The 56,978-nt window shown below is 58.5% G+C and carries 56 protein-coding genes (2 of these 56 cut by a window edge); 34 read left to right on the forward strand and 22 right to left on the reverse strand.

The genetic code is table 11. The features are described 5' to 3' along the window. From ASC74_RS16130 to ppnP, 4 genes are all read left to right on the forward strand, one after another. A protein-coding gene (locus ASC74_RS16130; RefSeq protein ID WP_056742406.1) for an enoyl-CoA hydratase/isomerase family protein crosses the window boundary here: on the forward strand, positions 1-723 show its 3' portion. It extends 75 nt beyond the left edge of the window; only the last 723 of its 798 coding nucleotides appear in the window; its start codon lies beyond the left edge, outside the window; the stop codon is at positions 721-723. Positions 724-846: 123 nt separating this feature from the next. After that, on the forward strand, positions 847-2,808 hold the full coding sequence (locus tag ASC74_RS16135; RefSeq protein WP_056742407.1) for an acetyl/propionyl/methylcrotonyl-CoA carboxylase subunit alpha: 1,962 nt from the start codon (positions 847-849) through the stop codon (positions 2,806-2,808). Positions 2,809-2,879: 71 nt separating this feature from the next. Further along, positions 2,880-3,422: an exonuclease domain-containing protein gene (locus ASC74_RS16140; RefSeq protein WP_056742408.1), complete on the forward strand. Its 543-nt coding sequence runs from the start codon at positions 2,880-2,882 to the stop codon at positions 3,420-3,422. A gap of 69 nt (positions 3,423-3,491) precedes the next feature. Further along, positions 3,492-3,776: a pyrimidine/purine nucleoside phosphorylase gene (ppnP, locus tag ASC74_RS16145; RefSeq protein ID WP_007940055.1), complete on the forward strand. Its 285-nt coding sequence runs from the start codon at positions 3,492-3,494 to the stop codon at positions 3,774-3,776. A 71-nt stretch (positions 3,777-3,847) separates the two neighbouring features. On the opposite strand, the gene ASC74_RS16150 is transcribed toward ppnP, so the two are convergent. Beyond that, positions 3,848-4,654: an MOSC domain-containing protein gene (locus tag ASC74_RS16150; RefSeq protein ID WP_056742409.1), complete on the reverse strand. Its 807-nt coding sequence runs from the start codon at positions 4,652-4,654 to the stop codon at positions 3,848-3,850. Positions 4,655-4,744: 90 nt separating this feature from the next. Next, positions 4,745-5,680 carry a chemotaxis protein CheV gene (locus ASC74_RS16155; protein WP_056742410.1) on the reverse strand — a complete coding sequence of 312 codons (936 nt, stop codon included), beginning with the start codon at positions 5,678-5,680 and terminating at the stop codon, positions 4,745-4,747. Positions 5,681-6,142: 462 nt separating this feature from the next. Here ASC74_RS16155 and ASC74_RS16160 point away from each other — a divergent pair, with 462 nt between their 5' ends. The 3 genes from ASC74_RS16160 to ASC74_RS16170 all read left to right on the forward strand — a co-directional run bounded on the left by ASC74_RS16160 (position 6,143) and on the right by ASC74_RS16170 (position 8,505). After that, complete coding sequence (locus ASC74_RS16160) at positions 6,143-6,613, forward strand: hypothetical protein (RefSeq protein ID WP_056742411.1); 471 nt, start codon at positions 6,143-6,145, stop codon at positions 6,611-6,613. Between the two features lie 342 nt (positions 6,614-6,955). Then, positions 6,956-7,849 carry a sensor histidine kinase gene (locus tag ASC74_RS16165; RefSeq protein WP_056742412.1) on the forward strand — a complete coding sequence of 298 codons (894 nt, stop codon included), beginning with the start codon at positions 6,956-6,958 and terminating at the stop codon, positions 7,847-7,849. Then, the gene (locus tag ASC74_RS16170; protein WP_056742414.1) at positions 7,846-8,505 is read left to right on the forward strand and encodes a response regulator transcription factor; all 660 of its coding nucleotides are present in this window, start codon (positions 7,846-7,848) and stop codon (positions 8,503-8,505) included. The genes ASC74_RS16165 and ASC74_RS16170 overlap by 4 nt, the downstream gene beginning before the upstream one ends. Here ASC74_RS16170 and yegS read toward each other — a convergent pair. Beyond that, entirely contained in the window at positions 8,489-9,406 is a 918-nt protein-coding gene (gene yegS / locus ASC74_RS16175; protein ID WP_056742416.1) for a lipid kinase YegS, read from the reverse strand. The genes ASC74_RS16170 and yegS overlap by 17 nt on opposite strands. Positions 9,407-9,635: 229 nt before the next feature. Here yegS and ASC74_RS16180 point away from each other — a divergent pair, with 229 nt between their 5' ends. Then, complete coding sequence (locus ASC74_RS16180; RefSeq protein ID WP_056742419.1) at positions 9,636-9,950, forward strand: hypothetical protein; 315 nt, start codon at positions 9,636-9,638, stop codon at positions 9,948-9,950. Positions 9,951-10,010: 60 nt separating this feature from the next. Here the strand turns inward: ASC74_RS16180 and ASC74_RS16185 are convergent, their stop codons facing one another. Together ASC74_RS16185 and moaB are read right to left on the reverse strand one after the other, a co-directional pair. Further along, the gene (locus ASC74_RS16185; protein WP_056742421.1) at positions 10,011-11,237 is read right to left on the reverse strand and encodes a molybdopterin molybdotransferase MoeA; all 1,227 of its coding nucleotides are present in this window, start codon (positions 11,235-11,237) and stop codon (positions 10,011-10,013) included. Next, entirely contained in the window at positions 11,221-11,760 is a 540-nt protein-coding gene (moaB, locus tag ASC74_RS16190) for a molybdenum cofactor biosynthesis protein B (protein WP_046049182.1), read from the reverse strand. The genes ASC74_RS16185 and moaB overlap by 17 nt, the downstream gene beginning before the upstream one ends. Positions 11,761-11,841: 81 nt before the next feature. Between moaB and mobA the strand changes: the two genes are divergently transcribed. Further along, the gene (gene mobA / locus ASC74_RS16195; RefSeq protein ID WP_056742422.1) at positions 11,842-12,444 is read left to right on the forward strand and encodes a molybdenum cofactor guanylyltransferase MobA; all 603 of its coding nucleotides are present in this window, start codon (positions 11,842-11,844) and stop codon (positions 12,442-12,444) included. 76 nt (positions 12,445-12,520) lie between these two features. Continuing rightward, positions 12,521-12,742, forward strand: coding sequence for a YgdI/YgdR family lipoprotein (locus tag ASC74_RS16200; protein ID WP_056742424.1), 222 nt, complete (start codon positions 12,521-12,523; stop codon positions 12,740-12,742). Between the two features lie 90 nt (positions 12,743-12,832). Here the strand turns inward: ASC74_RS16200 and ASC74_RS16205 are convergent, their stop codons facing one another. The 3 genes from ASC74_RS16205 to ASC74_RS16215 form a co-directional block, all read right to left on the reverse strand. After that, positions 12,833-13,723 (reverse strand): pseudouridine synthase, encoded by an 891-nt coding sequence (locus ASC74_RS16205; RefSeq protein WP_056742426.1) that lies wholly within the window; start codon positions 13,721-13,723, stop codon positions 12,833-12,835. Between the two features lie 71 nt (positions 13,724-13,794). Beyond that, a complete protein-coding gene (locus ASC74_RS16210) occupies positions 13,795-14,112 on the reverse strand; it encodes a hypothetical protein (protein ID WP_008145883.1) in 318 nt (105 codons plus the stop codon). 168 nt (positions 14,113-14,280) lie between these two features. Continuing rightward, complete coding sequence (locus ASC74_RS16215) at positions 14,281-14,517, reverse strand: glutaredoxin family protein (protein WP_046049177.1); 237 nt, start codon at positions 14,515-14,517, stop codon at positions 14,281-14,283. A gap of 207 nt (positions 14,518-14,724) precedes the next feature. Between ASC74_RS16215 and ASC74_RS16220 the strand changes: the two genes are divergently transcribed. Then, entirely contained in the window at positions 14,725-16,437 is a 1,713-nt protein-coding gene (locus ASC74_RS16220) for a cation:proton antiporter (protein ID WP_056742429.1), read from the forward strand. On the opposite strand, the gene ASC74_RS16225 is transcribed toward ASC74_RS16220, so the two are convergent. Then, positions 16,434-17,642, reverse strand: a complete 1,209-nt coding sequence (locus tag ASC74_RS16225) for an ammonium transporter (RefSeq protein ID WP_056742431.1) — start codon at positions 17,640-17,642, stop codon at positions 16,434-16,436. The two genes, ASC74_RS16220 and ASC74_RS16225, sit on opposite strands and share 4 nt — an antisense overlap. Positions 17,643-17,948: 306 nt before the next feature. On the opposite strand from ASC74_RS16225, the gene ASC74_RS16230 reads away from it, so the two are divergent. The 9 genes from ASC74_RS16230 to ASC74_RS16270 all read left to right on the forward strand — a co-directional run bounded on the left by ASC74_RS16230 (position 17,949) and on the right by ASC74_RS16270 (position 30,569). Beyond that, positions 17,949-18,263, forward strand: coding sequence for a DUF883 family protein (locus tag ASC74_RS16230; protein ID WP_046049174.1), 315 nt, complete (start codon positions 17,949-17,951; stop codon positions 18,261-18,263). Position 18,264: 1 nt separating this feature from the next. After that, a complete protein-coding gene (locus ASC74_RS16235) occupies positions 18,265-18,654 on the forward strand; it encodes a phage holin family protein (RefSeq protein ID WP_008145878.1) in 390 nt (129 codons plus the stop codon). Further along, positions 18,651-18,992 (forward strand): hypothetical protein, encoded by a 342-nt coding sequence (locus ASC74_RS16240; RefSeq protein ID WP_056742433.1) that lies wholly within the window; start codon positions 18,651-18,653, stop codon positions 18,990-18,992. The genes ASC74_RS16235 and ASC74_RS16240 overlap by 4 nt, the downstream gene beginning before the upstream one ends. 909 nt (positions 18,993-19,901) lie before the next feature. Then, positions 19,902-21,065, forward strand: coding sequence for an EAL domain-containing protein (locus tag ASC74_RS16245; RefSeq protein ID WP_056742435.1), 1,164 nt, complete (start codon positions 19,902-19,904; stop codon positions 21,063-21,065). Between the two features lie 69 nt (positions 21,066-21,134). Continuing rightward, positions 21,135-22,463, forward strand: coding sequence for a deoxyguanosinetriphosphate triphosphohydrolase (locus ASC74_RS16250; RefSeq protein ID WP_056742437.1), 1,329 nt, complete (start codon positions 21,135-21,137; stop codon positions 22,461-22,463). A 183-nt stretch (positions 22,464-22,646) separates the two neighbouring features. Then, positions 22,647-23,039: a response regulator gene (locus tag ASC74_RS16255; RefSeq protein ID WP_056742438.1), complete on the forward strand. Its 393-nt coding sequence runs from the start codon at positions 22,647-22,649 to the stop codon at positions 23,037-23,039. 255 nt (positions 23,040-23,294) lie between these two features. Further along, positions 23,295-23,921, forward strand: coding sequence for a response regulator transcription factor (locus ASC74_RS16260; protein WP_033059130.1), 627 nt, complete (start codon positions 23,295-23,297; stop codon positions 23,919-23,921). A gap of 8 nt (positions 23,922-23,929) precedes the next feature. Next, entirely contained in the window at positions 23,930-27,574 is a 3,645-nt protein-coding gene (locus ASC74_RS16265; RefSeq protein ID WP_056742440.1) for a transporter substrate-binding domain-containing protein, read from the forward strand. Positions 27,575-27,623: 49 nt separating this feature from the next. Continuing rightward, positions 27,624-30,569 carry an HD domain-containing phosphohydrolase gene (locus tag ASC74_RS16270; protein ID WP_056742443.1) on the forward strand — a complete coding sequence of 982 codons (2,946 nt, stop codon included), beginning with the start codon at positions 27,624-27,626 and terminating at the stop codon, positions 30,567-30,569. On the opposite strand, the gene ASC74_RS16275 is transcribed toward ASC74_RS16270, so the two are convergent. Then, positions 30,570-31,052: a GAF domain-containing protein gene (locus ASC74_RS16275; RefSeq protein WP_046054403.1), complete on the reverse strand. Its 483-nt coding sequence runs from the start codon at positions 31,050-31,052 to the stop codon at positions 30,570-30,572. Then, positions 31,049-31,939: an ATP-binding protein gene (locus ASC74_RS16280; protein WP_056742445.1), complete on the reverse strand. Its 891-nt coding sequence runs from the start codon at positions 31,937-31,939 to the stop codon at positions 31,049-31,051. Before ASC74_RS16280 ends, ASC74_RS16275 begins: the two co-directional genes overlap by 4 nt. A gap of 166 nt (positions 31,940-32,105) precedes the next feature. On the opposite strand from ASC74_RS16280, the gene ASC74_RS16285 reads away from it, so the two are divergent. Next, complete coding sequence (locus ASC74_RS16285) at positions 32,106-34,427, forward strand: hybrid sensor histidine kinase/response regulator (protein ID WP_056742447.1); 2,322 nt, start codon at positions 32,106-32,108, stop codon at positions 34,425-34,427. On the opposite strand, the gene ASC74_RS16290 is transcribed toward ASC74_RS16285, so the two are convergent. The 3 genes from ASC74_RS16290 to msrB form a co-directional block, all read right to left on the reverse strand. Further along, a complete protein-coding gene (locus ASC74_RS16290) occupies positions 34,411-34,872 on the reverse strand; it encodes a MarR family winged helix-turn-helix transcriptional regulator (RefSeq protein WP_056742449.1) in 462 nt (153 codons plus the stop codon). The genes ASC74_RS16285 and ASC74_RS16290 overlap by 17 nt on opposite strands. Continuing rightward, positions 34,869-35,354, reverse strand: a complete 486-nt coding sequence (locus ASC74_RS16295; RefSeq protein WP_007983498.1) for a glutathione peroxidase — start codon at positions 35,352-35,354, stop codon at positions 34,869-34,871. Before ASC74_RS16295 ends, ASC74_RS16290 begins: the two co-directional genes overlap by 4 nt. Positions 35,355-35,454: 100 nt before the next feature. Next, on the reverse strand, positions 35,455-35,853 hold the full coding sequence (gene msrB, locus ASC74_RS16300) for a peptide-methionine (R)-S-oxide reductase MsrB (protein WP_056742451.1): 399 nt from the start codon (positions 35,851-35,853) through the stop codon (positions 35,455-35,457). Between the two features lie 226 nt (positions 35,854-36,079). Here msrB and ASC74_RS16305 point away from each other — a divergent pair, with 226 nt between their 5' ends. Both ASC74_RS16305 and htpX read left to right on the forward strand, forming a co-directional pair. Next, complete coding sequence (locus ASC74_RS16305; RefSeq protein WP_056742510.1) at positions 36,080-37,291, forward strand: pyridoxal phosphate-dependent aminotransferase; 1,212 nt, start codon at positions 36,080-36,082, stop codon at positions 37,289-37,291. Positions 37,292-37,607: 316 nt separating this feature from the next. Continuing rightward, positions 37,608-38,495 carry a protease HtpX gene (htpX, locus tag ASC74_RS16310; RefSeq protein ID WP_008145865.1) on the forward strand — a complete coding sequence of 296 codons (888 nt, stop codon included), beginning with the start codon at positions 37,608-37,610 and terminating at the stop codon, positions 38,493-38,495. A gap of 186 nt (positions 38,496-38,681) precedes the next feature. Here htpX and ASC74_RS16315 read toward each other — a convergent pair whose 3' ends face one another. After that, the gene (locus tag ASC74_RS16315; RefSeq protein ID WP_056742453.1) at positions 38,682-39,338 is read right to left on the reverse strand and encodes a thiopurine S-methyltransferase; all 657 of its coding nucleotides are present in this window, start codon (positions 39,336-39,338) and stop codon (positions 38,682-38,684) included. A 103-nt stretch (positions 39,339-39,441) separates the two neighbouring features. Here ASC74_RS16315 and ASC74_RS16320 point away from each other — a divergent pair, with 103 nt between their 5' ends. Further along, complete coding sequence (locus ASC74_RS16320; RefSeq protein WP_056742456.1) at positions 39,442-40,209, forward strand: DODA-type extradiol aromatic ring-opening family dioxygenase; 768 nt, start codon at positions 39,442-39,444, stop codon at positions 40,207-40,209. Between the two features lie 37 nt (positions 40,210-40,246). Here the strand turns inward: ASC74_RS16320 and ASC74_RS16325 are convergent, their stop codons facing one another. Continuing rightward, positions 40,247-40,960, reverse strand: a complete 714-nt coding sequence (locus tag ASC74_RS16325; protein ID WP_056742457.1) for a UTRA domain-containing protein — start codon at positions 40,958-40,960, stop codon at positions 40,247-40,249. A gap of 349 nt (positions 40,961-41,309) precedes the next feature. Here ASC74_RS16325 and ASC74_RS16330 point away from each other — a divergent pair, with 349 nt between their 5' ends. The 6 genes from ASC74_RS16330 to ASC74_RS16355 all read left to right on the forward strand — a co-directional run bounded on the left by ASC74_RS16330 (position 41,310) and on the right by ASC74_RS16355 (position 46,680). Further along, positions 41,310-42,380, forward strand: a complete 1,071-nt coding sequence (locus ASC74_RS16330; protein WP_046049149.1) for an ABC transporter substrate-binding protein — start codon at positions 41,310-41,312, stop codon at positions 42,378-42,380. 190 nt (positions 42,381-42,570) lie between these two features. Continuing rightward, the gene (locus tag ASC74_RS16335; protein WP_056742459.1) at positions 42,571-43,377 is read left to right on the forward strand and encodes an alkaline phosphatase family protein; all 807 of its coding nucleotides are present in this window, start codon (positions 42,571-42,573) and stop codon (positions 43,375-43,377) included. A gap of 5 nt (positions 43,378-43,382) precedes the next feature. Beyond that, a complete protein-coding gene (locus ASC74_RS16340; RefSeq protein WP_162247448.1) occupies positions 43,383-44,219 on the forward strand; it encodes an ABC transporter permease in 837 nt (278 codons plus the stop codon). Then, a complete protein-coding gene (locus tag ASC74_RS16345; protein WP_046049146.1) occupies positions 44,206-45,006 on the forward strand; it encodes an ABC transporter permease in 801 nt (266 codons plus the stop codon). Before ASC74_RS16340 ends, ASC74_RS16345 begins: the two co-directional genes overlap by 14 nt. After that, entirely contained in the window at positions 45,003-45,992 is a 990-nt protein-coding gene (locus tag ASC74_RS16350; protein ID WP_056742463.1) for an ABC transporter ATP-binding protein, read from the forward strand. Before ASC74_RS16345 ends, ASC74_RS16350 begins: the two co-directional genes overlap by 4 nt. A 34-nt stretch (positions 45,993-46,026) precedes the next feature. Further along, the gene (locus ASC74_RS16355) at positions 46,027-46,680 is read left to right on the forward strand and encodes an HAD family hydrolase (RefSeq protein WP_008145849.1); all 654 of its coding nucleotides are present in this window, start codon (positions 46,027-46,029) and stop codon (positions 46,678-46,680) included. 106 nt (positions 46,681-46,786) lie between these two features. Here ASC74_RS16355 and ASC74_RS16360 read toward each other — a convergent pair whose 3' ends face one another. After that, complete coding sequence (locus ASC74_RS16360) at positions 46,787-47,749, reverse strand: zinc-binding dehydrogenase (protein ID WP_056742465.1); 963 nt, start codon at positions 47,747-47,749, stop codon at positions 46,787-46,789. Positions 47,750-47,931: 182 nt separating this feature from the next. Here ASC74_RS16360 and ASC74_RS16365 point away from each other — a divergent pair, with 182 nt between their 5' ends. Together ASC74_RS16365 and ASC74_RS16370 are read left to right on the forward strand one after the other, a co-directional pair. Next, positions 47,932-50,013 carry a carboxy terminal-processing peptidase gene (locus ASC74_RS16365; protein ID WP_177338863.1) on the forward strand — a complete coding sequence of 694 codons (2,082 nt, stop codon included), beginning with the start codon at positions 47,932-47,934 and terminating at the stop codon, positions 50,011-50,013. A 164-nt stretch (positions 50,014-50,177) separates the two neighbouring features. Beyond that, on the forward strand, positions 50,178-51,968 hold the full coding sequence (locus tag ASC74_RS16370) for a bifunctional diguanylate cyclase/phosphodiesterase (RefSeq protein ID WP_056742469.1): 1,791 nt from the start codon (positions 50,178-50,180) through the stop codon (positions 51,966-51,968). A 49-nt stretch (positions 51,969-52,017) separates the two neighbouring features. Here ASC74_RS16370 and ASC74_RS16375 read toward each other — a convergent pair whose 3' ends face one another. The 5 genes from ASC74_RS16375 to ASC74_RS16395 all read right to left on the reverse strand — a co-directional run bounded on the left by ASC74_RS16375 (position 52,018) and on the right by ASC74_RS16395 (position 54,726). Next, entirely contained in the window at positions 52,018-52,437 is a 420-nt protein-coding gene (locus ASC74_RS16375; RefSeq protein WP_056742471.1) for a sel1 repeat family protein, read from the reverse strand. Then, complete coding sequence (locus tag ASC74_RS16380; protein ID WP_046049139.1) at positions 52,438-52,809, reverse strand: hypothetical protein; 372 nt, start codon at positions 52,807-52,809, stop codon at positions 52,438-52,440. Further along, the gene (locus tag ASC74_RS16385) at positions 52,806-53,147 is read right to left on the reverse strand and encodes a helix-turn-helix domain-containing protein (RefSeq protein ID WP_033059241.1); all 342 of its coding nucleotides are present in this window, start codon (positions 53,145-53,147) and stop codon (positions 52,806-52,808) included. The genes ASC74_RS16380 and ASC74_RS16385 overlap by 4 nt, the downstream gene beginning before the upstream one ends. A 113-nt stretch (positions 53,148-53,260) precedes the next feature. Further along, complete coding sequence (locus ASC74_RS16390; protein ID WP_056742472.1) at positions 53,261-53,716, reverse strand: YkvA family protein; 456 nt, start codon at positions 53,714-53,716, stop codon at positions 53,261-53,263. Between the two features lie 293 nt (positions 53,717-54,009). Beyond that, a complete protein-coding gene (locus tag ASC74_RS16395; protein WP_046049137.1) occupies positions 54,010-54,726 on the reverse strand; it encodes an FKBP-type peptidyl-prolyl cis-trans isomerase in 717 nt (238 codons plus the stop codon). Between the two features lie 270 nt (positions 54,727-54,996). Between ASC74_RS16395 and ASC74_RS16400 the strand changes: the two genes are divergently transcribed. Together ASC74_RS16400 and ASC74_RS16405 are read left to right on the forward strand one after the other, a co-directional pair. Then, positions 54,997-56,805: a c-type cytochrome gene (locus ASC74_RS16400; RefSeq protein ID WP_056742474.1), complete on the forward strand. Its 1,809-nt coding sequence runs from the start codon at positions 54,997-54,999 to the stop codon at positions 56,803-56,805. Beyond that, positions 56,802-56,978, forward strand: partial view of a catalase family protein gene (locus ASC74_RS16405; protein WP_056742475.1) — the 5' portion only. Its footprint extends 957 nt past the window's final position; only the first 177 of its 1,134 coding nucleotides appear in the window; it begins with the start codon at positions 56,802-56,804; the stop codon falls past the right edge of the window. The genes ASC74_RS16400 and ASC74_RS16405 overlap by 4 nt, the downstream gene beginning before the upstream one ends.

Raw genomic sequence — 56,978 nt, forward strand, 5'->3', positions numbered from 1 at the left:
CCGGAAAGCCGCAATGCCATGAGCCTGTTGATGGTCGCGGAACTGCGTGCCGTGCTGTTGGCCGTGCGCGATGACCGTGAGATTCGTGCCTTGGTGATCGGTGGTGCCGGCGGGCATTTTTGCGCCGGTGGCGACATCAAGGACATGGCCAACGCACGCGCTCAAGGCCCGAGCGCCTATCGCGATTTGAATCGCGCGTTCGGTGCGCTGCTGCAAGAGGTGCAACACGCACCACAAGTGGTGATCACGGTGCTGCAAGGCGCGGTGCTCGGCGGTGGTTTTGGTCTGGCCTGCGTCAGCGACGTCGCCTTGGCCGATCACCAGGCGCAATTCGGTCTGCCGGAAACCAGCCTCGGTCTGCTGCCAGCGCAAATCGCGCCGTTCGTGGTGCAGCGCATCGGCCTGACCCAGACTCGCCGACTGGCGCTGACCGCGGCACGTTTCGATGGCACACACGCACGGCGCATGGGGTTGGTTCATTTTGTCGAGCATGACGCGCAAGCGTTGGCCGAGCGTCTCGATGAAATTCTGGCCCATGTGTTGTGCTGCGCGCCGGAGGCGAATGCGACGACCAAAAAGCTGTTGCTGGCGAGTGCCGGACAGCCATCGAATGCGTTGCTGGATGAAGCGGCCGATTGGTTCAGCGAGGCGGTGACCGGGGCTGAAGGTATTGAGGGGACCATGGCCTTCGTGCAAAAACGCAAACCGGGGTGGGCACCTTAAAAGCTTCGTCGGAACGCCGCCCGGAGCAAGCCCGCTCCCACAGGGGAATGCATTTCAAATGTGGGAGCGGGCTTGCTCGCGAAGAGGCCATCACTTGCACCGCACAACTTGAGAGAAGACCCAATGCCCGGACTCAGCAAAATCCTGATCGCCAACCGCGGTGAAATCGCCTGTCGCATCCAGCGCACCGCCCAGGCCCTGGGTTATCGCACGGTCGCAATCTTCAGCGATGCCGACGCCGATGCGCTGCATGTGCAGATGGCCGACGAAGCCGTGAACATCGGTCCGGCTCCGGTGCAGCAGTCCTATCTGAATATTCCGGCCATTCTCGACGCCGCCCGGCGCACGGGCGCTGACGCGATCCATCCGGGCTACGGCTTCCTCTCGGAAAACACCGGCTTCGCCCGCGCCTGCCAGGATGCCGGCATCACCTTCATCGGCCCCAGCCCCGAAGCCATCGAACTGATGGGCAGCAAACGCCTGTCGAAACTCGCCATGCTCGATGCTGGTGTGCCGTGCATCAAGGGTTATCAGGGCAAAGAACAGGACGACGCGACCCTGAGCCGCGAAGCTGCACGCATCGGCTATCCGCTGATGATCAAGGCCAGTGCAGGCGGTGGCGGGCGTGGCATGCGCCTGGTGCACAAGGCCAGTGATTTGCTCGAGCAACTGCGCACCGCCCGCTCCGAAGCGCTGCACGGGTTTGGCAGTGACGAACTGATTCTCGAGCAAGCGCTGATCGACCCGCGTCACGTCGAAGTTCAACTGTTCGGCGACCAGCACGGCAACCTGATCTACCTTGGCGAGCGCGACTGTTCGATCCAGCGTCGCCATCAAAAAGTCATCGAAGAAGCGCCCTGCCCGGTGATGACCGCCGAGTTGCGTCAGGCCATGGGCGAAGCGGCGCTCAAGGCGGGTCGCGCCGTGAATTACGTCGGCGCTGGCACCGTCGAGTTCCTGCTGGATGCGCGCGGGCAGTTTTATTTTCTGGAGATGAACACCCGACTCCAGGTGGAGCACCCGGTGACCGAATTGATCACCGGCCTCGATCTGGTGGCCTGGCAGTTGCACGTCGCCGAAGGGCTGCCTCTGCCCTTGCGACAGGAGCAGGTTCAGCTCAGCGGCCATGCCATGGAAGTCCGTTTGTACGCCGAAGATCCGGCACACGCTTTTCTCCCACAAACCGGTCGCATCACCGCCTGGGAGCCTGCATTGCAGGTCGGTGTGCGGATCGACCATGGCCTGATCGAAGGCCAGACAGTCAGCCCGTTTTATGACCCGATGCTGGGCAAGATCATCGCCCACGGCGCCACCCGCGAAGAAGCCCGGCGTAAGTTGCTGCGGGCGGTGCAGGACAGCGTGCTGCTCGGCGTGCAAAGCAATCAGCGCTTGCTCGCGAGCCTGCTCGAACACCCACAGTTCATCAGTGGCGAGTTCAGCACTGGGTTCATCCCGACACACTTTGCCGAGCATCCCTGCCTGCATGCGCATGTGCCGAGCGCCGAAGAACTGGCCATCGCGTCTGCATTGTTCTATCAGGCCTCGGCGCAGTCTCACCACGCGCCACTGGCCGGTTGGCGCAACAACGCCAGCGTGCCCTTGCACTATCGAATCGGCCTTGAGGATCAGGATTGGTCGGTGGAATTGAATGCTGTGCCGGGTGAGCCGTATCGGATTCAAGTGGCCACAACGCCCTTTGAATTGAAGGTCATCCAGTGCGACGGACGCTGCGCTAGCCTGGAAATCAACGGTATCCGGCGACGTCATGCTTACCGTCTTGAGGCCGCGCAACTCTGGCTGTTCACCCGACCCGGCAACCTGCGGCTGGTGGACCGGACGCAAGCCGTGGTCAACAGCCAGGCCAGCGTCAGCACCGGCACCCTCAAGGCCCCGATGGATGGGGCGATCGTCGATGTGCTGGTGACGGAGGGCAGCCCGGTCAGTAAAGGCCAATTGTTGGTGGTGCTGGAGGCCATGAAAATGGAGCATCCGCTCAAGTCGGGCATCGACGGCGTGCTCAAACGCTTGCAGGTCAGGGTCGGTGATCAGGTAAAAAATCGTCAGATTTTGTTGGAGGTCGAATAAGCCGCTAGGCGGATCCGCCGGGTTTGGCTACGCTCAAGCCCTATCAGGACGCGGATACCAGGAACCCTGCGATGCCTCACTGGCTGGTCATTGATCTAGAAGCCACCACCGATGAGGGTGGTTGGCCAGTAACGGAAATGGAAATCATCGAAATCGGCGCCACCCTGGTGGACCGAAAAGGCCGAGAACTGGATAGCTTTCAACGCTTCGTGCGCCCGACGCGTCGGCCTTTGCTGACGCCGTTTTGCCGGCAACTGACCCGCATCACCCAGGCCAACATCGATGCCGCGCAACCTCTGAGTGAGGTCTGGGCGTCGTTCGAACACTGGCTCGGCCAGCATCACTCGCGCCTCGAAGGTTGGGTCAGTTGGGGCGATTACGATCGCAAACAATTGGTTCAGGAGTGGGAGCGCCTGCAACTCGACAGCGCCCTGAGCCGAGTGCCGCACATGAACCTCAAACAGCGCTTTGCCAAGGCTCGCCGGCTGGAACGCCCACTGGGGCTCAACGGCGCGCTGCAACTGGCGGGTATGCAGTTCAATGGCCAACAACATCGGGCGCTGGAAGATGCGCGCAATACCGCACGATTATTGCCTCTGGTTCTTCCGTCTTAGAGAGGTGACGCCGGCATGGGCCTTGTGCATACTGGCCGGCCCTTTTTAGCCCTTTTCGAGGAATCGCCCATGTTTAAAGTCAACGAGTACTTCGACGGCACCGTCAAGTCGATCGCCTTTGGCACCGCTGAAGGTCCTGCGACCATCGGCGTCATGGCTCCGGGCGAATACGAATTCGGCACCAGCCAGCGTGAAATCATGCACGTGGTGTCCGGCGCCCTGACCGTCAAACTGCCAGACAGCAGCGACTGGGAAACCTTCGCCGCCGGCAGCCAGTTCAACGTGCCCGCCAACAGCAAGTTCCAGCTGAAAGTGGCCGTCGACACCGCTTACCTGTGCGAATACCGCGGCTAAAACCCTGGGTTTTCACAGCGACAAAAAAATGCCCGTGTCCTTGGACACGGGCATTTTTTATTCTGATTGTCTTATTCCAGGACCGTCACCGGCATACCGACTTCAAGTTGGCCATTGCCGTCGTTGACCAGGTTCTGTCCGAACATCGCACCATCGGCCTCGGCACGGTATTTCTGCAACGTGGCCAGTGGTTCGCGATCTTCGCTGCGCTCGCCGGTTTGCGGGTCGATGGTGGTCAGAATGCAGCGTGAACACGACTTGACCACGCGGAACTCGACATCGCCGATGCGGATACGCTTCCAGCCATCTTCGGCATACGCTTCGCAGCCCTCGATCACCAGATTGGGCCGAAAGCGCAGCATTTCCAGCGGACGGCCGACCTTTTGCGACAAGTCCTCCAACGAGGCCTGTCCGATCAGCAACAGCGGAAAACCATCGGCGAAGGCCACCTGATCGTCGTCCTTGCCGTAGCCGGCCTGGGTGGTCCGTGCGCGATCAAGAGGGACTTGCACCAGGCGAGTCGGTTTGCCAATGAATTCACTGACCCAGGCACCCGCCTCGTCACCGGCATCCGGCACACGCAGTGTGTCGCGCCAGATGGTCACGCCACGCAGTTCCGCGTCGCTGGCGGGTAAGGCGATATCGATCGGTGAGCGGCCCGGCGCACTGAGGGTCAAGCCACCGTCGGCATTCCACAACGCCGACAGCTGACTCATCTGCGCCACCGCACGCTGGGTCAGAAAGCGCCCACTGGCCTCGTCCACCAGCATCCAGCGTCGATCACCGTCCAGGCCCAGCTTGTCGAGGCTGACTTGCTGCAGGGTCTCGCCCTTGCCGGATTTCAACGGATAACGATAAAGCGCGCTCAGACGCAACATGGCCAGCTCCCTGGTGGGCAAAAACGCCACCCTATACGAGCTTGATCGCCGAATCAAAGGCTGACTTCAGGCCAGCCTCTTGCACCGTTATCAGGCAGGCACTTCATCGAGCATCAAGCGCTGGCGCACCACATCGATGAGTTTGTCCGGCTGGAATTTGGAGAGGAAGTTGTCGCAGCCGACCTTCTTCACCATCGAGTCATTGAAGCTGCCGGACAACGAGGTATGCAGAACCACATAAAGGCCACGCAGACGCGGATCGTTGCGGATTTCCGTGGTCAGGCGATAGCCGTCCATTTCCGGCATTTCCGCATCGGTGAAGATCATCAGCAGTTTGTCGGTCATGTTCACACCGGTATCGGCCCAGGCCTTGAGCATGTTCAGTGCCTTCAAGCCATCGCTGGCGATGTGCATCTTCACGCCCAACTGACCCAAGGTGTCACGCAATTGCGACAGGGCCACGTTCGAGTCATCCACCAGCAGCACTTCACGGCCACGGGCGCGCTCAAGAACCGGATCGTCGAGTTTGTCGCGCGATACCTTGGCGTTGTACGGGACGATTTCCGCCAGGACTTTTTCGACGTCGATGATTTCCACCAACTGATCGTCGACCTTGCTGATAGCAGTCAAATAATGCTGACGACCGGCGCTGGCCGGCGGCGGCAGAATGGCCTCCCAGTTCATGTTGACGATACGGTCCACACCACCGACCAGGAACGCCTGCACCGAACGGTTGTACTCAGTAACGATGATCGTACTGGTCGGGCTTGGCACCAGCGGACGCATACCGATGGCCTGGGACAGGTCGATCACCGGCAGGGTCTGGCCACGCAGATTAACCACGCCGCAGACAAACGGATGACGCTGGGGCATCAGGGTCAGCTTCGGCAGTTGCAGCACTTCCTGCACTTTGAACACGTTGATCGCGAACAATTGACGTCCGGCCAGCCGGAACATCAGAATTTCCAGGCGATTCTCACCCACCAGTTGCGTGCGTTGGTCTACCGTGTCGAGAATGCCGGCCATCAATGACTCCTGGGCTTGTTCTGATGAATTCACTAAAGGGGGTTATCGGCTGTTTTCGCCGGACCTTGACCCCCGTGTAAAATGCCACGACCAAACATTGATGTCACATTAACATCATGCTTTACTGGCCAGGCGATTTCATCTGCCCCATTGCCTGCCGCGAGACCTCGTTTCGTTCGGTTGGTTCCCCCGTGTAAGGGATTCCCCTAGTAACAATCAGGCCCAACCTGATATTCGCAATATCCAATAGCCATTAATGTGACGCCATTCTCATTGCATGAACGGAGTCAGGCTTTTGTGTGCGATCGCAGGTAAGTGGCCATCCACCCTATCGAGTTACCCAGCCTGCAGCCAGACAGGCCGGCGCGCGATCTCACGACGGCATGGCAATGCGGGGACTCTGATCGTCCCCGTCGACACACACGACATTCCCGCATTTGTCATGACGTTGTGGAGATAAGCATGCCGAACGATCGTAAAGAATGGGCTCACCGACTCCCTGAGTTTCTCGTCGAAGCTGAGACACTCCTGTTTAAAACCGAGGAATGCCTGAGTCATTTGCAACTGATCAGCAATGACAAGGATGCCATCGACTGCATGCTGAGCACCCTGCTCAAACTGGCCAACAAGGCCGATGCCCTCGCTCTGGCAGCCGTTTCGGAGTTTTCGTTGCACATTCATGGTTTGCTGAGCCATGCCCAGAATCACATGGATTTACACGACCAGGCCCTGAGTGCGCTGAAAGACTGCCTGACGTTGATCGCCTGGCAACTCGAGCTTATCGATCAGAAGACCGGCCAACTCAGCCTTGATGATAGCGAACAGACCTCCCTGATCGAAGCCTTTGCCTTTCAGGTCGGACACAGTCAGTTTCAACCCCCCGCTAATTCCAAACCGTTCACACTCGTTTCCTTTGCAGGTCGACAAGCCTGAATTATCGGGCCTCTATGCTGTGCTGCGATTTTTTATTGCCATGACTACCCCTCTAACTTTAGCGGGCCCATGTCGCAATTGAATATTCCATACCTGCTAACGACAACTCGAAACAAATAAACCATTCTTGCCACCCAACTTTTTCCATTATGGAACTGCTGTCCATAAACGCTTGTTTCCTGACGCTGCAGACCTATATACCAAACGCGACCAACGGTATCTTAAGTGGTATTATGCCGCCCATTAGTTGACGTCAATTAATGGCAGAGTGACTCCAGACAGAGACCCGTCATCCACGATGCCCGGTCTTCCCGCAGCGAACATCCATTGGCTCCATCCGCTATGTACGCCAGCCTCAAGTCGATCACCCTAAAGCCACCCTCCCGAAAAAACGCGCGTCTGGTGACGCTTGTGTTGTGTACCGGCTCGGCGCTTGGCTGTCTGCTGATTTATAGCCTGTCCACTCCCCTGCCGTTGAGTCTGCTGGTACTCAATATTGCGGCATTGACCTGCGTCGGGGTGCAGTATTGTCTTTCGCGCAAGTCGATAAAGTTTCAACCCCAGGAGTTGGCTGACCGGCTGTTGGAGGTTCAGGAAAACGAACGGCGCCGGCTCAGTCGGGAACTGCATGACGACATCGGCCAATTGCTGACCGCGGCAAAACTTCAAAGCGACTGGCTCAAACGCCGAATGCCCGAAGAACTTCAAGGCCAGTGTGCGGTGCTCTGCGACACGCTGGAAGAAACCCTGGCCAAAGTGCGAGACGTATCGGCCATTCTCAATCCGAGGCAGCTGACCAGTCTCGGGCTGGAAGCCAGTCTGCGGGCACATTTACTCAAGACGCTGGCCAACACGCCGGTGCACTGGAGCCTGGAATGCCATCAGCGTTTGGCCGGTATACCGGAGGAAATGACGCTGGCCGCCTTTCGAATCACCCAGGAAGCGGTGACCAATATATTGCGCCATGCCGAAGCGAAAAATCTGTTGGTCCGCCTGCAACGTCAACCTCAGGGCCTGTCGCTGTTGATCAGCGACGATGGCCTGGGTTTCGCACCAGCGACCGATCCAGGTCGTGAGGGGCAACGTGGAATGGCAGGGATGTCGGAACGGATCAATCAGTTGGGCGGCACACTGAGCGTGACCAGTGAGCCGGGCAAAGGCACTCAAATCGAAGCACTCTTCCCTTGGGCACCTCGTGCGCTCGAACGGGCCAGTACGAATAAGGTTATGCGTTGACTTGTAACTTACTTCTGGTGGATGACCACTCGCTTATCAGGGCAGGCGTGCGCGCTCTGGTGCTGGATATTCCCGGCTACGCGGTAATCGGTGAGGCCAATGACGGCTCGCAGTTGCTCGAGATGGTCGAGCAGCTGTCCCCCGACATCATCCTGCTGGATATTTCCATGAAGGAAACCAGTGGCCTTGACGCATTGCAGCGACTCAAGCGAGTACGCCCGCAGAGCAAGGTGCTGATCCTGTCGATGCACACTGATCCCGCACTCATCATGCAGGCACTGGAATCCGGTGCACATGGCTACCTGCTCAAGGACACCACGGCTACCGAGCTCGAACATGCCCTGGATGCCTTGCGTAACAACGAACGCTACCTGAGCCCGGCCATCGCCCACACCGTCATCAACCAGGCACTGACCCGAACTCAGAAAAACCAGCCGGTACCTGCAGACTCGCACAACCTGACAGCGCGTCAGCTGGAAATTCTTCGGCTGATCGTTCGCGGAAAATCCACCCGGGAAATTGCCAACGGCCTGGGCCTCAGCATCAAGACCGTTGAAACCCACCGTTCGCAGATCATGAAGCGCTTGCAGATCTACGATGTGGCGGGCCTGGTGCTGTTCGCCGTGCGCGAGCAGATCATCAGCCTGGATGATTGATCGATTGCGATGCCCCCAGCAGCGGCGAGTTTTCAGGTAGATGCACGCGCAGTGCCGCTGGACGTGTCGAGAAACGCAAGTTGTCACCTTCCAGCGGTTCGCCATCGAGGTTGATGTAGAGGCCTTCCGAGACCTTGATTTCGACCCACGGCAACCGGACTCGCACAAACATGTTGTCGATGCCGAAGCCATCCGCCAGCAGGGTTTTCAAGGTGCCGACGACTTCCTGCGGCGCAGGCAGAATACTGATGTCCAGCAGACCGTCGTCAGCCAGCGCTTCTGGACACAACACATGCCCACCGCCGGCCTGCCGGCCATTGCCGATGCCCAATGCCAACAGCTCGCCACTCCACTGGAAATCAGGCCCCTGCAACTCGCCATAGGCTGCGTGCAACTCACTGAAGCGCGATAAACCGGTGAACAGGTAAGCCGCGCCCCCGAGGATTTTTTTCAAGTCCTCCGAGGTGTTTGCCGTGACCTGACTGCCAAAACCGCCCGTGGCCATATTCAGGAACACCTGCCCGCCGACCTCCCCCAGATCAATGGCCCTCGGCGCAGCGTCGAGAAGTTCCAGCGCCTGCCCGGGCTCCAGAGGCACGCCGGCGGCACGCGCAAAATCATTGGCGGTCCCCAACGGCATCAGTACCAGACTGGCCTGCGTCGAATGCGCCGCCAAGGCTTCGGCAATATCACGCAAGGTACCGTCACCGCCACCGGCGATGATCTGCGTGTAGCCTGCCGCCAGTGCTTCATCTACCAGACGCTGTGCGTCGCCCGCTTCCCAGGTCACTCGAACGGCCAGCTCCCAACCCTGTTTGCGCTTGTCCGCAACGGCAGAACGAACCGCCTCGTTGAGCGCTTGCTTGCCATGCAGAATCAACAGCGCCTTGCGTTCGCTCATTAGTTGTCACTCCCATGATTGAATTCCGTATGGGAGATGTTGACCTCATCTCGCAACATAAAAGTCGCAAGAATTTGAATTATTTGAAGTCGAGCCGTATGGCGTCCTACAAGGCGGGACTTTTTCTTACAAGATGTGAGGAATCGGCTCAATTGACCGCCCCATGTGATTGGTACACCTTGGCGCCTGCAGTTATCAAACATCAGCAGGAACTACACAGGGACGTGCCATGCAAAGCCAAGAGATCAGGTCACCGGTCATTCCGGTTGTACCGTTCGCAGAAAAACGCGCCAATCATCAAGCTGAATTCAAAAACAGCGCAAAGCCCATTGGAGAAGCTGCTATGGAATCTCGCGTCGTTGAATTGGAGACACACCTCAAATACATCCGACGAGACATGGATGAAGTCCGTAGTGACGTCAAATCCATAAAACACAGGCTTGCCTATTCGGCTATCGGAACAGTCGTGGTCATCGGGGTTCTGGCCTGGATTGCCAACAGCCGTTTCGACCAGCTCGTGACACTCCTGGCTCACCAAGGGTAAGCCATGAACGCAAAACCCGGTTCGATCAACCGGGTTTGCGCAGTAAGCCAGCGGCAGGAGTCAGCTCAGGACTTCGCTCAGCGGGATGAAGCTCACGTAGTCACCTTCGATCAGCGTGCGTTCCTCCAGCACCTCAACCAGACCATCAGCCCAGGCAGCGCTACGCAGTACACCAGAACTCTGATTCCTGTAGATAATTGCCCGGCCATTCTCCAGACGTCCGCGCAAGTACTCGCGTCGATTGCCTGCTTTTGGCCATGCAAACCCTGCAGACACCTGAAACTTCAGGGGCTCAACCTCTTTTACACCCTGTCGGCGCAAGAGATAGGGCCTTGCCAACAAAGCAAAGGTCACCAGCGTTGAAGCCGGATTGCCTGGCAAACCAATCACAGGTACGCCGCGAAAATGCCCGAATGTCAGCGGTTTTCCGGGTTTGATGGCGAGTTTCCACAACGTCAACTCGCCCTCTTCACGCAAGGCAATGCCCAGAAAGTCAGCCTCTCCCACCGAGACACCACCGGTGGAAAGGATCAGATCGACATCTTTCAATTCACCCAGTCGAGTGCGGGTGGTCGCTAAATCATCCGGAAGAATTCCGGCATCGATCACCTCACAGCCCAGGCGCTGCAACCAACTGCACAGCAACACTCGATTGCTGTTGTAGATCTGTCCCGGCCCCAGCGCCTGACCCGGTTCAATCAGTTCATCCCCGGTGGACAGAACAGCCACGCGAACCTTGCGAATCACGTCCAGCTCTGCGCATCCCAGCGATGCAGCCAACCCCTGTTCGATCGGCCCGAGGCGCGTGCCGGCTGGCAGAATCAATTCACCAACAGTAGCTTCCTGGCCTTGAGGACGAATGTTTTGTCCTGGGGCCATGGTTTCGGTGAAACGTACTCGCTCATCCGCCTGAACCTCAGTGTTTTCCTGCATCTCGACGCAATCTGCACCGGCGGGCACTGGCGCACCAGTGAAGATTCGTGCGCAGGTACCAGGCTTCAAGGCCTCCGGAGCCTGACCGGCAAAAATCTTCTGGCTGACCACCAGTGGCTCTCCAGTCCAGTCGGCCACGCGCAAGGCATAACCGTCCATGGCACTGTTGGGCCAAGGTGGCAGATCAAGCGTCGAGATCAGATCATCGGCCAGCACCCGGCCCTGAACCTGCGCCAATGGCAAGCGTTCACGCTCACGAATCGGTGAGGCTTCGGCCATTGCCAGCAAGCGTGCCAGTGCCACTTCGACAGCCATCAGACTGCCAGTCTTGCCTGGCTTACCCGCGGGATTCACAGGGTGCCGCCTGTTTGAGATGAGCGACGAAATTGCACGGACGGTGCCGTGAATCCAGCTGCTCGGCAAGAATGCCATCCCAACCGGTGCGCACGGCATTGGTCGAACCTGGCAAGCAGCAGACCAGCGTGCCATTAGCCAGGCCGGCCAGGGCACGGGACTGAACAGTAGAGGTGCCAATATCCGCCACCGAAATCTGCCTGAACAGCTCACCAAAACCGTCGACTTGTTTGTCCAGCAGGCAACTTACCGCTTCCGGAGTGCTGTCGCGTCCCGTGAAACCGGTGCCGCCAGTGATCAGCACCACCTGCACGACATCGTCGGCAATCCAGTTGGCGACTTGCGCGCGAATTTTGTAGAGATCATCTTTGAGCAGAACCCGGGCCGCCAGGTTATGGCCGGCAGCGCTCAAACCGTCGACGAAGACCTGGCCTGAGGTATCGGTTTCCAGGGTACGGGTATCGCTGACCGTCAGCACCGCGATGTTGAGCGGTGCGAAAGGTACATCAGCCTTGGCTTTCATAGGCTCATCCAGTTGTAGGAGAAACAGCCCGGTGTTATATCACAGCGCCTCATTTTTTCGCCGCCCCCATGGAGACCTGCCATGACCTCGAATACACATTTGCCGCCCTGTTCCATTCTGCTCCTGGCCGGTGGTCGTGGCCAACGCATGGGCGGTCAGGACAAAGGGCTGCTGGAATGGCATGGCGAGCCATTGATTGCCCACTTGCACCGCAAGACCCGTTCACTGAGCGATGACCTGATCATCTCCTGCAACAGAAACCTGGAAAAGTACGCGCCCTACGCCGACCAGCTGGTTCATGACGATGAGGGCGACTTTCCTGGCCCCCTGGCCGGTATTCGCGCAGGCCTGAAGGCCGCCCGCCATACGCATCTGCTAGTACTGCCGTGTGACGTACCGCGCATCGACGCCGCACTACTCAACAGCATGCGCGACTCCGCCAACCAGCATCCGGACCAACCGCTGATGCTGCGCCATGGCGAACACTGGGAACCTCTGCTGTGCATTATCCCCGTGGCGCTCTCGGCCGATTTCGACAGTGCCTGGAACGACGGCGAACGCAGCCCGGGTCGCCTCATGCGCAAACTGGGCGCTACCGCCCTGCAATGCCCCGACAATGACCCACGCCTGGCCAACCTCAACACGCCAGAACTGTTAAGTGCCCACAACACTGTGTCAGACTGACAGGAGAAGGAACTTGCGCTCGCTGTACACGTCTCAAGCACAGTAACCAAAAGAATTCATATTCGGAGACACACTCATGACTCAACGGACCCTCGCCACTTTCATGCTCGCACTGGGCCTCGCTACCCTCGCCGGTTGCGCATCGCCTGCAGTGATCACCTTGAATGACGGTCGAGAAATCCAGGCTGTCGACGCGCCAAAGTTCGATAAGGATTCGGGTTTCTACGAATTCGAACAACTGGATGGCAAGCAGACCCGCATCAACAAGGATCAGGTTCGTACCGTCAAAGAGCTGTAATTTTTGCGGTGACAACCGGATTTGAAAAAGCCCGCTTTATGCGGGCTTTTTTTCGTGGCTGAAGATCAGCAGATTCGCAGAACTTCGTGATCACCACTCCAGAGTGATGGTGCTTTCGAATGCTCTTTCCTGGCCGGTGACCGGGTCCACAAACCGTAGCCCCTGAGCGAGCAGTTTCAAAGGATTGGCATAGTCATCCTCAACATCCTTGAGTACCTGCGGATAAAACGGGTCGTTGCAGATGCTGGCGCCCAAGGCTGTCATGTGCACCCGCAACTGATGCTTCTTGCCCGTCACCGGGTAAAGCGCATAACGCCAGAGGTCACCGTTCTTCTCCCTGACGTCGACCGCCGTCTCGGTATTGCTGACGCCCGGACCTTCCTGCATGCGGAAGAAAGGCTCACCATCGATGAGCCGACTCTTATGGACCAATGGAAAAGAGAGTTCAGGCAACGCTCGCGCAATTGCCTCGTAGCGCTTTTCGATCTGCCGCGTAGGAAACAACGACTGATAGGCAGAACGGCTCTGAGGGTTGGCGGAAAACAGCACCAGCCCCGCTGTGTGCCGGTCAATGCGATGCAAAGGCACCAGATGTGGGTTATCGAGTCGACGGATCAGCCGTCGCAACAGGGTCTGCTCCACGTACTCACCCGCCGGCGTCACTGGCAGAAAATGCGGCTTGTCCGCCACGACCAGATGCTCATCCGCGTACAGAATCGACTCGACCACCGGGATCGGCTTTTCGTCCGGCACCTCACGGAAATAATGAATCCGCAAGCCTTCCTTGTAAGGCAGATCAAGGGCGATCGGCATGCCGTGACCGTCGAGGACACGACCGCGAGCGATTCTGTCCAGCCATTGTTCACGACCGATGGCGCTGAAGTGTTCGCACAGACAATCGAGTACGGTCTGCCACGGACCAGGCGGCAAGTAGAGCGTGCTGGCCTGGTTGTGTGCAGCAGAAAAAGATGAAGTGGACATACGAAAGTTCTAACCCTCAATACAGGGCGGCATTATCCAACAGCGGCCGGAACGAACCTAGAAGAGAATCCTCAAGCCGGTATCTGCGTGCGCGCTGCCGCTTCGGTGAACTCCTTGAGCCAGCGCAGCACATCGACTGCCTCCCAGCGACCAGGATCATAAAGCGCATACAACAAGCCCTGATAGCCCACGACATCCAGCTGCCGGTGATAACCCGCACGCTGGAACAAGGCTTCGATTTCGGCGAAACAGGTATTGAAATGCAGTTTATTGAAGGGAGTTTTTCCTTCTGTCACCAGGCCATCCAGACGCAATTCGAGGACAGCCTCGCGCACCACGTCCGCCGACATCCGGTTCACGCTGTTCTTCAATTGTTCGACATTGACCACGATTCATCCCTCTCACGCCCGGACCGCCTGCCCAAACCCGAAAACAAGGGGTACAAGGCAGGCATCACGAATAACTGTATGCGCATACAGTATCCGATCAGTACCGGTAAAGCCAAGGGGATCCATCGCAAAGTTCGACAGGCGGAACATCGCCACCGCAACCACCGCTTAACGCAGGAACGCCACTACCTGATCGGCACTGAACGGCCAGCCCAGCTCAGCGCCAGTATCGACCCGCCGTAATATCGGAATACGCAGACTGTAAGCTTCGAACCATGTTTCGTCGTCCGCGATATCCACCAGTTCCACCAGCAGACCGCGCTCGACAAATTCCATCAGCATGGCTTCTGCCACTTCACAGAGATGACACCCAAGGGTGCCGAACAGCTGACATTCAGGAAGCATGAGCGCTCAACCGAAAAAATTAAGTCATCATTCTAGGCCTGCCCCGAAAAGCCGTCGAGCCATTGAATGCTCTACCCTTGAGCCATAACGGCAACGGATCGCGGCAATACGCTGACGCACATCAGTCGTCTTCAATACTCATTGCGCGATGCTCACGGATTATTTGCCTCTACGCTTGAATTGCCAGCGTCCATCACCGGAGTTTTTGTGTTTGCCAATCTGTTGATCATCTTCGCCTCCTCCCTGGTGGTGATTGCACTGTTCCAGCGCCTGCGATTGCCACCGGTGCTGGGCTACTTGTGCGTGGGGCTGATCGTCGGGCCAACTGCATTCAGCTGGGTGAATGAAAGCGAAGAACTGCCGGACCTCGCCGAGTTGGGCGTGGTGTTTCTGCTGTTCTCCCTTGGGCTGGAGTTTTCCCTGTCGAAAATGCTCGCGTTGCGCCGAGTGGTGTTTGGGCTTGGCAGTCTGCAGGTGCTGTGCTCCGGGATGCTGTTAGGGGGTTTGCTGATGCTGCTCGGCATGCCGATCACGCCTGCGCTGTTACTCGGCGCCGGCCTGTCGCTGTCTTCCACGGCCATTGTCAGTAAAGAGCTGAGCAGTCTCGGCGAGATTTTCAGCAGTCACGGCCAGAATGCCATTGCCGTGTTGTTGTTCCAGGACGTCGTGGCGGTATTGCTGCTGACCCTGGTGCCGGTGTTCGCCGGCAGCAGTGACCAGGCCTGGTATTGGGCGCTGCCACTGACGCTGGGTAAAACCGTCGTACTGTTCGTCGGTCTGCTGCTGGCCAGTCGCTGGTTGCTGCCGCGGCTGTTCCATGAAGTGGCGGCTGCCCGTTCCCCGGAACTGTTCGTGCTACTGGCGCTGGTGATTGTTCTGCTGACGGCATGGCTGACGCACCTGCTCGGTCTCTCCCCTGCCTTGGGTGCGTTTCTCGCCGGCATGCTGCTGGGAGAAAGCCACTACCGGCATCAGATCGAGGCCGACATCCGCCCGTTCCGCGACATCCTGCTCGGGTTGTTCTTCGTCAGTATCGGCATGCTGATCGACTTGCAGTTGTTCGCCAGCCACGGCCTGCTGATTCTCGGCCTGACCCTGGGGTTGTTGGTGCTCAAGGGCAGCGTCGTTGCGCTGCTGGTGAAATGGCGTGGCAGCGATGGCGAAACCGCTTGGCGTAGCGGCCTGGCATTGGCCCAGGGCGGCGAGTTCTGCTTTGCGCTGATGGCACAGATGCAGCAGAACAAATTGATGCCCGCGGATTTTGGCGGCCTGCTGCTGGCGGCGACCTTCTGTTCGATGCTCGTCACGCCGTTGTTGCTGCGCGCCGCACCCCGCATCGCCACACGCCTGCACCGCAAACCCAACGAAGAAGCAAAACTCGAAGAAATCAGCGCGCTCAATGCCGGGTTACACAACCATGTCGTTATATGTGGCTATGGTCGTGTGGGTCAGTCAATCGGACGCGCGCTACGCAACGCGCAGCAACCCTATATCGCACTGGATAATGATCCGGTGCGTGTCCAGGAAGCCGCCGTGGGTGAAACCTGTGTGCATTATGGCGACTCACGCCGCGGTGAACTGCTGGTCGCGATAGGGCTGGAGCGCGCCAGGCTGCTGGTGATCGCCGTGGATCAGAGCGACATCGCGTTGCTGATCCTCAAGGAAGCGCGGCGACTCAACGCGACCGTACCGATTCTGGTGCGCACGCGCGACGACAGCCAACTGGCCGAATTGAAGGCAGCCGGCGCCAGCGAAGTCGTGCCCGAACTGCTGGAGTCGAGCCTGATGCTCGCCTCCCACGCGCTGATCATGCTGGGATTACCCGCGTATCAGGTACAGGAGCGGGCCGACCAGATTCGGCACGACCGCTATCGTCTGCTGCACGGTTTCTATCCAGGCGCTGACGACGAAGAGACCTAGTCCTGGCTGACGGCGCCAATCTTGTGCACCGACAAGTCAGCGCCGTAATACTCTTCTTCCTGACTCAGGCGCAGACCATGGAACGCCTTGATCGCGCCATACACGGCAAAGCCGCCGGCCAGCGCCACGACCACCCCCAGTGCGGTGCCGATCAATTGGCTGATCAGACTCACCCCGCCCAGCCCACCCAACGCGCTCTGGCCGAAGATGCCGCAGGCGATCCCGCCCCAGACGCCGCACAAACCATGCAACGGCCAAACGCCCAACACATCGTCGATGCGCCATTTGACTTGAGCCGCGGTGAAGCACCAGACAAACAGTGCGCCAGCAATAACGCCCGTGATCAGCGCGCCCACCGGGTGCATCAGATCGGAACCGGCACAGATCGCCACCAGTCCGGCCAGCGGGCCGTTATGCAGAAAGCCCGGGTCATTGCGCCCGACGATCAGCGCCGCCACGGTACCGCCGACCATGGCCATCAGCGAGTTCACCGCCACCAGTCCGCTGACACCTTGCAGGGTTTGCGCGCTCATCACGTTGAAACCGAACCAGCCAACGATCAGGATCCACGACCCCAGCGCCAAAAAGGGAATGCTCGAGGGCGCGAACGCCACCAGTCGCCCTTCGCGATAACGACCATTGCGCGGCCCGAGCAACAACACCGCCGCCAGGGCCAGCCAACCGCCCATGGCGTGAACCACTACCGAGCCGGCGAAATCATGGAAGCTGGCGCCAAAGCGCTCCAGCAACCAGGCTTGCAGGCCAAAGTTGCCATTCCAGATCATGCCCTCGAAGAACGGATAGATGAACGCCACGATCAGTGCCGTCGCACACAACTGCGGGACGAAGCGGGCACGCTCGGCGATGCCACCGGAAATGATCGCGGGTATCGCCGCAGCAAAGGTCAGCAGGAAGAAAAACTTCACCAGCCCATAGCCATGATCAGCATTGATCACGGCCGCCGGTTGCATGAAGGTCACCCCATAGGAAATCCAATAGCCTATAAAGAAGTAGGCCAGGGTCGAAATGGCGAAATCGCTGAGGATCTTCGACAAGGCATTGACCTGGTTCTTTTGTCGAACCGTGCCGACTTCAAGAAAGGCGAAACCGGCGTGCATCGCCAGCACCATGACCGCGCCGATCAGAATGAACAACGTATTGGAGCTATGGACCAGACTGTCCACAGCGCTTTGCAGATTTTCCATGGGGTTGGCAGACCTGAAGGCTAAAAAAGCACCAAAGCAGTTCGCGCAGACAATTCATGCACCAAGTTGCGACTTGCCGGGATCAGCAGATTGATCCCGATGAGCCACTTTGGCGCACAAGGTTGGAACCTTTGCGCGAGTTTTCATTATTTGAGATAAGGTTTTGCTCGAATCCTGCCCAGCAACAGCGCAACGGCGCAGGCAGACGCACCATGACATAGCAAAAGTTGTACCAGTCATTTGTACTGAACCTTCGCGCAAGGCTCATACTCGAACGCTTCAGAAGCCACTTACGGAGATCCACCCATGGCCAGCATCAAGGCAAAGACTGCTCAAGAAATCCTGATGAACGATTTTCAGACCCTGGTCAGCGACACCGAACGCTTGCTGGAACACACCGCAACGCTCGCCGGCGATCAGGCTGATGAGCTGCGCGAGCAAATCCACGACAGTCTGCTGCGTGCGCGCGAAACCTTGAAACTGACCGAAGACTCCCTGCGCGAACGCAGCAAGGCCGCCGTTACCGCCACCGAAGACTATGTCCAGGCCAACCCATGGCAATCGGTCGGGATCGCGGCCGGCGTGGGTTTCCTGCTTGGCTTGCTGGCCACTCGGCGCTGATATGGCGATCGGCGAATCCGGCTCGTCCGCGACGGGCCCAAGCTCCTCACCGCGGCGCCTGGGTGCCGCTTTTCTTGGACTGCTGCACAGCCATGTCGAACTGTTCGGCATCGAATTGCAGGAACAAAAAGCCCGCACGGTAAGCCTGTTGCTATTCGCAGGCCTGGCGCTGGTTTTTGCCTTGCTGTTGCTGGTGGGGTTGTCGACGCTGGTGTTGATCCTGTTTTGGGACACCTACCGCCTGGCGGCCATCATCGGGCTCTGTGTTTTCTACACACTGGCGGCCATTTTCTGTGCGATGCGCTTGAGAGCGGCGATTTTCGATGAATCCTCGCCCTTCCACGGCACCCTGGAAGAGTTGGCCAACGATCGGGAGCGCCTGCTGCCATGAGCCTGCCTGAACTGCCTCACAACAGCTCGCGCACCGAAATGCGCAAGGCGCTGATTCGCCTGCGCATGGAAATGCATCGCCAGGAAATCCGCCACGAATCCGCGCAACTGCTGCAACCCTTGCGGCGCGTGCGCGGGATGACGCAAAACCTGCAAGATGGCTTCGGCATCAAGCACGCTCCACTCTGGGGCGTGGCAGCCGTCACCTTGCTGGGCTTTCTGACGGGTAAGGGCGCCAAGAGCGGTGGCGTCAGCAGCCTCACTCGACTGGTTCGTCTGGGCGCCACGCTGGGGCCATTGATCAAGCTGGTCATGCAAGGCTCTTCGCGTAACCCCTAAGGCCGTTATCTGGCTGTTCACTTAGGGTTGGGGTACATATCCGTTTCTGCGGTCACGGCGGCTGGCGGTTTCGCTTTTACAGCGAGTCACTTGGAAAAGCCCCAAGTAACCAAGGGCTCCTGCCCCGCCATTCGGTGCCTCGCCCAGGCTCGGCATGCCCTCACTCCGGCATTGCTCCGGGGGCCCGCCGCCATCGGCCATCCATGGCCGGGGGCGGCTACCGCGGCATCCTTGCCGCGGTGCCCCCTGCGCAACGCCTGCGTTCGGCCTCTGGGAAAGGGGCGGCAGATCTGAAGCCAAAGCAAAGCAACGGCAACGGCAACGGCAACGGCAAGATCAAAAGATCGCAGCCTCGTTTCACTCGACAGCTCCTACCGGGGAGAGGGGATGCACGCACGCTCCTTACCACTCAACAGGCCGAGCGTTAGCTCGCCTGCAGCTTTTGATCTCGATGCACCGCCCCCTCGAGAGGCCGAGTGGAGGTTCTGCGCAGTGGGCAACCCGGCATCCCGGCCATGGATGGCCGATGGCGGCGGGCCCACGGAGCAGGACCGGAGCGAGGGCATGCCGAGCCACAGCGAGGCACCGAACGAAAGGGGCAAGAGCCCTTGGTTACTTGGGGCTTTTCCAAGTGACCCGCCGTAAGGGCGGAACCCTAAGCCGCCGTGACCGCAGAAACGGATATGTACACAAAAAAGAAAAGACAGGTCGGCCGCCTCGCTCTTGATCCACCGCCCCCTCGCTACGCATGTGTGTACCTGGAAACACCGAGTTAAGTGAACAGCATTACGTTACCTGGCTGCATTCTTGCAACATCGGGATTGAACCTCTTTATCGAGGGGTTCAATCCTGCGTGCCTACCCGGTGAACAGGTTTTATCCAATAACAAGACCTGACCAAGGAGGCCTCGTGATCGACGGGCAACCGCTCGCCTGTTTTCAACCCTTCATCGATACCGCCACCGGCCGTATCGCTGGCGTCGAGGCACTGGGAAGATTGCGCCAGACCGACGGTCAACTGGCCTCGGTGGGGCCGCTGTTCGCCGACCCGCGAACGCCCGCCATCGCGCTGCGTCGTCTGGATCGCCAGATCCGCGATAACGCGCTGAGCCGCCTGCATGAAGCGCCCTCGGACTGGTTTCTGAGCCTGAACATATCGCCACGCTGGATCAACCGCTTGCGACAGGGCCAGGCGCTACCGAGCCTCAAGCAATTGAGCAGGCACAACGTCGACCCGAAACGCATTGTCTTCGAGATCACCGAACTGGGGGGCGATATTCAGCGCCTGGCCGACGTCGTGGCGCGCTACCGACAGGCCGGCGCGAGGATCGCCATCGATGATTTCGGGGCCGGATACTCTCAGCTTGATCGCGTACTCGCGCTGCAACCGGACATTCTCAAACTCGACATGCGCTTGTTCCATGCCGCTGCGCTAGGTGGACCGAGCAGCGACGTGGTCAAGGCTCTGGCGCAAATGGCGGAGAAAACCGGTTGCTGGATCATCGCCGAAGGGGTGGAAACCGAGGCTCAACTGAGTTTTGCTCTGGAGTGCGGTTCGCGCTACGTTCAGGGCTTTCTGTTCGCCCGGGCACAAGCCGGTTTCTTTGCCGCGGACGCCTTTGTCGAGCGCTTCGCGCAACTGCGTCAGCGCTATGTTCAGCAGAAGCTGGCTGAGCGCGGCCGCCTGATGATCATGCGCCAGCAACTCAGCGAGCTGATGACCCTCCTGCAAGCATGGGCTCAGGCCCGCGCGCCGCTCAGCGCCTTGCCACAACTGGATGCATTTCCCTGGCTGCTGCGTTTCTATCAATGCGACCGCCACGGCACGCAGATGACGCCCAACCTTGAATGGCGCAACAACGGTTGGGAGGCCGACAATCGCTACCTGGGCCACAACTGGTCGTGGCGTCCCTACTTCTATCACCTGCTGGCAGAGGGTTGGGATGAGCGCAGGTTGACGCTCTCCAATACTTACCGCGATGCCACCAGCAACCAGTACTGCCTCACCGCCGGGCAATTTTTCGACCACGGCGAGCGACTGCTGCTCATCGATATCGACGCCGCCGGGCTGTAGTTCCGCTTGCAGGTCCGGACGCGAACCCGGAAGCTTAAGCAATCAAACACCTGACGGAGAGAACCCGCCTTGGATTGGCAAACCCTGCTTACCCGCGAACGCCTCGGAAAGCCTCTGCACAGCCCGGAAGAACTCGGCCGCAGCCCTTTCCACAAAGACCACGACCGGATCATTTTCTCGGGCGCGTTTCGCCGCCTCGGGCGTAAGACCCAGGTCCATCCGGTCACCAGCAACGATCATATCCACACGCGCCTGACCCACTCGCTGGAAGTCAGCTGCGTCGGCCGTTCGCTGGGCATGCGCGTTGGCGAAACCATCCGCAGCGCCCTGCCTGACTGGTGCGAGCCCAGCGACCTGGGCATGGTGGTGCAATCGGCTTGCCTGGCCCATGACATCGGCAATCCGCCCTTCGGCCATTCCGGCGAAGACGCGATTCGCCACTGGTTCCAGCAAGCCGCCGGCCGTGGCTGGCTGGATGCAATGAGCGAAGTCGAACGTAATGACTTCCTCAATTTCGAAGGCAATGCCCAAGGCTTCCGGGTACTCACCCAGCTGGAATATCACCAGTTCGACGGCGGCACCCGGCTGACCTACGCCACGCTGGGTACTTATCTGAAGTACCCATGGACGGCAAAACACGCGGACTCACTGGGCTACAAGAAACACAAGTTCGGCTGCTATCAGAGCGAATTGCCGCTTCTGGAACAAATCGCCCATAAACTCGGCCTGCCACAACTCGAGGAACAGCGTTGGGCGCGCCATCCGCTGGTGTATCTGATGGAGGCTGCCGATGACATCTGCTACGCGCTGATCGATCTGGAAGACGGTCTGGAAATGGAGTTGCTGGAGTACGCCGAAGTCGAGTCCCTGTTGCTGGACCTTGTGGGTGACGATCTGCCGGAAACCTATCGCCAGCTCGGTCCACTGGATTCGCGCCGGCGCAAACTGGCGATCCTGCGAGGCAAAGCCATTGAACACCTGACCAACGCAGCAGCACGGGCCTTTGTCGAACAACAGGACGCGTTGCTGGCCGGCACGCTGCCCGGTGATCTGGTGGAGCACATGCACGGCCCTGCCAAGCGTTGCGTCCTGAATGCGAAGGACATGGCGCGGAAAAAAATCTTCCAGGACAAGCGCAAGACTCTGCATGAAATCGGCGCCTACACCACGCTGGAAATCCTGCTCAATGCCTTCTGCGGCGCGGCACTGGAACAGCACAACGGTCGAACGCCGTCCTTCAAGAGTCGCCGAGTCCTCGACCTGTTGGGTAACAATGCGCCCGATCCTCACGGCCCATTGCACGCCTCGTTTCTACGGATGATTGATTTCATCGCCGGCATGACTGACAGCTATGCCAGCGAAATGGCGCTGGAGATGACCGGTCGTTCGAGCCACTGATGAGACCTGGGTGATCAGCCATTACGCCGCCTGCAATGGTTGATTTACCTCTCAAACCCCAAGTGCACTCAACGTTCACCGAATTCCCCTACAACATGCGCGGAGCTAACTGATCGATTATTCGGTAACTTCGCGAAATAATCTCGCTTCCTTCAGTTCGACAGAAGAAGCGTGAATACTCCTATGTTCAAAGACGATCTGCGCATCTTGCTGGTGGAAGATCACCCCTTCCAACTCCGGGCGACTCAATATCTGCTTGAGAGTTACGGTTTCACCCAACTGACCACCACCGACAGTGCCGACGGCGCCTTGCAACAAATGCTCAAGGCTGTGCAACCATTTGATATTCTTTTGTGCGATCAATGTCTGCCCGACCTCTCCGGTCTTGATCTGGTCGAATTCGCCAGCCACCGAGGGATGATTAGACAGGCCATACTGTTAAGTAGCCTGACATCCGCCGAACTGGATGAACTTGAAAAAAAGGCCAACGAACACGGACTGCCATTACTGGGATACTTGATCAAACCGTTGAAACAATCCGAATTTAGAAACTTGTTGACCTTGGCCTCATTGTAAAAAATCGCACACCAAACGCACTAAAAGCTCAGACAAAACACCACTCACAACTTACAATTAAATACTTCCAACCTCTCGACTAACTATCAACAACCTTTACCCTTCTTCATAAAAAACCTAGTTGATACGTAGTCCTATTCTTCTTCAGCTGTAGGATTGTTCCTATATTGCCGCTGCAGGTCCGTCAGCTCATGCGTCGCCTCAACTATCTGAGCTAAGGTGCGCGCTTTATTAGAGCGCGTATGGGATTTGATTATGAACTCCGTTTTTATTGTCGACGATCACCCGGTCATCCGCCTTGCCGTCAGAATGTTGCTTGAACATGAAGGTTACAAAGTCGTCGGTGAAACTGATAATGGGGTCGACGCCATGCAGATGGTTCGCGAATGCATGCCTGACCTGGTCATTCTCGACATCAGTATTCCAAAACTGGATGGGCTGGAAGTTCTCGCCCGTTTCAACGCAATGAGTACCCGCCTGAAAACGTTGGTGTTAACAGCACAATGCCCAACACTTTTCGGTATTCGTTGCATGCAATCCGGCGCATCGGGATATGTGTGCAAACAGGAAGAACTGAGTGAACTGGTCAGTGCTATAAAAGCCGTATTGTCAGGTTACAACTATTTCCCAAGCCAGGCTTTGAATCCTGTTCGCTGTGATGACGCGCGTTTTGCCGACCTGGAACTGTTCAAGTCAGTCAACGACCGAGAACTGATGGTATTGCAACTCTTTGCCCAAGGCCGCACCAACAAGGAGATTGCCAAAGGCATGTTTCTGAGCAACAAGACTGTCAGCACTTATAAAAAACGCCTCATGCAGAAACTCAAAGCCAAATCCCTGGTTGAACTCATCGATATGGCAAAACGTAACGCGTTAGTGTGAGAGACAGGATGCCCAGTCGCATAAAGGATTATCTGACACTCATGGCCGCAGGTTTATGCCTGAACACCTCAGTGGCCGCTGCGCAGACCGTCAGCGAGCACTACACCCTGATGAGTCGCTCGATGGCCGGACACCAGGAAGTCCAACTGGATAAATCACAACGACAATGGATAGACAATAAACGGGAACTGATCCTTGGCACTTCAGCCCCGGACTACCCCCCTTTCGACCTGACCCTCAGTGGTCACGACTACGAAGGCTTTACCGCCGATTACGCAGGTATCCTTGGCAAAACCACCGGTTTGCCCATCAAGGTTCTGCGCTTTGCGTCCCGGGAAGCTGCGATCGAGGCACTCGAAAACGGCGAGATCGATTTGCTGGGTACCGCCAATGGATTCGAAGCTCACAACGCTGACATCGTACTTTCCACCCCCTACGCCGTAGACCAGCCGGTTCTGGTGACACGCGAAGGTGAAACCAGATCCCTGACCGATGGCCTGGCTAGTCTACGGCTGAGCATGGTGTATCACTATTTGCCGCTGGAGGAGGTCAAGGCCATGTATCCGGGGGCGATCATCACGTCCTTTCCGTCCTACCAGAATGCGATCAATGCCGTTGCCTTCGACCAGGCTGATGTTTTTCTGGGTGACACCATTTCTACCCATTACATGATCAACAAGGGGTATCTGAACAACATCCGCATGGCCAACTTCGGCAAACACGAAGCCCACGGTTTCAGCTTTGCCGTGCACAAGGACAACCCGCAACTGCTCGGGATCATCAACGCAATGCTCATGGCCATCCCCACCAGCGAACGAGACAACATTGCCAAACGCTGGAGTGCCGGCAGTGACATGCTGCTCACCGATCAAAAACTGCAGCTCACCCACAACGAAGAACGCTGGCTGGCGCAACACCCGGTAGTGCGTGTGGTGGTCAATGAGGCTTTTGCGCCGCTGACGTTTTTCGACAGTGATGGCAACTTTCGTGGGGTTACCGCGGACTTGCTCGAGCTGATCAGATTGCGCACCGGTTTGCGCTTCGACGTCCATCGCAGCCGCAGTGATGACGAGATGATCGAGCAGATCAGGGACAATAAGGCCGACTTGATCGCCGCCCTGCTCCCCAGCACCCAACGTGAAACGACGCTGAACTTCACCCGCCCCTATTTGCAAAACTCCTTTGTCCTGTTGACTCGCAAAGCCGCTGACAGCCCGACAAGCCTTGCGCAGTTGCAGGACAAACGCCTGGCAATCGCCCAAGGCAATCCCCTGGTGGACTACCTTCGCAGCGAGTTCCCGCGGATCAGGCTGATTGAAACCCCGGACGCGTTCAGCGCCGTGGAGTTGCTGGCCGAGGGCAAGGCAGAAGGTGCGGTGAATTCACTGGTGATTGCCAACTACTTCATCTCATCGCAGCTCTTCGAGCAAACACTTCAAATCAGTACCACCATCGGTACCCGACAGGCCGCGTTTTCCCTGGCCACAGGCCGGGAAGCCAAAGAACTGAACACCATCCTCAACAAGGCGCTGCTGAGTATTGCACCGGAAGAACTGGGCATCATCAACAGCCGCTGGCGCGGCTATTCGGCGTCCTCGCAAAGTACCTGGCGCAACTATCACCGAGTGTTCTACCAAATCGTTATCGGTGCCGGGGTGCTGCTGCTGATGTCCGTTGCCTGGAACGCTTACATGCGTCGCCAGATAAAGCAGCGTCAGGCAGCCGAGCGTGCATTGAACGATCAATTCGAATTCATGCGCTCACTGGTCAACGGGACGCCTCATCCCATCTACGTGCGCGATCGCCAGGGACTGCTGCAAAGCTGCAACGACAGTTACCTGGAAGCCTTCTGCGCAAAACGTGAAGACGTCATCGGCAAAGGCGTCATGCAAGCCAACATGAGCAACGCGTTCGAAGCCCGGGAATATCAGGCCGATTACCAGCGCGTCGTGGCCGAGGGCATACCGCTGATCCTCGATCGCGCGCTGCACATCGGCGACCGCCGACTGACGATTTACCACTGGATTCTTCCCTACCGTGATTCGAGCGGTGAAGTACAAGGCATCATTGGCGGCTGGATCGACATCAGCGAACGGCGGCAACTGTTCGATGATCTGCGCTATGCCAAAGAGCGTGCCGATGAAGCCAACCGAGCCAAAACCACATTTCTGGCGACCATGAGCCATGAGATCCGCACCCCGATGAATGCGGTCATTGGCATGCTCGAACTGACGCTGAAGCGCATCGATCATGAGCACCCGGATCGCCCGGCCATCGATGTGGCGTACAACTCGGCGAAGGACCTGCTGGAGCTGATCGGGGACATCCTCGACATTGCACGGATTGAATCCGGACGACTGAGTCTGAGTCCTGAACGGGTCAATCCAAGTGAAATCGTGGCCTCGGTGGTGCGGGTCTTCGATGGACTGGCGCGCCAGAAAAATCTCCGGCTGCTGCTGGAATTCCGCCCTGCCAATCCGGGGTTTGATGTCCTGTTGGACCCGATGCGCTTCAAGCAGGTGCTGTCCAACCTGGTGAGCAACGCCATCAAGTTTACGGAGCACGGCCAAATCAGGATCATCGTCGACCTGCAGCCGACCGCCGAGCCTGAGCGGGTCCGGATGCTGTTGCAGGTTCACGACAGCGGCATAGGGATCAGTGAACAGGATCAGCGGCGGCTGTTCGAACCTTTCGCCCAGGCCGATCACTCCGGGCAGTCACCCAGAGGCGGTGCGGGGCTTGGACTGGTGATCAGCCGCAGCCTGTGCGAAATGATGGGCGGCAGCCTGCAATTGAGCAGCCAGCCGGGTGTCGGCACTCAAGTCGAGGTGTCGTTGCACCTGGCAACACTGCCACTCGAGCAGAAGCCAGAGACTGTTGAAGCGCAAATCCACACCACGATGCCCCCCTTGAATGTTTTGGTGGTCGACGATCACCCCGCCAATCGCTTGCTCATGTGCCAGCAACTGGAGTTTCTGGGTCACCGATTCAGCGTCGCACCGGATGGCCAGGCAGGACTTCAGGCATGGGAATCCGAGCCGTTCGATCTGGTGATTGTCGATTGCAACATGCCGATCATGAACGGATACGAACTGGCCCGCGCCATTCGCCGACGTGAACAAAAAACGCATCGCCCACGCTGTACCGTGCTGGGTTTTACCGCCAATGCACAACCGGAAGAAATACAACGCTGCAAACAAGCCGGGATGGACGATTGCCTGTTCAAGCCCCTTACCCTGACAGCCTTGAGTCAGTGGGTTGAAGGTATCAGGCCAACCGTCCGCGATCCGGCATTCAGCCTGCAAGGACTGCGTCTTTTGACCGGCGGAGATCCGGTATTGGACCAGCGACTGTTGACCGAACTGTTGAACAGCAACCGTCTGGACCGACAGGAACTGCTGGCGCTGTCCCCCTCCAAAGAACCTCAGCCATTTCTCGACGTCGCCCACAAAATCAAGGGCGCCGCCCGAATCGTCCAGGCTTCCCGGGTGATCGACAGTTGCGAGGCGCTGGAAAAGGCCTGCCATGAAGTGTTTCATCAAGACGAAGTGGCCGATTGCAGCAAGGCTATAGAGCGCGCCATGCTCGACCTGGAGCAAGCATTGCAGCAACAGATCGGCCAAAACGACAAAAGCACAATGACAGAGCCTTAACTATGCTTGGACGCTGAGCAGTGTGTTCACCATCATGGAGAGACCCGCAATGCCCAGCCCACTGCGCCCGGATCAACGGCGGTTTCCCCTGCACGTCCATATCAGTGTGATGTTCACTTTCCTGCTGTTGCTGACTGGCGTGGTGCTGGGCCTTTTCAACTACCAGCAAACCACGCAGATCATTCTTTCCAGCAGTGAAAAGCTCTTCAACCGCATCGAGCAGGACGTCCGTCTCGACCTGCATGCCACTTATGAACCGATTCGCCATCTGCTGACCCTGCTGGCGGAATACCCGGCGACCCAGGCACCTGACCTTGCGCAACGCCTGGCGCTGCTCAAACCCTTCAGCCAGTCGCTCAAGGACAACCCCGACCTGGCCTCGTTGTATCTGGGCTATGGCAACGGTGATTTCTTCATGGTTCGGCCCTTGCGAACCCCCGATCTGAAAACGCTCCTCAAGGCACCGGACACTGCGGCTTATCAGGTGTGGAGCATTGAGCGAACAGGCAACAGCGGTCAGGTCCGCTCCCAATCATTGTTTTTCGATCAGGATCTGGCCCTCATCAGCCGCCAGGACAACCCCGACGAAACCTACGATCCGCGAACCCGCGCCTGGTATGCCAGCGCCCGCAGCGACAGCGATCAGATCACTACCGAACCCTACATCTTTTTCTCCACCCACAATGTCGGCACTACCCTGGCCCGGCGCAGCGGCGAACAGGCCATCATGGGTGCCGACCTGACCCTGGCGGAACTCTCCGCAACCTTGGCCAAACATGTCGTGACTCCCAATACCGACATTGTGCTGTTCGATGCTGAAGGGAATGCCATCGCGTATCCCGACAGCAGCAAACTGATCATCGACGATCAGACTGCCCGCCTGATCAAAGCCGCCGACCTGAGCCCCGGTCTCGGCGCGTTGCTCAACAATCCCCCCGCAGGTAATCGCCTGGATGTCGCCGGTCGTCAATGGATCGTTGCCCGCAGCAGCATGCAGGAGGGCGGCCCCCAGGGACTGCAACTGGCGCTGCTGGTGCCGGAAGATGAGCTACTCGTCGATGCCTACCGTATGCGCTGGCAAGGTGCGTTGATTACCCTGGCCACGCTGTTGCTGTGCCTGCCGCTGGGCTGGCTGACCTCGCGAGTTCTGGTTAAACCCCTGCGAGCGCTGGTACGGGAGGCCGATGCGGTTCGCAGTTTCGACTTCAACTTTCCGGCCTCACGTCGCTCTCCCGTGCTCGAAGTCGATCAACTGAGCGTGTCGATGACGCGTATGAAAGACACCCTGGCGAGTTTTTTCCAGATCACCGACAGCCTGAGCGCCGAGACTCGCTTCGCCCCCTTGCTGGAACGGGTGTTGTTTGAAACCGTGAAAATCGCCCAGGCCCAGGCCGGTCTGATCTACCTGCGCGAAAGTGATGGCGATCGCATGGAGCCCCATGGTCTGGTCGTCAACGGCACCTCACGGGCATTGCCGTCATTTGATCTTCGAGGACACGAACTCCAGGCTCCGCAAAGCCCTGCATGGCTACAACAACTGTCGAATGCCGACAACGTCGTCACCACACTTGGTTTTGAACAGGCCGGGGATTTGCAGAAGGTGTTGCATGCGCTGGAATGTCCCCGCGTTCATCTGATCGGCATTCGGCTGCACAATCGTCATAACGAAACCGTGGGCCTGCTGGTCCTGCTGTTGGCCGATACCGGCAACCAGAGCGATCTGGAAAAACTTCGCCCGGACCGCATCGCGTTCCTCCAGGCCGTGTCCGGCGCGGCCGCTGTGAGTATCGAAAGTCAACGTCTGCAAGCCAAACAAAAACAACTGCTGGATTCCTTCATTCAACTGCTGGCGGGTGCAATTGACGCCAAAAGCCCCTACACCGGCGGTCACTGCCAGCGAGTGCCAGCGCTGACCCTGATGCTCGCCCAAGCCGCCGCTGCCAGCCAGGACCCGGCCTTCAGTGGCTATCAACCCACCGAAGATGAATGGGAAGCGCTGCACATCGCCGCCTGGCTGCACGATTGCGGCAAGGTCACCACCCCGGAATACGTGGTCGATAAAGCCACGAAGCTGGAAACCCTTAACGACCGTATTCACGAAATCCGCACCCGCTTCGAAGTGCTCAAGCGCGATGCCTGGATCAGCTATTGGCAAGCCATGGCCCTGGGCGGTGACGAGCAGCGCCTGGCCGAACGGCGCAATGCCACGCTGGCGGAGCTGGACGATGATTTCGCGTTCATTGCCCGCTGCAACCTGGGTAGCGAGGCGATGGCCGAACCCGACCTGCAACGCCTGCGCAGCATCGCCCAACGCACCTGGACCCGAACCCTGGATGACCGGCTGGGCGTTTCCTGGGAAGAGAACCGGCGTCAGGCGCGAACCCCGGCACCGACACTGCCGGTCAGCGAGCCATTGCTGGCGGACAAACCCGAGCACCTGTTGGAACGACCCGAAGCCGAACTGATTCCGGAGGATAATCCGTGGGGGTTCAAGCTCGATGTGCCGCGCTACAAGTACAACCGGGGCGAGCTCTACAACCTGAGTGTTGCCCGAGGCACCCTGACCCGCGAGGAGCGTTACATCATCAATCACCACATGGTGCAGACGATTCTGATGCTCAGCCACCTGCCCTTCCCCGGCCACCTTACCAATGTCGCGGAGATCGCCGGCGGCCACCACGAGAAAATGGACGGCACCGGGTATCCCAAACAGTTGAAGCGCGAAGAAATGAGCCTGCCAGCGCGGATGATGGCGATTGCCGATATTTTCGAAGCACTGACCGCCGCCGATCGCCCCTACAAGAAAGCCAAGTCCTTGAGCGAAGCGCTGGGCATCATGGCCACCATGTGCCGGGATGCCCACATCGATCCTGAGTTGTTCGGGCTGTTCATCGACGCGCAAATCTACTTGCAGTACGCCGATCGATTCCTCGATCCCCAACAGATCGATGCGGTGGACCCGGCAAGCCTGCTGGTCAAGGCAGGCCTGGCATGATCAGCAGTCGGTCAGGCGCAGGAAAATCGCCGCCAATTGCTCGATACCGGCCTGATCTTCAGCGGTAAAACGCGCCAGTTTCGGGCTATCGAGGTCCAGCACGCCGATCAGGCGACCGTCCTTGACCAGTGGCACCACCAGCTCGCTGTTCGACGCGCTGTCGCAAGCAATGTGTCCGGGGAACGCGTGCACGTCCTCGACCAACTGGGTCTGCAAGGTGGCCGCCGCCGCTCCGCACACGCCCCGGCCGAACGGAATCCGCACGCAGGCGATCTGCCCTTGAAACGGGCCAAGCACCAGTTCTTCATTGCGATTGAGGTAGAACCCGGCCCAGTTCAGGTCATCGAGCTGGTTGTACAGGAACGCAGAAAACTGCGCGGCGTTGGCAATGAAATCCCGCTCGTCCGCGAGCAGTGACTCCAATTGCGCCCACAGCATGCCGTAGCCTTCGAGGCCCTGGCCGCTCTTCTGTAAATCGATCATGCCTTGTGCTCCAACAGCTTCAGCCCGACCCAATAGCGGGCAAATTGATACGCGCAACGTCCGTTGCGATTGCCCCGGCCCGTGGCCCAGCGCACCGCGAGGATGTCCAGTGCTTCGTCTCGCTGCCACTTAAGGCCCGCCTTGTCGGCCAGTTGACCGATCCAGTGTTCGACGACGTTGAGGAAGTGTTCCTGGGTAAACGGATAGAACGACAGCCACAATCCAAAACGGTCCGACAGTGCAATTTTGTCTTCCACCGCCTCGCTGGGATGGAGTTCGCCGTCAACGCGTTTCCAGTTTTCGTTATCGCTTTCCTTTTCCGGCACCAGATGGCGACGGTTGGACGTGGCGTACAGCAAAACGTTATCCGGCGCCTGTTCGAGAGAGCCGTCGAGCACGCTTTTGAGCACGCGATAATCGCCCTCACCCGACTCGAATGACAGGTCATCGCAGAACAGCACGAAACGCTGGGGCAGCTTGGCGATCTGTTCGACCACGCGCGGCAAATCCGCCAGGTGATCGCGTTCGATCTCGATCAGCCGCAATCCGGCCTTGGCGTGTTCGGCCAGCAAGGCACGAATCAGCGACGATTTACCGGTGCCGCGCGAGCCCCAGAGCAACGCGTGGTTGGCCGGCATGCCATCGAGGAACTGTTGGGTATTTCGCCCCAGTTGCTCCAGTTGCCGGTCGACACCGATCAGGTCGGACAAACGCATGTCGAGGCTGACTTCCAGCGGCAACAGGAACCCGCTACGCCCCTCGCGTTGCCAGCGTGCGGCAAGGCAATGATTCCAGTCGATAGCTTGCCGAGGGGTGGGCAGCAACGGTTCGATACGGGCCAAAACGGCATCGGCGCGTTCAAGAAAAGCATTTAATCGGGAATCCACGTCTTCTCCTCGGGCACGTTCACAGTAATGATGGCGATACAGCGACAATACACAGCGGGCGGTGTCCGGTTCATCCCTTTGCACAAGGGCTCGCGAGAACATCGGTATCCATGCATGATCGACTATGCTTGAGCAGCGAAGGGAAACGGAAGTGGTTCGACACCCCATGGATATCAAGTTCACCAACCGGCTGTCCTACAAGCAAGCCAGGCTTACCGTGCTGGTCGGTTTCATTCTGGGCACGCTGCTCAGTCTGCTGCAAATAGGCATCGATTATGCCAGTGAAGACGCCTCCATCAACCGCGAAATCCTGTCTTTGCTGGAAATCAGCCACAACCCCGCGTCTCGCATCGCCTATAACATCGACGCCGAACTCGCTCAGGAACTGACCCTGGGCCTGTTGCGCTCGCCGGCGATCATCGGCGCGCAGTTGATCGACAACAACAGTACCGTGCTCGCCAGCGTCAAACGCCCGGAGGTGCAAAGCGGTTATCGGGTGATCAGCGACTTCCTGTTCGGCGCCAACCGGCAGTTCGAAGACCGTCTCTACCTGGATCACTTGCCGACCGAATCCCTCGGCACCCTGCGTCTGGACGTCGACACTTATTCATTCGGCAACCGGTTCCTGCGCCGGGCCGAGGTGACCCTGCTCAACGGCTTCGCTCGCAGCCTGCTGCTGACCGGCATCCTGCTGGCGCTGTTCTATGTGATGCTGACCAAGCCGTTGGTGCGGGTCATCCGTGAACTCAGCAGTCGCGACCCGCGCAGCACGGAGTCAACGTCGCTGGAGTGTCCGACGGACCATGAAAACGATGAAATCGGTGTACTGGTCAAAGTTGCCAATCAACAATTCGAAAACATCGCCACCGAAATCCAGCAACGACGCAACGCCGAAAACCGCCTGACCGACTACCTCGGGCAACTGGAGAACATCGTCTCGGCCCGCACAGCGGAGCTCAAGGCGATCAACTCGCGGCTCAGCCAGTCCAATCAGGAACTGGAAGTCGCCCGCAGAACCGCCCTGGACATGGCCGAAGCGCGCTCGGTGTTCCTGGCCAACATGAGCCACGAGATCCGTACGCCGCTCAACGGCCTGCTGGGGATGATCGCGCTTTCCCTGGACGGCCCGCTCAATGCCGAGCAACAGCAACAGCTGTCCATCGCCCATGACTCGGGCAAAGTACTGGTGGAACTGCTCAACGATATTCTCGATTTGTCGAAGTTCGATGCCGGCCAACTGGAGCTCGAACATATTCCGTTCGACCTCGGCTCGCTGATCGAAGACACCGCCAACCTGCTATCGCAAAACGCCGCGCCGAGTGTCGAGCTAAGCTGCCTGATCGACCCGCACTTTCCGGCCCTGGTGCTAGGGGATCCGACCCGGGTCCGACAGATCGTCAGCAACCTCTTGTCCAACGCCCTCAAGTTCACCCGTTTCGGTCGCGTCGATGTGCGCCTGTCGACATTCGGGGACGGCGTCAGAATCGAAGTCTGCGACACCGGCATCGGTATCGCCCAGGACGCCCAGGTCAAGATCTTCCAGCCCTTCACGCAAGCGGGTGCCGGCATTACCCGACAATTCGGCGGGACCGGATTGGGCCTGGCACTGACCTACAACCTCTGCGAAGCCATGCAAGGGCGCCTCACCATCAGCTCGGAAGCAGGCTTCGGCAGCCAGTTCTGTGCGGATCTGCCGCTGCCCAGCCACACCCGCGCCCTTCCTCCCGCCTCTTTACAGGGCAAGGTCATCGCCATCACTGCCGCCAGCAGCGGTCTGGCAGAACTGTTGAACAGTGTGTTGCCCGGTTGGGGGCTCGACTATGAGCAGCGTTCCATCGATGACTCGTTGCTGGGCCTGAACCCGGATGTACTGATTACCGATTGCCCCGAATGCCTGTTTGGCCTTCGCCCTTCGTGCACAGCGCCCATTCTGCTGGTCACCGCTTACGGCAGTTTCATGCCCAGCGAAGAAGCCAGTGCCCTCGCCCCTTTGCAACAACAGGCGCGGCCTCTGGCGCGCAATGCGCTGTACCAGACACTGCGGCGAACCCTGCAGCCGGAGCTCAACACAATCAACGGTGCCCGGCTCGACGCCCTCTCCCCACAACGACGCGGACGCGTGCTGCTGGTGGAGGACAATCCGGTCAACCAATTGGTGGCCAAGGGGATGCTCGGAAAACTCGGTTGCGAGGTGATCGTCGCCGGTCACGGTGGCGAGGCGCTGGATCAGCTGGAGCAGAGCGAATTCGATCTGGTGCTGATGGACTGCAACATGCCAGTGATGGACGGCTACGAGGCCAGTCGGCAAATCCGTCGCAGCGGACGCTGGCCACAGCTGCCCATTGTCGCCCTGACCGCCAACGCCATGTCCGAAGAGCGCGAACGCTGTCGTGCGGCAGGCATGAGCGATTACCTGGCAAAACCCTTCCGCCGGGAAGAGTTGGCTGCCCTGCTGGACTTGTGGGTTCCTACTACGACAGCGCTTTGATTTGCCCCAAAAGGTGATCGAGACCATCGCGCAGATCATTCAGGCGATCCAGATCCACACCGCTGTCGCATAACAGACGGGCCTTGAGCGGCCCGACCTGATCGCGCAACGCCTTGCCGGTTGACGACAGGCTCAAGTGCACTTCACGCTCGTCCCGCGCCGAGCGCTGACGCTGAACCAGTTGCAGTTGCTCAAGACGCTTGAGCAACGGCGTCAGCGTGCCGGAATCCAGCGCCAGGCGTTCGCCCAACGCCTTGACCGTCGGCTGCTCCGGGGCTGCCTCCTGCCATTCCCACAACACCAGCATCGCCAGGTATTGCGGGTAGGTCAGGCCGAGCTGATCGAGCATCGGCTTGTAGGCGCGGATCACCGCCCGGGAAGCGGCGTACAGCTTGAAGCACAGTTGACTGTCAAGCTTCAGGGAATCGACTGACAAGGTGTTCATTTGAGCAGGGCTTCGATCTCGCGGGTCAGGTCCTGCGGCTTGGTCGCGGGGGCGAAGCGCTTGACCAGTTGGCCATCCTTGCCGATCAGAAACTTGGTGAAGTTCCACTTGATGCCCTGGGAACCCAGCACACCCGGCGCGCGTTTTTTCAGTTGAACGAACAGCGGATGGGCGTCGGCGCCATTGACTTCAATCTTTTTGAACAGCGGAAAACTGACGCCGAAGTTCAACTCGCAGAACTCGGAAATCGCCCCTTCGTTGCCCGGCTCTTGCTTGCCGAACTGGTTACACGGAAAGCCCAGCACCACCAGACCTTGATCCTTGTAGGTCTGCCACAACTCTTCAAGGCCCTTGTACTGCGGGGTGAAGCCGCATTTGCTCGCGGTGTTGACCACCAACACGGCCTTGCCGGCGAAATCCGCCAGGGTCTTTTGCTCACCCTTGATGGTGGTGCAAGGGATGCTCAGCAGGTTGTCGCTCATGGTTCGGACTCTGAATGAGGGAAGATGGGACAAACATAGCGAGCAATTGAATTGTGTGCAATTTAAATATCCGAAGGGCGATCATCGATCGCCCTCTGGTTTATTTCCCGCGGGGTACCAGGTCCAGGCACACCGAGTTGATGCAATAACGCAGGCCGGTCGGCGGCGGGCCGTCCGGGAACACGTGCCCCAGGTGCGCATCGCATTTGGCGCAGACCACTTCGGTGCGGATCATGCCGTGGCTGACGTCACGGATCTCGACCATGGCGCTGTCGCCGATCGGTGCGTAGAAACTCGGCCAGCCGCAGCCGGAGTCGAATTTGGTCTTGGAGTCGAACAGCGGCTCGTTGCAGCAGATGCAGTGGTAAACACCATCGACCTTGCTGTCGTTGTATTTGCCGGAGAACGGCCGTTCGGTGCCTTTGAGGCGGCAAACGTTGTACTGCTCCGGATCGAGCATCGCCCGCCATTCTTCCAGGGTTTTTTCCAACTTTTCCATCATCACACCTCAGCAGCTGAAAAAGCCCGATCTGTACCTTTTCCACGGATCGGGCGGCACGTATGATTGCGCCTCGTCAAACGCCAGTCTGGCAGCCAGACCACGCGCATTCAAACGGATTTATGGGTGTTGCCTCTCAAGGCGTCAGGCCTGTGTGAATACGCAGGATTCCCAGTACGGTCGTTCATACGCCGCCTGGATCGTTCATTTTCGGGAACACATCGCCATGCAGGTCAGCAAATCGAACAAGCTCGCCAACGTCTGCTACGACATTCGCGGCCCAGTGCTCAAGCACGCCAAACGCCTGGAAGAGGAAGGCCATCGCATCCTCAAGCTGAACATTGGCAACCCGGCGCCTTTTGGTTTCGAAGCACCGGATGAAATCCTTCAGGACGTCATCCGTAACCTGCCGACTGCTCAGGGCTACAGCGATTCCAAAGGCCTGTTCAGCGCCCGCAAGGCCGTGATGCAGTACTACCAGCAAAAGCAGGTAGAAGGCGTCGGCATTGAAGACATCTATTTGGGCAACGGCGTTTCCGAGCTGATCGTGATGTCGATGCAGGCCCTGCTCAACAACGGCGACGAAGTGCTGGTGCCGGCTCCGGACTACCCGCTGTGGACCGCCGCGGTGAGCCTGTCGGGCGGCAACCCGGTGCATTACCTGTGCGACGAGCAGGCCAACTGGTGGCCGGATCTGGCCGACATCAAGGCCAAGATCACCCCGAACACCAAAGCGCTGGTGATCATCAACCCGAACAACCCGACCGGTGCGGTGTATTCGAAAGAAGTCCTGCTGGGCATGCTGGAACTGGCCCGTCAGCACAACCTGGTGGTTTTTTCCGACGAAATCTACGACAAGATTCTGTACGACGATGCCGTGCACATCTGCACGGCTTCCCTGGCGCCAGACCTGCTGTGCCTGACGTTCAACGGCCTGTCCAAGTCTTATCGCGTCGCGGGTTTCCGCTCCGGCTGGATCGCCATTTCCGGCCCGAAACACCACGCCCAGAGCTACATCGAAGGCATCGACATGCTGGCCAACATGCGTCTGTGTGCCAACGTGCCGAGCCAGCATGCGATCCAGACCGCCCTCGGCGGCTACCAGAGCATCAATGATCTGGTATTGCCCAACGGACGACTGTTGGAACAGCGCAATCGCACTTGGGAACTGCTCAACGACATTCCCGGCGTGAGCTGCGTCAAGCCAATGGGCGCGCTGTATGCGTTCCCACGGATCGACCCGAAAGTCTGCCCGATCCATAACGACGAGAAATTCGTGCTCGACCTGCTGCTGTCGGAGAAGCTGCTGGTGGTTCAAGGTACCGCCTTCAACTGGCCATGGCCGGACCACTTCCGTGTGGTGACCCTGCCACGCCTGGACGACCTGGACATGGCCATCGGACGTATCGGCAACTTCCTCAAGACCTATCGCCAGTAACCTGCCTGTCACCGTGCGACGCTTACGCAAGTCGCACGGTGATCGATTCAGCAACATTTCTTTGCGCCCAGCCGAACATCGCTTCTTCAATCGCTGACTGATGACTCGTTGAGTGCTCGCGTCTAACAACGGCGGGGCCTATGACGCTAATTGGCTGACAAAAGCTTCCCGCATCGACGTCGGAAATGCCCTTCAAACAGCTAGACTGTTGCCGTAGGACACAGTTTGAAATAGTCACCTGGTTGAATAGCCCGGGTCAGCACCTTATATACCCCGCAGTACGCTACATCTTTAGCATGAGGAGATTTCTACAACCATGATGCGCATCCTGCTGTTTTTGGCCACTAACCTGGCGGTCGTGCTGATTGCCAGCATCACCCTGAGCCTTTTCGGCTTCAACGGGTTCATGGCGGCCAACGGGGTTGATCTCAACCTCAATCAGCTGCTGATTTTCTGTGCGGTCTTTGGTTTCGCCGGTTCGCTGTTCTCGCTGTTCATCTCCAAGTGGATGGCGAAGATGAGCACCAGCACCCAAATCATCAGCCAGCCGCGCACACGTCACGAGCAATGGCTGCTGCAAACCGTCGAGCAATTGTCCCGGGAAGCCGGGATCAAGATGCCCGAAGTCGGTATTTTCCCGGCCTATGAGGCGAACGCCTTTGCCACCGGTTGGAACAAGAACGACGCGCTGGTCGCGGTCAGCCAAGGTCTGCTCGAGCGTTTCTCGCCAGATGAAGTGAAGGCCGTTCTGGCCCACGAAATCGGCCACGTAGCCAATGGCGACATGGTCACCCTGGCATTGGTCCAGGGCGTGGTGAACACCTTCGTGATGTTCTTCGCACGGATCATCGGCAACTTTGTCGACAAGGTGATCTTCAAGAACGAAGAAGGCCAGGGCATCGCCTACTACGTGGCGACCATCTTCGCCGAACTGGTCCTGGGCATTCTGGCCAGCGCCATCGTCATGTGGTTCTCGCGTAAACGCGAATTCCGTGCAGACGAAGCCGGTGCGCGTCTGGCCGGTACCGCCGCAATGATCGGCGCCCTGCAACGCCTGCGTGCCGAACAGGGGCTGCCGGTGCACATGCCGGACACCCTGACGGCTTTCGGCATCAACGGTGGCATCAAACAGGGGTTCGCCCGCATGTTCATGAGCCACCCACCGCTGGAAGAGCGTATTGACGCACTGCGTCGTCGGGGCTGAGAGGTTCCGCACTAAAAGAAAAGGCCCGCAGTGATGCGGGCCTTTTTTTGTCTGCTTGAATGTTGTGGCGCTCATTCTGGCCCCTTCGTCGGAACGCCGCCCGGAGCAAGCCCGCTCCCACAGGGGAATGCATTTCAAATGTGGGAGCGGGCTTGCTCGCGAAGAGGTCAGCACAAACAACACTTTTTACCGGCTGGAAACCCGGTACACCCGCTCTTCAAGCCGCGTAACACCGTTTTCCAGGAACTTCCAGCTTTCGCCCAGAACGTCCTGGTCCTCCAGAATCTTCAACTCCCACGAAGCACCGAACAACTGTTGCACTTCGTCATCCAGCACTGCAAAGGGCGGCCCCTCCATTTGTGCCTGGTCGTAATCCAGGGTAATCAGCAGCCCCAGAGAATCCTTCGGCACAATCCGCTTCAGATGCTCGGCGTATTGCTCGCGCATCTTCGGTGGCAAGGCGATCAACGCAGCGCGGTCGTACAGCGCACTGCAATCGGCGACATCGCCGGCCGTCAACGCGAAGAAATCACCACACCAGATCTCGATCGAGCCCGCCCGATAGACGGTGAAGGGGCCTTGGTCGCTAACGTCCGGATCAAATTGATGCTCGTGGAAAAAGTCTTCCACCGCTTTTTCCGACAACTCGACGCCCAGCACCTCGTGACCGCATTTCGCCAGCCACAGCAGATCCAGGCTTTTGCCACATAGCGGCACCAGTACGCGCGCGCCCTCTTCCAGGCCCAGCTGCGGCCAGTACCGTTGCAGATATGGATTCACTTCCGGCAGGTGAAAGCCGATCTGATTCGACGTCCACCGCTTGTGCCAAAACTCCGGCTGCATAATTAATCCCGAAAATTCGATCAAAAGACCCTAAAACTTATATTAGATTTAGATCAATGATCTGACTGAAGATGATGCCATCTTACCCCTCAGGAGCTCATTCATGTTCCCCAGCCTGTACATATCCCATGGCTCGCCCATGTTGGCACTGGAACCGGGTGCCAGCGGGCCCGCCCTTGCTCGCCTGGCTGCAGAATTGCCGAAACCCAAAGCCATCGTAATGGTATCTGCGCATTGGGAAAGCAATGAATTGCTCGTCAGCGGCAATCCCCAGCCTGAAACCTGGCATGACTTCGGCGGTTTTCCGCAGGCGTTATTCGACGTGCAATACCCGGCGCCCGGCAATCCACAATTGGCCGCAGAGGTTGTCGAATTGCTGAAGAGCGATGGCCTGCCCGCACGCATCGACGCCGAACGGCCGTTCGACCATGGTGTCTGGGTGCCCTTGTCATTGATGTATCCACAAGCCGACATCCCCGTGGTGCAAGTTTCGCTGCCCACCCGCGGCGGTCCGGCCCTGCAGACCCGCGTCGGTCATGCCCTGGCCAGTCTGCGCGAACACGGCGTGCTGCTGATCGGTTCCGGGAGCATCACCCACAACCTGCGTGAACTGGACTGGCACGCCGGCCCGGAAAGCGTCGAACCCTGGGCCCAGGCATTTCGTGACTGGATGATCGAAAAACTCGCCGCCAACGACGAAACCGCGTTGCACGATTATCGTCAGCAAGCACCGAATGCCGTGCGCAACCATCCAAGTGATGAACATTTGCTGCCTTTGTATTTTGCCCGCGGCGCCGGAGGCAACTTCAGCGTGACCCACAAGGGATTCACCATGGGAGCCTTGGGCATGGACATTTACCGCTTCGGATAATGTCGCCGTACAAGCGCTCAACCTGTGGCGGCCAGGCTCAGACCACATCGACCCCGACATGAATCGCATCGTGCCGCCAAAACTCCAGATCACAATCGATCAACCGCTCATGTTGATCGTAATTGACCCGAGCGATGCGCAAGCCCGGACTCCCCACCGACACCCGTAAAGCCGCCGCCGCATCCACCGACAACGCCGTCGGCACAATCTCGAAACGCACCCGCCCATAGTGCAAGTCGTAATGCCGCGCATACAGCTCGGTAATCGACTGATTCAAATCGAACTCCAGAATCCCCGGAAAAAACTGCGGATTCAAATAGTGCTCCACATACAACACCAGCCGCTCATCAATCCGCCGTGCCCGGCAAATTTGAATCACGCTGGACAACGCCGGCAACTGCAACCAGGCACAGACCGCCGCCGACGCCGGTTGCAACCGCGCTGAAATCACCTCGGTGGACGGCACCCGCCCCTGTGCACTGACCATCGCGTGAAAGTGACTGCGCTGCATCAGGTTGTAGGCCAGGCGCGGTGGCGACACAAACCAGCCACGGCGCTCCTCCCGATAGATCTGCCCCTGGGCTTCCAACTGCAACAACGCTTCACGCACGGTGATCCGGGTGGTACCGAACAACTCACTGAGCTTGCGCTCGGCCGGCAGTTTGCTCCCGGGCGCCAACAGGCCATGGTCGAGCTGTTCCTGCAGAACCTGCCCGATGGCTGTCACCGCTTTGGTTGTCTCGATGCGCATCAACGTTACCTATCTGGACTAGACCAGCACTGTTTCGGGGCGGAACCGCGATTCAAATCGGTTCCCTCAACTCCCGACAAGCCTAGGCACTGCACATGACTGACAGATGACAAAGCCGCCGAACGGTTGATCCAGACGCCTGCAATTTCACGGCCAAGTCCTTTTATATCAGCCTATTAGCCATGGTCTACGCTTACTCCGAAGCCTGAGCATTGCAGCTCAAAAAATATAGGCCGACCCGTCGTCGACATCAAAATGTCATCAGAGGCGCCTAAATTGGCTCAGGTATTGCTGACCTAGACCAACACAACCGCAATCGCAGCGTTGAAAACGCCCAAAGGAGCTTCGGATGAAACAGCTTTTCCTGGCCTCACTGTTAGGCTCGACCATTGCCATGTGCACCGCCGCGATGGCGGCTGATACCGATTTGAAAACCCTGGAAGCCGCGGCGAAAGCGGAAGGTGAGGTCAACAGCGTCGGCATGCCCGACAACTGGGCCAACTGGAAAGGCACCTGGGATGACCTGGCCAAGAACTACGGCCTGAAACACATCGACACCGATATGAGCTCGGCCCAGGAAATCGCCAAGTTCGCCGCTGAAAAAGACAACGCCACTGCCGATATCGGTGATGTCGGTGCCGCGTTCGGTCCGATCTCGGTGAAGCAAGGCGTTGTACAACCTTACAAGCCAAGCACCTGGGATCAGATCCCGAGCTGGGCAAAGGATAAGGACGGCAACTGGGCGCTCGCCTACACCGGCACCATCGCGTTCATCGTCAACAAAAAGTTGCTGCACGGCTCCGACGCTCCGACCAAATGGGCTGACCTCAAGGACGGCAAATACAAAGTTTCCATCGGTGATGTAAGCACCGCGGCCCAAGCGGCCAACGGCGTTCTGGCTGCCGCGCTTGCCAACGGTGGCAATGAGAAAAACCTCCAACCGGCGCTGGATCTGTTTTCCGAGATCGCCAAGCAAGGCCGCCTGTCGATGGCCAACCCGACAATTGCCACCATGGAAAAGGGTGAAATCGAAGTCGGTGTGGTCTGGGACTTCAACGGTCTGAGCTACAAGGCCAAAATGGTCAACCCGGATGACTACACCGTGCTGATTCCATCCGATGGCTCGGTGATCTCCGGTTACACCACCATCATCAACAAGTACGCCAAGCACCCGAATGCCGCCAAACTGGCCCGCGAATACATCTTCAGCGACGCCGGCCAGACCAATTTGGCACGCGGTAATGCCCGTCCGATCCGCGCCGAGCATCTGACTCTGCCGCCTGAGGTTCAGGCCCAGCTGCTGCCTAACGAGCAGTACAAAAAGGTCACGCCGATCAAAGACGCCGACGCATGGGAAAAGACCTCCAAAGCCCTTCCTCAGAAGTGGCAGGAAGAAGTCATCGTCAACATGAAGCAGTAATGCGGTAGATCCCATTTGGAGATCTGATGGAGATCCAATGTGGGAGCGAGCCTGCTCGCGATAGCGATCCGACATTCAACATTTATGTTGACTGACAGTCCCTCATCGTCGGATCGCCGCCCGGAGCAAGCTCGCTCCCACAGGGGGTTGTTTGCGTTCTTGAATCATCTGTTTGCGGAGTCATCGCCCTATGAAGCACAACGTCATCCTTGTCGTGCTCGACGGCCTCAATTACGAGGTCGCCCGTCACGCCATGGGGCACCTGCAGGCTTACGTTGGCGCAGGACGCGCGGCGCTCTACAAACTGGAGTGCGAACTGCCGGCCCTGTCCCGACCGCTTTACGAGTGCATCCTGACCGGCGTCACGCCGATCGACAGTGGCGTCGTTCACAACAACGTCTCGCGCCTGTCCAACCAGCGCAGCATCTATCACTACGCCAGCGATGCCGGCCTTGTAACCGCCGCCGCGGCCTATCACTGGGTCAGTGAGCTGTATAACCGTTCGCCGTTTGTGGCGGCGCGGGATCGTCACACCGACGCCCCGGACCTGCCTATCCAGCACGGTCATTTCTACTGGAGCGATCACTACCCGGACTCGCACCTGTTCGCCGACGCCGAAAACCTGCGCCTGCGTCATGCGCCGAACTTTTTACTGGTCCACCCCATGAACATCGACGACGCCGGGCACAAGCACGGCCTCGACACCCCGCAATACCGCAACAGCGCCCGCTCGGCCGACATTATTCTGGCCGACTACCTGCACACCTGGCTCGACGCCGGGTATCAGGTGCTGGTGACCGCCGACCATGGCATGAACAACGACCGCTCCCACAACGGCCTGCTGCCGGAAGAGCGTGAAGTACCGCTGTTCGTCCTCGGCGACGCTTTCAGCTTCAATGCCAACGCCGCACCGAAACAGACTGAAATCTGCGGCACCGTCTGCGAACTGCTGGGTGTAGCCCACGACAAACCTGTGTGCCGGGAGCTGCTCAAGTGAACACCATGACGCGCGGCAAATGGCTGGCAGCCTTGTGCCTGGTGCCTTTCGCACTGTTCTTTATCGTGTTCCAGATCGCGCCGCTGTCCTGGGTGATGATCAACAGCCTGCAATCGGAAGAGTTCGGCTGGGGCATCGCCAACTTCACCAGGATCTTCAATTCGAAGTTCTATCTGCAGGCGATCCAGTTCAGCCTCGAGATCAGTTTCTGGTCCAGCGTGTTCGGGATCATCATCGCAGTGCTCGGCGCCTACTCCCTGCGCCGGGTCGACTCGAAACTGCGCAACTTCGTCAACGCCTTCGCCAACATGACCAGCAACTTTGCCGGCGTGCCTTTGGCCTTCGCGTTCATCATTCTGCTGGGCTTCAACGGCAGCTTCACCATCATGCTCAAGCAGGCCGGGATCATTCAGGACTTCAACCTGTACTCGAAAACCGGGCTGATCATTCTCTATACCTACTTCCAGATTCCGCTGGGCGTTCTGCTGCTCTACCCGGCCTTTGATGCCCTGCGCGAAGATTGGCGTGAATCCGCCGCGCTGCTCGGAGCCAACGGCTGGCAGTACTGGCGGTACATCGGTTTGCCAGTGCTGACCCCAGCACTGCTCGGTACGTTTGTGATCCTGCTGGCCAACGCCCTGGGCGCCTACGCCACGGTGTACGCCCTGACCACCGGTAACTTCAACGTGCTGACAATCCGCATTGCGGCGATGGTTTCCGGCGACATTTCCCTTGACCCGAACCTCGCCAGTGCCCTGGCTGTGGTGCTCGTTGCGTTGATGACCCTGGTGACCATCGTGCATCAGCTGCTGTTGAAGAGGAGCTACCATGTCTCGCGCTGAACTGGGCCCCGTCGGCATCTACCACCGGGTGGTGGTGTATTTGCTGTTTGGCATACTGTTGCTGCCGTTGCTCGGGACGCTGATCTACTCGATCGCCAGCAGTTGGTCGGCGACCATTCTGCCCAGCGGCTTCACCGTTAAATGGTACGTGGAGCTGTGGAGCGACCCGCGATTTCTCCATTCGTTCGGCCAATCGCTGCTGGTCTGCGTCGGCTCGCTGATTCTGTCGGTGGTGCTGATTCTGCCGCTGCTGTTTGTGGTGCATTACCACTTCCCGAAACTCGATGCCCTGATGAACATCCTGATCCTGCTGCCCTTCGCGGTGCCGCCGGTGGTGTCGTCGGTGGGTCTGTTGCAGCTCTACGGTTCCGGGCCGTTCGCGATGGTCGGGACGCCGTGGATTCTGATCGGTTGCTACTTCACCGTGGCGCTGCCGTTCATGTACCGGGCAATCACCAACAACCTGCAGGCGATCAACCTGCGCGACCTGATGGACTCCGCCCAACTGCTCGGTGCCAGCACCTGGCAAGCGGCGTTCCTGGTGGTGCTGCCAAACTTGCGCAAAGGTTTGATGGTGGCGTTGCTGCTGTCGTTCTCGTTCCTGTTCGGTGAGTTCGTGTTCGCCAACATCCTCGTCGGCACCCGCTACGAAACCCTGCAGGTCTACCTCAACAACATGCGCAACAGCAGCGGCCACTTCACCAGTGCGCTGGTGATTTCCTATTTCTTCTTTGTGCTGGTTCTGACCTGGGCTGCCAATATTTTGAACAAGGACAAAAGCCAATGAGCTTCGTCAGCGTCCAACACCTACTGAAAAGCTACGCGGGCACCACGGTGTTCAGCGATATCAACTGTGAAATCCAGAAGGGCGAGTTCGTCACCCTCCTCGGCCCGTCCGGTTGCGGCAAGTCCACACTGCTACGCTGCATCGCCGGGCTGACCTCGGTGGATGGCGGCAAAATCCTGCTCGATGGCGTCGACCTCGTGCCGTTGAGCCCGCAGAAACGCGGGATCGGCATGGTGTTCCAGAGCTACGCGCTGTTTCCCAACATGACGGTTGAGCAGAACGTCGCCTTTGGTTTGCGCATGCAGAAGGTCAACGCCGACGACAGCCATAAGCGTGTTGCCGAAGTGCTGAAACTGGTGGAACTCAACGACTTCGCCGCGCGTTATCCGCATCAACTGTCTGGCGGCCAATGCCAGCGAGTCGCCCTCGCCCGCTCGTTGGTGACCCGGCCTCGCCTGTTGTTGCTGGATGAACCGCTGTCGGCCCTCGATGCGCGGATTCGCAAGCACCTGCGCGAACAGATCCGTCAGATCCAGCGTGAACTCGGCTTGACCACGATCTTCGTCACTCACGATCAGGAAGAAGCCCTGACCATGTCCGACCGGATTTTCTTGATGAATCAGGGAAAGATCGTACAGAGCGGCGATGCCCAGACCCTTTACACCGCCCCCATCGACGTCTTTGCCGCTGGCTTCATCGGCAACTACAACCTGCTGGACGCCGACAGCGCCACAAAGCTGCTGCAACGACCGATTACCCACCGCATCGCGATTCGCCCGGAAGCCATCGAGCTGAGCCTCAACGGCGAACTCGACGCGCAAATCCGCAGCCACAGCCTGTTGGGCAACGTGATTCGCTACCGGGTCGAAGCCCGGGGCGTGGAATTGGTGGTGGATGTGCTGAACCGCTCGGCGGCCGATCTGCATCCCGATGGTCAGCGTCTGGCGCTTTCCATCGATCCAACGGCCCTGTGTGAGGTAGCCTGATGACTTTGCTGATGTTGAAGAGAGAACCGCACTGATGGCCCTGGCAATTTTTGATCTGGATGAAACCCTGATCCACGGCGACTGCGCCACCCTTTGGAGCGAGCAAATGGGCCGCCTGGGTTGGGTCGATCCCGAGTCGTTCATGCGTCAGAACAACGAACTGATGGACGCCTACAGCCACGGCAAACTGCGGATGGAGGAGTACATGACCTTCAGTCTGGAGCCGATGATCGGGCGCACGCCGGAAGAGGTCGACCATTTGGTAGGGCCTTGGGTGGAAGACTTCATCGAGCCGATCATTTTCAGTGACGCCACCAAAGCCATTGCGGCCCATCGCAAGGCTGGCGACCGGATTTTGGTGATTTCGGCGTCGGGCACGCACCTGGTCAGGCCGATTGCCGATCGTTTGGGCATTGACGAGATTCTCGGCATCGAGCTGGAAGTGGCACATGGGGTGTATAGCGGCAACACCGTTGGCACGCTGACCTACCGCGAAGGCAAGATCACGCGTTTGCTGGAGTGGCTGGATGCGGAAGAGGAAAACCTCGAGGGCGCGAGTTTCTACTCCGACTCACGCAATGATTTGCCGTTGCTGCTGAAGGTGGATTTCCCACACGTGGTAAACCCGGATCCGGTGCTGCTTGAACACGCCGAAAAGGCCGGCTGGCCGATCCACCTCTGGAAGTAACCGAAAATCAATTGTGGGAGCGGGCTTGCTCGCGAAAGCGGTGTATCAGTCAACACAGATGTCGACTGACACTCCCTCTTAGCGAGCAAGCCCGCTCCCACAGGGATCAAACCAGGCTTTCGTCGATCACCAACACCAACTTTCCCGACACTTTATTAGTCGCCAACTCCGCAAACGCCGCTTCGGCGTCCTTGATCGGGAAGGTCTTGGCCAATTGCGGACTCAAACGTCCTTCAGCAAACAACGGCCAGACATGTTGGCTGAGATCGCTGAACAGATCCGCCTTGAACTGCTCGTCGCGACTGCGCAAGGTCGAACCCAGCAGCTGCACGCGCTTGGCCAGTACCTGCGCCAGATCCAGCTGCGCCTCACGACCGCCCATCAGGCCGATCAGCACCCAACGGCCATCGCGCGCCATCAGTTTCAGATTCAGCGCGGCGTAGTTGCCGCCCACCGGGTCGAGAATCACATCGAATGGCCCCAGGTCGCTCAAGCTGTCCAGATCCCCGTTGCGCACGACCCCACCTTGGGCTCCCAGCGCTTCGCAGTAAGCCAAACGCTCGGCGGAACCGACGCTGACCCAGCACGGGTTACCAAACGCCTTGCACAGCTGAATGGCAGCTGAACCGATTCCACTTGCTCCGGCGTGCAGCAGAACTTTCTCACCCGGCTTGAGCGCAGCCAGTTGAAACAAATTCAGCCAAACGGTCGCATACACTTCCGGCAGCGCTGCCGCCTCAGCCAGGGACAAACCTTCGGGAACCGGCAACACATGCCGTCCGTCGACAACTACCTCCTCGGCCATCCCGCCCCCGGCCAGCAAGGCGCAAACCCGATCCCCGACGTGCCAGGACGAGCCCGGCCCCACCTCGCTGATGACCCCCGAACACTCAAGACCCAGTACCTGACTGGCTCCCGGCGGTGGCGGATAAAGACCCGCCTTCTGTAACAAATCGGCGCGATTGAGACCCGCAGCCGCCACTCGAATCCGAACTTGTCCTACATCGCATGTAGGACTGGGCTCTTCAAGCCACTCCACTCGACCTTCAACGCCTTGCAATGCTTTCACAGTGCCTCCATAGTGAGTCTGGACTGAGCCCGTAGCTGTAGCGCCGGGCTTTCTTGCATTATGCGACCGGCCCTGGGGCCTATACGAAACCTAGCAGGCAGTTTTCGTACAGAGCCTAGTGGTACCGGCGACTTCAAAGACGGCCTAATATGCGTGATCAATTGTCCCCGCGTCGAATCAGCATGAAGCATTTTTTCCCCAGCACCGCCCTAGCCCTATTCATTGGTATCGGTCTGTTGCCGATGTCGACCAATTCGTTTGCAGCCAATAGCTGGGACAAGCTTCAGCCTGATCGTGACGAAGTGATCGCCAGCCTGAACGTCGTCGAGTTGCTCAAGCGCCATCACTACAGCAAGCCGCCGCTCGATGACGCGCGCTCCGTGATCATCTATGACAGCTATCTCAAGCTGCTGGACCCGTCGCGCAGCTACTTCATGGCCAGCGACATTGCCGAATTCGACAAGTGGAAAACCCAGTTTGACGACTTCCTCAAAAGCGGCGACCTGAATGCCGGGTTCACCATCTACAAGCGCTACCTGGACCGCGTCAAAGCGCGTCTGGACTTCGCCCTTGCCGAGTTGAACAAAGGCGTCGACAAGATCGACTTCACCACCAAGGAAACCTTGCTGATCGATCGCAAGGACGCCCCTTGGCTCAAGTCCACCGCAGAACTCGACGAGCTGTGGCGCAAACGCGTCAAGGACGAAGTGCTGCGGATGAAGATCGCCGGCAAAGAGCCCAAGCAGATTCAGGAAACCCTGACCAAGCGCTACAAGAATCAATTGACGCGCCTGGACCAGACCCGTCCGGAAGACATCTTCCAGGCGTACATCAATACCTTCGCCATGTCCTACGACCCGCACACCAACTATCTGTCGCCGGATAATGCGGAGAACTTCGACATCAACATGAGCCTGTCCCTCGAGGGCATCGGCGCCGTGTTGCAGAGCGACAACGACCAGGTGAAAGTCGTGCGTCTGGTGCCTGCAGGCCCGGCCGACAAGACCAAACTCGTCGCACCGGCCGACAAGATCATCGGCGTTGCCCAGGGCAACAAAGAGATGGTCGACGTGGTCGGCTGGCGCCTGGACGAAGTGGTCAAGTTGATCCGTGGGCCGAAAGGCACCGTGGTGCGCCTGGAAGTGATCCCGGCCAGCAATGCGCCGAACGACCAGACCAGCAAGATCGTCCCGATCACCCGCGAAGCGGTGAAGCTTGAAGACCAGGCGGTGAAGAAGTCGGTCCTCAACCTGAAACAGGACGGCAAGGACTACAAGCTCGGCGTCATCGAGATCCCGGCCTTCTACCTGGACTTCAAGGCTTTCCGTGCTGGCGATCCGGACTACAAGAGCACCACTCGCGACGTCAAGAAACTGCTGACCGAGTTGCAGAAAGACAAGGTCGACGGCGTGGTCATCGATCTGCGCAACAACGGCGGCGGTTCCCTGCAGGAAGCCACCGAGCTGACCAGCCTGTTCATCGACAAAGGTCCGACCGTTCTCGTGCGTAATGCCGATGGCCGGGTCGATGTGCTGGAAGATGAGAACCCGGGCGCCTTCTACAAAGGGCCGATGGCGTTGTTGGTCAACCGCTTGTCTGCCTCGGCTTCGGAGATTTTCGCCGGCGCCATGCAGGACTATCACCGCGCGTTGATCATTGGTGGCCAGACCTTCGGTAAAGGCACCGTGCAGACCATTCAGCCGCTGAACCATGGCGAACTGAAACTGACCCTGGCCAAGTTCTACCGGGTTTCCGGCCAGAGCACCCAGCATCAGGGCGTACTGCCGGACATCGATTACCCGTCGATCATCGACACCAAGGAAATCGGCGAAAGCGCACTGCCTGAAGCCATGCCGTGGGACACCATCCGCGCGGCCATCAAGCCTGCGGTCGACCCGTTCAAGCCGTACATTTCGCAGCTCAAATCCGAGCATGACCTACGCTCGGCCAAAGACGCGGAGTTCGTGTTCATCCGCGACAAACTGGCCCTGGCGCAGAAACTGATGGCGGAAAAAACCGTCAGCCTCAATGAAGCCGATCGTCGTGCACAACACGCCGATATCGAAGCCAAGCAACTTGCCATGGAAAACATCCGTCGCAAGGCCAAGGGTGAAGAGCCGCTCAAAGAGCTGAAGAAAGAAGACGAAGACGCGATCGCGGCCGAGCCAGACAAGACCAAACCAGAAGACGATGCCTACCTGAGCGAGACCGGGCGGATTCTGTTGGACTACCTGAAACTCAATACCGCGGTAGCCAAGCACTAGGTTGTTACGAGCAAGGTTGTTACAAGCAAGATGATGGCAATTTAATGCTGACGCTCTCCGGAGCGTCATCATACAGTCATCATTCTGTCGTGAAATAAAGGACTGGGAGCCCCTCTTTATCCAAGAGAGTGCTTCCAGTCCTTTTTTTATCGCCAGAGAAAGCCATGACCACCACAGAACAGCTGAGTGCCTTGAGTTCCATACTGGCTCAAAGCGGTTTGCACAGCTTGTTCCAGCCGATCATTTCCCTCTCTGAGCGACGCATTGTCGGTTACGAAGCCCTCAGTCGCGGCCCCTCCAACAGTCCGCTGCACTCCCCCCTCGCACTGTTTGCCGTGGCCCGTCAGGCCGGACGCCTGAGCGAGCTGGAAATCGCTTGCCGTCAAAGCGCCTGCCGACGCTTCAATGATCAGCAACTGCCCGGCAAACTGTTCCTCAACGTTTCCCCTGAATCCCTGCTCGAAGCCGCCCACCAACCCGGTCGCACCCTGCAACTGCTGCAAGATTTCGGCATACCGCCAAGTCAGGTGGTGATCGAACTGACTGAACAGACCCCGACCGACGATTTCGAGCTGCTGCAAACCGCTCTGCATCACTATCGAGCGATGGGGTTTTCCATTGCTCTGGATGATCTCGGCGCAGGCTATTCGAGTTTGCGGCTGTGGTCTGAATTGCGTCCGGACTACGTGAAGATTGATCGACACTTCATCGACGGCATTCACCAGGACGCCCTCAAGCGCGAATTCGTCGGCTCGATCCTGCAAATCGCCAAGGCCTCACGGGCACAAGTGATCGCAGAAGGTATCGAGTTACCGGAAGAACTCGCGGTGCTGACCGAGATGGGCGTCGATCTGGTTCAGGGTTACCTGCTCTGCCGCCCCCAGGAGCATCCACCTCGTGATGCCCGAGCCCTGATGCCCAAGCACGACAGCTCCGCCTTGGCGCTGAACGATGAAGGCAGCGACCTCAGCGCACTGCTCAACGACCAACCGGCAGTGGGTCGCGATACACCGACCGCCACGGTGCTGGAAGCCTTTCGCCGCCAGGCCAACCTGAACTCCCTGGCGGTACTCGACGAGCAAGGCCAGCCCTGCGGCATCGTCCACCGGCATTCGCTCTCCGATGCACTGCTCAAGCCTTTTGCCACCGACCTGTTCGCCCGCAAGCCGATCAGCCGTTTAATGAGTGATGACTTCCTCGCCGTTGAGATGAGCCAGTCATTGCAACAAGTGAGTCGCCTGATTACCAGCCGCGCGCGGCAGCGCATCGAAGAAGACTTCATCATCACCCTCAACGGCGGTTACCTGGGACTGGGCCGAGTGATCGACGTACTCAAACTGATTACTGAACTGAAGATCCAGCAAGCCCGCTATGCCAACCCGCTGACCCTGCTACCGGGCAACGTGCCGATCCAGCAATGCCTGACGCGACTGCTGCAACAGCAACGGGAATCGGTGATCTGCTACGTGGACATCGACAGTTTCAAACCCTTCAACGACATCTACGGCTACGGCCGTGGGGACGAAGTCCTGCTGTGCCTGGCGCAATGCCTGAATGATCGCGTCGACCCTTCCCGCGACTTTGTCGGCCATATCGGCGGCGATGACTTCCTGCTGGTGCTCGGCCCGGAAGACTGGCGCAAACGCTTGAACCAGTTGCTGGATGACTTCCAGAGCCAATGCCGACGCTTTTATCGCAGCGAACATCTGGAAGCCGGCTGCTTCATTGCTCCAAACCGTCAGGGTGTGCGCCAGGAGTTTGCATTGCTGTCACTGTCGATCGGCGTGGTGCATTTACATCCACAGGCCTGTGGACAACTCGATGCAAGCCAGCTGGCGGAGATGGCATCGCAGGCCAAGCATCACGCGAAGAATGTGCCGGGGTATAGCGTGCATGTGATTGATAGTCTGGCGGTGCCTGAAGCCGAAGAAAAATTACTCGTCGGGCAGCGGTGATTGCTGATCCTGATCGTTCCCACGCTCTGCGCGGGAACGATCATTCAACTCAGATTGAGGGCGGTGCCTCGGAACCGCGAGACGCCAACTCTTTCAGTTTAAGCTCGGCCAGCGGATGCCCAGCCTTCGCAGCAATCTCCCAAAACCGCGCAGCTTCAACCGCATCCGGCGCTTTGCTCGGCGTTCCAGCGAGACTGATCACGCCAACTTGATACGCCGCCTTGCCATCCCCCGCCAACGCCGCCAGGCGCAGCAATCGCACACCTTCCTCACGAGCCCCAAGGCCGACGCCGCGAAAGGTCAGGATGTGGCCATAGAAGCTCTGCGCGCCGACATCTCCCAGGTTCGCCATGCGTGCGAACTGGCCTTCGAGCCAGCTCCAGCCACGGGGCTGACGCACAAACCACGACCAGTGAAACAGCCTACGCGCCAGCCAGTAACTGGCCTTCGCCTTGAGTCGTAGAAACACTCAGGCCTCTGCCGATTCGGGGTATTCGTACTCAAACACCCGCACCACTTCCGAGGCATGCCAGGACGCTGCGGCCACCCCATCGGACGGCCCGGAGAAACGCCCCAGACGCTCGACACACTCAAAGAACCCGGTACGCGGCAGGCGACTGGCGCCCTGGCTGATCACCAGTGAACTGCGCAGTGGCTGCTCGGCCTTGGCGTCCAGCGCGGCCAGATGCTCCAGGGCCGCCGTGAGGGTTAGCATGGCTGGCGTCGGCAATTGCAAACGCTCCAGCAGCGCCCGATAGGTCAAAAGATGTCGCTGGCGGCGTGCCTGATCCAGTTCGCCCAGCAACCCGTCCCAATGTTGACGACTGATGCGTACGCTCACGATTCATCCCTCCACCCTGGCACCGTCAATTCCCAGGCCAGGCTGCGGCGAATCGCAGCGTCGGGTAGACGCTCGCCACTTTCGATCAAGGCCAGATAAGACGGGCTGATGCCTACCGTGCGGGCCAACGCCTCGATGGCGATGCCCTTCCCTTCGCGCAAACTGCGTAGTTGATCCAGACCCGGAAGAATCTGGTCTGGTGTTGCCGCGTGACGCTCTGGGGCGACCTGCGGCGGTTGTTCATTGATGCCTGCTGCTTTTAGTAGAGCCTGATATTGAGCCCATGGCAGAACCGCATACTCGGGCTCTCCTTCGCGTGTAATTATCTGAATATCCATGACTACCCCGTAGGACAACAACACTTAGCGAGTCGGCACTTTTCCCTAGAAGTGTAATCCTAACAGCGGCCAAGGTCGCGGGGGTATCAATCTATGGATGAGACTGAATCAGTTCAGTTTTTTTTCGGCCCCTGAAGTTGAAGTTGTTCCGGGGTATCGGGCAGGCGTTCAACCACTGCAAGCTTTTCCGGCAACTGACGCTTGCGCCAGGCGCGGAAGGCGTTGAGCTCATCGTCGAGAACCTTCATCAGCCAGGCCAGCACCGCGATGTCATCGAGCATGCCGAACACTGGAATGAAGTCCGGAATGGCATCCACCGGACTGAGGAAGTACATCAGGCCTGCCACGACCGATATCAGGGCTTTGGGGCTGATAGCCCGATACTCACCGCGCCAGTAAGCCAGGCAGAGTGCCTGCAACAGGCGTAGATCATCCTTGAGCTTGCCCAGCCGGTTACCCTGGCTGGCACCTTTGCTGGCTACCGCGAAGAGCAAGGTCGGCAAACGTCCACGCGCGAGCAGGCGTCCGGCCAGAGGCAGGAAACGAGCGAAATTCCAGGGTGTTTTCATTATTCCTCCCGCTGAAATGTTATCCACACAAATTGTGGATAACCTTGTGAACAGAGCTGCTTTTCACGGCTGAAAGCCCCGTTTCATAAGGGCCCAACTCAGATCGGGCGTTTTTTACTCACATAAAAAAGCCCAAGATTTCATTGACTTGGCGCTCTGGCGCGGCTAGCGCGGGCGTCCTCAATGGCTATGACTCCAGCCTACAGCATCCGTTCGCTTTGTTTACCTTTGCTGAACGCCAGATGCAACAACGCCCCGCATAAGCGAGGCGTTGTTTTTAGAGCAGACGCTGATTACTTGGCAGGAGCGTCTTGTTTTGCTGGATCCTTGATCGCCAGCAGTTCCAGATCGAATACCAGCACCGAGTTGGCTGGAATCGCCGGGCTTGGGCTTTGGGCGCCATAAGCCAGTTCGCTAGGGATGTACAGTTTGTACTTTTCGCCAACGTGCATCAGTTGCAGGCCTTCGACCCAACCCGGAATCACACCGCTGACCGGCAGATCGATCGGGCTGCCACGCTCGACGGAACTGTCGAAAACAGTGCCGTTGGTCAGGGTGCCGGTGTAGTGAACGGTCACTACGTCGGTCGGCTTAGGCTGTGCGCCATCGGCTTTCTTGACCACTTCATACTGCAGGCCCGAAGCGGTGGTGGTTACACCGGCTTTCTTGGCGTTGTCTTCGAGGAATTTCTTGCCGGCCGCTGCCGACTCTTCGCTCATTTTGGCCATACGCTCTTCAGCACGCTTTTGCAGTGCTGCGAAGGCTTCGACCAGTTCGTCATCCTTCAGCTTCTGTTCTTTCTTGCCGACGGCATCTTCGATGCCTTGGGCTACGGCTTTGGAGTCCAGATCATCCATGCCTTCCTGAGCCAGGCTCTTGCCCATGTTCAGGCCAATCCCGTAGGAAGCTTTTTGCGCCGGGGTTTTCAGCTCTACGCTGGTCTGCGAATCACAACCCGCAAGTACCAGGCTAACCAGGGCCACCGCCGCCGCCAACCGATGCTGTTTCATGCTATTTCCTTGTTCATGCGCCTAAAGGGCAATCGAATAAAGCCGCGAGCTTATCAGGCGGCCACGACCAATGGCTACCGGCATGAGAGCAGGAAACATCTGATAAGTTCAGGTGTTTTAACGCATTTCGGGAATGGGCTGATGAAGCTTCTGTCATCTTGCGCTCACAGAGACCGATGGCAGAACCCCCAGCATCTGGCGTAATGGCCACTTGCCGCACCTCCGATTGCTGAGGCATAAGGGAGCTACAAATCGACAAGGACGTTTATCTTGCGCCTCTTCTTTCGCTTGCTGGTTCTGTTCGCAGTCCTGCTGGGGCTGGGCCTCGCCGTGGTGCTGTATTACGTTGCCAACCCTAAACTGCCGGCCTGGTCACCCATGCAGCAGGTGCATTACCTGGAGCAATGGAGCGCCAGTGACCGCGAGACTTACTACTTCACGCCCCAGGGCACTCAGGTCAAAGGCTTGCGCTATGACTGGTTCAAGGCCCTCGAATTACCGTTCTCGCAACAGCGATTCGCCGCCCCCGAATACCTCGCCCGCTTCGGTTTTCTGATCGACCCCAGCCAGAGACCCACGCCGAACAACCCCGGCAATCTGCCAGTGGGCTTTGCCCGTCATCAGAACCCTGGAAGCCAGGACGAGTTTCTGGACATTACCTGCGCCGCCTGCCACACCGGCGAACTGCGCTTTAACGGCCAGGCCGTGCGCATCGATGGCGGTTCGGCTCAGCACGTTCTGCCATCCAGCGTTCCTACGTTGCGCGGCGGCAGTTTCGGACAAGCGCTGGTAGCGAGTCTGACGTCGACTTACTACAACCCGTGGAAATTCGAACGTTTCGCACGCAACGTATTGGGCCAGGACTACGATGCCCGGCATCAACAACTGCGCAAAGATTTCAAAGTCTCTCTCGACACCTTCTTGAAGGTGGCCTGGAACGACACCCATCGCGGGCTCTATCCCACCGAAGAAGGCCCCGGCCGCACCGACGCTTTCGGGCGCATTGCCAACGCCAGTTTCGGCGATGCGATTTCCCCCGCCAACTACCGTGTAGCCAACGCTCCGGTCGACTATCCGCAACTGTGGGACATGTGGACCTTCGACTGGGTGCAGTGGAACGGTTCGGCGCAGCAACCGATGGCCCGCAACATCGGTGAGGCCTTGGGCGTGGGTGCCACGCTGAATTTCTTCGACGTTAACGGCCAACCGCTTAAAGGCGACGCCCGTTATCCGTCCAGTGTCCGCTTGCGCGATCTGCACCTGATCGAACAAACCCTGCAACGGCTCAAACCACCGGCCTGGCCAGAAGAATTGCTGGGGGCCATCGACAAAACCCAGGCTGCAAAAGGTCGCGAATTATTCACTGAGAACTGCGCCGGCTGCCATGTACCTCGACTGGTCCAGAGCGACGAGCGCTGGACGCAACATTTGAAAATGCTGCCCGTGGAGTTCATCGGCACAGACCCCGGCGCGGCAAATAACATTGCCGACCATCGCTTCGACCTCACAGCCTTGCAATGGGATCCGGCAGAGCTGGCGCAACTGGATGTGCAATTGCAGCCGACGCCCACCGAACCGCTGGATTTGAGCAAGCTCTCATCGGCTAAAGGGTTGGCCTACGTCACCGTTTTCGTCGGAAACCGGGCCTTTCGTGAAGCAAACATTCCTACGGCAGAACGACCGGGCATGGATGGCTTCGGCCTGCCGATTGGCGTGCGCGAATTGCGCGCCTACAAGGCGCGGCCATTGGCGGGAGTCTGGGCCACCGCACCGTTTCTGCATAACGGTTCGGTGCCGAGCATTTATCAGTTGCTCTCGCCCCAGGATGAACGCGTAACCACCTTCTACAAAGGCACTTTCGAGTACGACCCCAGGCACCTGGGTTATCGCACCGAGGCCTTCACCAATGGCTTCATGTTCGACACACGCATCACCGGCAATCACAACAGCGGTCACGAATTTCGGGCAGGCAAGCGTGGCAACGGCGTCATCGGTCGCCTGCTGCAACCAGAAGAGCGCTGGGCGCTGCTGGAGTATCTGAAAGTGTTGGGCGGTCCGTTAGAGGCACAATTGCCATGAGCAGACTCTGGATGCGTTTTGGCGCCTTTCTCGGCAAAACCCTGTTGTGGTCGCTGGGTCTTGGATTGCTCGGCTGGGCGCTGGCCACGGCGTGGTTCGCCTGGCACCACAGCGGCCCGGTTTCGGCTGAAGAACTGATTCCAGATGGCGAATCAGCGATGACCCAAGACATC

This window comes from Pseudomonas sp. Root329 (assembly GCF_001424925.1).
Lineage (GTDB): Bacteria > Pseudomonadota > Gammaproteobacteria > Pseudomonadales > Pseudomonadaceae > Aquipseudomonas > Aquipseudomonas arabinosi.

Excerpts from the sequence above, each read along its gene's own strand:
- ASC74_RS16135 (WP_056742407.1), top strand. The coding sequence starts at position 847 with ATGCCCGGACTCAGCAAAATCCTGATCGCCAACCGCGGTGAAATCGCC.
- ASC74_RS16140 (WP_056742408.1), top strand. The coding sequence starts at position 2,880 with ATGCCTCACTGGCTGGTCATTGATCTAGAAGCCACCACCGATGAGGGT.
- ppnP (WP_007940055.1), top strand. The coding sequence starts at position 3,492 with ATGTTTAAAGTCAACGAGTACTTCGACGGCACCGTCAAGTCGATCGCC.
- ASC74_RS16150 (WP_056742409.1), bottom strand. The coding sequence starts at position 4,654 with ATGTTGCGTCTGAGCGCGCTTTATCGTTATCCGTTGAAATCCGGCAAG.
- ASC74_RS16155 (WP_056742410.1), bottom strand. The coding sequence starts at position 5,680 with ATGGCCGGCATTCTCGACACGGTAGACCAACGCACGCAACTGGTGGGT.
- ASC74_RS16160 (WP_056742411.1), top strand. The coding sequence starts at position 6,143 with ATGCCGAACGATCGTAAAGAATGGGCTCACCGACTCCCTGAGTTTCTC.
- ASC74_RS16165 (WP_056742412.1), top strand. The coding sequence starts at position 6,956 with ATGTACGCCAGCCTCAAGTCGATCACCCTAAAGCCACCCTCCCGAAAA.
- yegS (WP_056742416.1), bottom strand. The coding sequence starts at position 9,406 with ATGAGCGAACGCAAGGCGCTGTTGATTCTGCATGGCAAGCAAGCGCTC.
- ASC74_RS16180 (WP_056742419.1), top strand. The coding sequence starts at position 9,636 with ATGCAAAGCCAAGAGATCAGGTCACCGGTCATTCCGGTTGTACCGTTC.
- moaB (WP_046049182.1), bottom strand. The coding sequence starts at position 11,760 with ATGAAAGCCAAGGCTGATGTACCTTTCGCACCGCTCAACATCGCGGTG.
- mobA (WP_056742422.1), top strand. The coding sequence starts at position 11,842 with ATGACCTCGAATACACATTTGCCGCCCTGTTCCATTCTGCTCCTGGCC.
- ASC74_RS16200 (WP_056742424.1), top strand. The coding sequence starts at position 12,521 with ATGACTCAACGGACCCTCGCCACTTTCATGCTCGCACTGGGCCTCGCT.
- ASC74_RS16205 (WP_056742426.1), bottom strand. The coding sequence starts at position 13,723 with ATGTCCACTTCATCTTTTTCTGCTGCACACAACCAGGCCAGCACGCTC.
- ASC74_RS16215 (WP_046049177.1), bottom strand. The coding sequence starts at position 14,517 with ATGCTTCCTGAATGTCAGCTGTTCGGCACCCTTGGGTGTCATCTCTGT.
- ASC74_RS16225 (WP_056742431.1), bottom strand. The coding sequence starts at position 17,642 with ATGGAAAATCTGCAAAGCGCTGTGGACAGTCTGGTCCATAGCTCCAAT.
- ASC74_RS16230 (WP_046049174.1), top strand. The coding sequence starts at position 17,949 with ATGGCCAGCATCAAGGCAAAGACTGCTCAAGAAATCCTGATGAACGAT.
- ASC74_RS16235 (WP_008145878.1), top strand. The coding sequence starts at position 18,265 with ATGGCGATCGGCGAATCCGGCTCGTCCGCGACGGGCCCAAGCTCCTCA.
- ASC74_RS16240 (WP_056742433.1), top strand. The coding sequence starts at position 18,651 with ATGAGCCTGCCTGAACTGCCTCACAACAGCTCGCGCACCGAAATGCGC.
- ASC74_RS16255 (WP_056742438.1), top strand. The coding sequence starts at position 22,647 with ATGTTCAAAGACGATCTGCGCATCTTGCTGGTGGAAGATCACCCCTTC.
- ASC74_RS16260 (WP_033059130.1), top strand. The coding sequence starts at position 23,295 with ATGAACTCCGTTTTTATTGTCGACGATCACCCGGTCATCCGCCTTGCC.
- ASC74_RS16265 (WP_056742440.1), top strand. The coding sequence starts at position 23,930 with ATGCCCAGTCGCATAAAGGATTATCTGACACTCATGGCCGCAGGTTTA.
- ASC74_RS16270 (WP_056742443.1), top strand. The coding sequence starts at position 27,624 with ATGCCCAGCCCACTGCGCCCGGATCAACGGCGGTTTCCCCTGCACGTC.
- ASC74_RS16275 (WP_046054403.1), bottom strand. The coding sequence starts at position 31,052 with ATGATCGATTTACAGAAGAGCGGCCAGGGCCTCGAAGGCTACGGCATG.
- ASC74_RS16285 (WP_056742447.1), top strand. The coding sequence starts at position 32,106 with ATGGATATCAAGTTCACCAACCGGCTGTCCTACAAGCAAGCCAGGCTT.
- ASC74_RS16290 (WP_056742449.1), bottom strand. The coding sequence starts at position 34,872 with ATGAACACCTTGTCAGTCGATTCCCTGAAGCTTGACAGTCAACTGTGC.
- ASC74_RS16295 (WP_007983498.1), bottom strand. The coding sequence starts at position 35,354 with ATGAGCGACAACCTGCTGAGCATCCCTTGCACCACCATCAAGGGTGAG.
- msrB (WP_056742451.1), bottom strand. The coding sequence starts at position 35,853 with ATGGAAAAGTTGGAAAAAACCCTGGAAGAATGGCGGGCGATGCTCGAT.
- ASC74_RS16305 (WP_056742510.1), top strand. The coding sequence starts at position 36,080 with ATGCAGGTCAGCAAATCGAACAAGCTCGCCAACGTCTGCTACGACATT.
- htpX (WP_008145865.1), top strand. The coding sequence starts at position 37,608 with ATGATGCGCATCCTGCTGTTTTTGGCCACTAACCTGGCGGTCGTGCTG.
- ASC74_RS16315 (WP_056742453.1), bottom strand. The coding sequence starts at position 39,338 with ATGCAGCCGGAGTTTTGGCACAAGCGGTGGACGTCGAATCAGATCGGC.
- ASC74_RS16320 (WP_056742456.1), top strand. The coding sequence starts at position 39,442 with ATGTTCCCCAGCCTGTACATATCCCATGGCTCGCCCATGTTGGCACTG.
- ASC74_RS16325 (WP_056742457.1), bottom strand. The coding sequence starts at position 40,960 with ATGCGCATCGAGACAACCAAAGCGGTGACAGCCATCGGGCAGGTTCTG.
- ASC74_RS16330 (WP_046049149.1), top strand. The coding sequence starts at position 41,310 with ATGAAACAGCTTTTCCTGGCCTCACTGTTAGGCTCGACCATTGCCATG.
- ASC74_RS16335 (WP_056742459.1), top strand. The coding sequence starts at position 42,571 with ATGAAGCACAACGTCATCCTTGTCGTGCTCGACGGCCTCAATTACGAG.
- ASC74_RS16340 (WP_162247448.1), top strand. The coding sequence starts at position 43,383 with ATGACGCGCGGCAAATGGCTGGCAGCCTTGTGCCTGGTGCCTTTCGCA.
- ASC74_RS16345 (WP_046049146.1), top strand. The coding sequence starts at position 44,206 with ATGTCTCGCGCTGAACTGGGCCCCGTCGGCATCTACCACCGGGTGGTG.
- ASC74_RS16350 (WP_056742463.1), top strand. The coding sequence starts at position 45,003 with ATGAGCTTCGTCAGCGTCCAACACCTACTGAAAAGCTACGCGGGCACC.
- ASC74_RS16355 (WP_008145849.1), top strand. The coding sequence starts at position 46,027 with ATGGCCCTGGCAATTTTTGATCTGGATGAAACCCTGATCCACGGCGAC.
- ASC74_RS16365 (WP_177338863.1), top strand. The coding sequence starts at position 47,932 with ATGAAGCATTTTTTCCCCAGCACCGCCCTAGCCCTATTCATTGGTATC.
- ASC74_RS16370 (WP_056742469.1), top strand. The coding sequence starts at position 50,178 with ATGACCACCACAGAACAGCTGAGTGCCTTGAGTTCCATACTGGCTCAA.
- ASC74_RS16385 (WP_033059241.1), bottom strand. The coding sequence starts at position 53,147 with ATGGATATTCAGATAATTACACGCGAAGGAGAGCCCGAGTATGCGGTT.
- ASC74_RS16390 (WP_056742472.1), bottom strand. The coding sequence starts at position 53,716 with ATGAAAACACCCTGGAATTTCGCTCGTTTCCTGCCTCTGGCCGGACGC.
- ASC74_RS16395 (WP_046049137.1), bottom strand. The coding sequence starts at position 54,726 with ATGAAACAGCATCGGTTGGCGGCGGCGGTGGCCCTGGTTAGCCTGGTA.